At 61.7% G+C, this 55,768-nt stretch carries 53 protein-coding genes (2 of these 53 running past the window's edge); 40 read left to right on the top strand and 13 right to left on the bottom strand.

Annotation, left to right across the window (positions count from 1 at the left end; genetic code table 11):
* The 3 genes from yegS to RTH74_RS00830 all read left to right on the top strand — a co-directional run.
* On the top strand, positions 1-116 hold the 3' end of the coding sequence (gene yegS / locus RTH74_RS00840) for a lipid kinase YegS (protein ID WP_316913445.1). Its footprint begins 802 nt before the window's first position; the window shows 116 of its 918 coding nt (coding positions 803-918); its start codon lies off the left edge, out of view; the stop codon is at positions 114-116.
* A gap of 92 nt (positions 117-208) precedes the next feature.
* Positions 209-1,141 (top strand): chemotaxis protein CheV, encoded by a 933-nt coding sequence (locus RTH74_RS00835; protein ID WP_099526458.1) that lies wholly within the window; start codon positions 209-211, stop codon positions 1,139-1,141.
* A 151-nt stretch (positions 1,142-1,292) separates the two neighbouring features.
* Positions 1,293-2,099: an MOSC domain-containing protein gene (locus RTH74_RS00830; RefSeq protein WP_316913444.1), complete on the top strand. Its 807-nt coding sequence runs from the start codon at positions 1,293-1,295 to the stop codon at positions 2,097-2,099.
* A gap of 139 nt (positions 2,100-2,238) precedes the next feature.
* On the opposite strand, the gene RTH74_RS00825 is transcribed toward RTH74_RS00830, so the two are convergent.
* The gene (locus RTH74_RS00825) at positions 2,239-4,170 is read right to left on the bottom strand and encodes a transglycosylase SLT domain-containing protein (protein ID WP_316913443.1); all 1,932 of its coding nucleotides are present in this window, start codon (positions 4,168-4,170) and stop codon (positions 2,239-2,241) included.
* 236 nt (positions 4,171-4,406) lie between these two features.
* Here RTH74_RS00825 and RTH74_RS00820 point away from each other — a divergent pair, with 236 nt between their 5' ends.
* On the top strand, positions 4,407-6,332 hold the full coding sequence (locus tag RTH74_RS00820) for an ATP-binding cassette domain-containing protein (protein WP_316913442.1): 1,926 nt from the start codon (positions 4,407-4,409) through the stop codon (positions 6,330-6,332).
* Between the two features lie 18 nt (positions 6,333-6,350).
* Positions 6,351-7,037 (top strand): DUF6901 family protein, encoded by a 687-nt coding sequence (locus tag RTH74_RS00815; RefSeq protein ID WP_316913441.1) that lies wholly within the window; start codon positions 6,351-6,353, stop codon positions 7,035-7,037.
* 99 nt (positions 7,038-7,136) lie between these two features.
* Here RTH74_RS00815 and RTH74_RS00810 read toward each other — a convergent pair whose 3' ends face one another.
* Complete coding sequence (locus RTH74_RS00810) at positions 7,137-7,586, bottom strand: universal stress protein (protein WP_017361528.1); 450 nt, start codon at positions 7,584-7,586, stop codon at positions 7,137-7,139.
* A gap of 149 nt (positions 7,587-7,735) precedes the next feature.
* Positions 7,736-8,557, bottom strand: coding sequence for a hypothetical protein (locus tag RTH74_RS00805; protein ID WP_316913440.1), 822 nt, complete (start codon positions 8,555-8,557; stop codon positions 7,736-7,738).
* Between the two features lie 468 nt (positions 8,558-9,025).
* Here RTH74_RS00805 and fadB point away from each other — a divergent pair, with 468 nt between their 5' ends.
* The 6 genes from fadB (at position 9,026) to RTH74_RS00775 (ending at position 16,524) form a co-directional block, all read left to right on the top strand.
* Entirely contained in the window at positions 9,026-11,173 is a 2,148-nt protein-coding gene (gene fadB / locus RTH74_RS00800) for a fatty acid oxidation complex subunit alpha FadB (RefSeq protein ID WP_125835839.1), read from the top strand.
* Between the two features lie 30 nt (positions 11,174-11,203).
* Positions 11,204-12,379 carry an acetyl-CoA C-acyltransferase FadA gene (gene fadA / locus RTH74_RS00795; RefSeq protein ID WP_125878627.1) on the top strand — a complete coding sequence of 392 codons (1,176 nt, stop codon included), beginning with the start codon at positions 11,204-11,206 and terminating at the stop codon, positions 12,377-12,379.
* Positions 12,380-12,452: 73 nt separating this feature from the next.
* Positions 12,453-12,695 carry a DUF1653 domain-containing protein gene (locus RTH74_RS00790; protein WP_099526451.1) on the top strand — a complete coding sequence of 81 codons (243 nt, stop codon included), beginning with the start codon at positions 12,453-12,455 and terminating at the stop codon, positions 12,693-12,695.
* A gap of 303 nt (positions 12,696-12,998) precedes the next feature.
* Positions 12,999-15,608, top strand: a complete 2,610-nt coding sequence (gene topA, locus RTH74_RS00785; protein ID WP_316913439.1) for a type I DNA topoisomerase — start codon at positions 12,999-13,001, stop codon at positions 15,606-15,608.
* Positions 15,609-15,688: 80 nt separating this feature from the next.
* Entirely contained in the window at positions 15,689-16,207 is a 519-nt protein-coding gene (locus tag RTH74_RS00780; protein WP_316913438.1) for a DUF6586 family protein, read from the top strand.
* Positions 16,208-16,287: 80 nt separating this feature from the next.
* Positions 16,288-16,524, top strand: coding sequence for a hypothetical protein (locus RTH74_RS00775; protein ID WP_003462072.1), 237 nt, complete (start codon positions 16,288-16,290; stop codon positions 16,522-16,524).
* A 74-nt stretch (positions 16,525-16,598) separates the two neighbouring features.
* Here RTH74_RS00775 and sulA read toward each other — a convergent pair whose 3' ends face one another.
* Entirely contained in the window at positions 16,599-17,072 is a 474-nt protein-coding gene (gene sulA, locus RTH74_RS00770) for an SOS-induced cell division inhibitor SulA (RefSeq protein WP_125835836.1), read from the bottom strand.
* A gap of 9 nt (positions 17,073-17,081) precedes the next feature.
* Positions 17,082-17,696: a transcriptional repressor LexA gene (lexA, locus tag RTH74_RS00765; protein ID WP_013714775.1), complete on the bottom strand. Its 615-nt coding sequence runs from the start codon at positions 17,694-17,696 to the stop codon at positions 17,082-17,084.
* 228 nt (positions 17,697-17,924) lie between these two features.
* Here lexA and RTH74_RS00760 point away from each other — a divergent pair, with 228 nt between their 5' ends.
* The 4 genes from RTH74_RS00760 to RTH74_RS00745 are packed head-to-tail and all read left to right on the top strand — an operon-like array spanning position 17,925 to position 20,966.
* Entirely contained in the window at positions 17,925-18,632 is a 708-nt protein-coding gene (locus RTH74_RS00760; protein WP_316913437.1) for a TetR family transcriptional regulator, read from the top strand.
* Positions 18,633-18,681: 49 nt separating this feature from the next.
* Complete coding sequence (locus RTH74_RS00755; protein ID WP_316913436.1) at positions 18,682-19,209, top strand: L,D-transpeptidase; 528 nt, start codon at positions 18,682-18,684, stop codon at positions 19,207-19,209.
* A gap of 11 nt (positions 19,210-19,220) precedes the next feature.
* Positions 19,221-20,219 (top strand): beta-N-acetylhexosaminidase, encoded by a 999-nt coding sequence (gene nagZ, locus RTH74_RS00750; protein WP_316913435.1) that lies wholly within the window; start codon positions 19,221-19,223, stop codon positions 20,217-20,219.
* A 9-nt stretch (positions 20,220-20,228) separates the two neighbouring features.
* Complete coding sequence (locus tag RTH74_RS00745; protein WP_316913434.1) at positions 20,229-20,966, top strand: S-methyl-5'-thioinosine phosphorylase; 738 nt, start codon at positions 20,229-20,231, stop codon at positions 20,964-20,966.
* A 53-nt stretch (positions 20,967-21,019) separates the two neighbouring features.
* On the opposite strand, the gene RTH74_RS00740 is transcribed toward RTH74_RS00745, so the two are convergent.
* Positions 21,020-21,541 carry a CsiV family protein gene (locus RTH74_RS00740; RefSeq protein WP_316913433.1) on the bottom strand — a complete coding sequence of 174 codons (522 nt, stop codon included), beginning with the start codon at positions 21,539-21,541 and terminating at the stop codon, positions 21,020-21,022.
* 11 nt (positions 21,542-21,552) lie between these two features.
* On the bottom strand, positions 21,553-24,990 hold the full coding sequence (gene mfd / locus RTH74_RS00735; RefSeq protein WP_316913432.1) for a transcription-repair coupling factor: 3,438 nt from the start codon (positions 24,988-24,990) through the stop codon (positions 21,553-21,555).
* 131 nt (positions 24,991-25,121) lie between these two features.
* Between mfd and RTH74_RS00730 the strand changes: the two genes are divergently transcribed.
* The 10 genes from RTH74_RS00730 to sthA all read left to right on the top strand — a co-directional run bounded on the left by RTH74_RS00730 (position 25,122) and on the right by sthA (position 35,493).
* Positions 25,122-26,588, top strand: coding sequence for a glyceraldehyde-3-phosphate dehydrogenase (locus RTH74_RS00730; RefSeq protein WP_106734873.1), 1,467 nt, complete (start codon positions 25,122-25,124; stop codon positions 26,586-26,588).
* 305 nt (positions 26,589-26,893) lie between these two features.
* Complete coding sequence (locus tag RTH74_RS00725; RefSeq protein WP_316913431.1) at positions 26,894-28,231, top strand: Na(+)-translocating NADH-quinone reductase subunit A; 1,338 nt, start codon at positions 26,894-26,896, stop codon at positions 28,229-28,231.
* A 3-nt stretch (positions 28,232-28,234) separates the two neighbouring features.
* Positions 28,235-29,446, top strand: coding sequence for an NADH:ubiquinone reductase (Na(+)-transporting) subunit B (locus RTH74_RS00720; RefSeq protein ID WP_037000345.1), 1,212 nt, complete (start codon positions 28,235-28,237; stop codon positions 29,444-29,446).
* Positions 29,439-30,227 carry a Na(+)-translocating NADH-quinone reductase subunit C gene (locus RTH74_RS00715; protein WP_099526438.1) on the top strand — a complete coding sequence of 263 codons (789 nt, stop codon included), beginning with the start codon at positions 29,439-29,441 and terminating at the stop codon, positions 30,225-30,227. Before RTH74_RS00720 ends, RTH74_RS00715 begins: the two co-directional genes overlap by 8 nt.
* Positions 30,224-30,898, top strand: coding sequence for an NADH:ubiquinone reductase (Na(+)-transporting) subunit D (locus tag RTH74_RS00710; RefSeq protein ID WP_208019980.1), 675 nt, complete (start codon positions 30,224-30,226; stop codon positions 30,896-30,898). The genes RTH74_RS00715 and RTH74_RS00710 overlap by 4 nt, the downstream gene beginning before the upstream one ends.
* Positions 30,898-31,506 carry an NADH:ubiquinone reductase (Na(+)-transporting) subunit E gene (gene nqrE / locus RTH74_RS00705; RefSeq protein ID WP_017677633.1) on the top strand — a complete coding sequence of 203 codons (609 nt, stop codon included), beginning with the start codon at positions 30,898-30,900 and terminating at the stop codon, positions 31,504-31,506. Before RTH74_RS00710 ends, nqrE begins: the two co-directional genes overlap by 1 nt.
* Before the next feature lie 15 nt (positions 31,507-31,521).
* On the top strand, positions 31,522-32,745 hold the full coding sequence (nqrF, locus tag RTH74_RS00700) for an NADH:ubiquinone reductase (Na(+)-transporting) subunit F (protein WP_316913430.1): 1,224 nt from the start codon (positions 31,522-31,524) through the stop codon (positions 32,743-32,745).
* Positions 32,746-32,850: 105 nt separating this feature from the next.
* A complete protein-coding gene (locus RTH74_RS00695; protein WP_316914298.1) occupies positions 32,851-33,774 on the top strand; it encodes an FAD:protein FMN transferase in 924 nt (307 codons plus the stop codon).
* Positions 33,771-34,001, top strand: a complete 231-nt coding sequence (nqrM, locus tag RTH74_RS00690) for a (Na+)-NQR maturation NqrM (RefSeq protein WP_100548255.1) — start codon at positions 33,771-33,773, stop codon at positions 33,999-34,001. The genes RTH74_RS00695 and nqrM overlap by 4 nt, the downstream gene beginning before the upstream one ends.
* Before the next feature lie 97 nt (positions 34,002-34,098).
* On the top strand, positions 34,099-35,493 hold the full coding sequence (gene sthA / locus RTH74_RS00685; protein WP_099526433.1) for a Si-specific NAD(P)(+) transhydrogenase: 1,395 nt from the start codon (positions 34,099-34,101) through the stop codon (positions 35,491-35,493).
* A 259-nt stretch (positions 35,494-35,752) separates the two neighbouring features.
* On the opposite strand, the gene RTH74_RS00680 is transcribed toward sthA, so the two are convergent.
* Genes RTH74_RS00680 through RTH74_RS00670 form a run of 3 tightly spaced genes read right to left on the bottom strand, consistent with a single transcriptional unit; the run spans position 35,753 to position 37,363 of the window.
* A complete protein-coding gene (locus RTH74_RS00680) occupies positions 35,753-36,472 on the bottom strand; it encodes a glycerophosphodiester phosphodiesterase (RefSeq protein ID WP_316913429.1) in 720 nt (239 codons plus the stop codon).
* Complete coding sequence (locus RTH74_RS00675; RefSeq protein ID WP_179545305.1) at positions 36,469-36,777, bottom strand: phosphodiesterase; 309 nt, start codon at positions 36,775-36,777, stop codon at positions 36,469-36,471. Before RTH74_RS00675 ends, RTH74_RS00680 begins: the two co-directional genes overlap by 4 nt.
* Positions 36,778-36,796: 19 nt before the next feature.
* Positions 36,797-37,363, bottom strand: a complete 567-nt coding sequence (locus RTH74_RS00670) for a PilZ domain-containing protein (protein WP_316913428.1) — start codon at positions 37,361-37,363, stop codon at positions 36,797-36,799.
* Positions 37,364-37,641: 278 nt separating this feature from the next.
* Between RTH74_RS00670 and RTH74_RS00665 the strand changes: the two genes are divergently transcribed.
* From RTH74_RS00665 to RTH74_RS00655, 3 genes are read left to right on the top strand one after another with little or no spacing between them, the layout of a single operon-like run.
* On the top strand, positions 37,642-38,889 hold the full coding sequence (locus tag RTH74_RS00665) for a lipoprotein-releasing ABC transporter permease subunit (RefSeq protein ID WP_316913427.1): 1,248 nt from the start codon (positions 37,642-37,644) through the stop codon (positions 38,887-38,889).
* A gap of 19 nt (positions 38,890-38,908) precedes the next feature.
* Positions 38,909-39,595: a lipoprotein-releasing ABC transporter ATP-binding protein LolD gene (lolD, locus tag RTH74_RS00660; protein WP_371919635.1), complete on the top strand. Its 687-nt coding sequence runs from the start codon at positions 38,909-38,911 to the stop codon at positions 39,593-39,595.
* Complete coding sequence (locus tag RTH74_RS00655) at positions 39,595-40,839, top strand: lipoprotein-releasing ABC transporter permease subunit (RefSeq protein WP_316913426.1); 1,245 nt, start codon at positions 39,595-39,597, stop codon at positions 40,837-40,839. Before lolD ends, RTH74_RS00655 begins: the two co-directional genes overlap by 1 nt.
* Before the next feature lie 37 nt (positions 40,840-40,876).
* Here RTH74_RS00655 and RTH74_RS00650 read toward each other — a convergent pair whose 3' ends face one another.
* Positions 40,877-41,404 carry a DUF2062 domain-containing protein gene (locus RTH74_RS00650; RefSeq protein WP_316913425.1) on the bottom strand — a complete coding sequence of 176 codons (528 nt, stop codon included), beginning with the start codon at positions 41,402-41,404 and terminating at the stop codon, positions 40,877-40,879.
* 140 nt (positions 41,405-41,544) lie between these two features.
* On the opposite strand from RTH74_RS00650, the gene RTH74_RS00645 reads away from it, so the two are divergent.
* From RTH74_RS00645 to murB, 8 genes are all read left to right on the top strand, one after another.
* Entirely contained in the window at positions 41,545-43,758 is a 2,214-nt protein-coding gene (locus RTH74_RS00645; RefSeq protein ID WP_316914297.1) for a DNA internalization-related competence protein ComEC/Rec2, read from the top strand.
* A 336-nt stretch (positions 43,759-44,094) separates the two neighbouring features.
* A complete protein-coding gene (locus RTH74_RS00640) occupies positions 44,095-44,727 on the top strand; it encodes a MotA/TolQ/ExbB proton channel family protein (protein WP_017677620.1) in 633 nt (210 codons plus the stop codon).
* Entirely contained in the window at positions 44,724-45,152 is a 429-nt protein-coding gene (locus RTH74_RS00635) for a biopolymer transporter ExbD (RefSeq protein ID WP_316913424.1), read from the top strand. The genes RTH74_RS00640 and RTH74_RS00635 overlap by 4 nt, the downstream gene beginning before the upstream one ends.
* Positions 45,153-46,154, top strand: a complete 1,002-nt coding sequence (gene lpxK, locus RTH74_RS00630) for a tetraacyldisaccharide 4'-kinase (protein WP_316913423.1) — start codon at positions 45,153-45,155, stop codon at positions 46,152-46,154.
* A gap of 22 nt (positions 46,155-46,176) precedes the next feature.
* Positions 46,177-46,362: a Trm112 family protein gene (locus tag RTH74_RS00625; protein ID WP_013714804.1), complete on the top strand. Its 186-nt coding sequence runs from the start codon at positions 46,177-46,179 to the stop codon at positions 46,360-46,362.
* Entirely contained in the window at positions 46,363-47,127 is a 765-nt protein-coding gene (gene kdsB / locus RTH74_RS00620) for a 3-deoxy-manno-octulosonate cytidylyltransferase (protein WP_143504378.1), read from the top strand.
* Complete coding sequence (locus RTH74_RS00615; RefSeq protein ID WP_316913422.1) at positions 47,127-47,591, top strand: low molecular weight protein-tyrosine-phosphatase; 465 nt, start codon at positions 47,127-47,129, stop codon at positions 47,589-47,591. Before kdsB ends, RTH74_RS00615 begins: the two co-directional genes overlap by 1 nt.
* The gene (gene murB, locus RTH74_RS00610) at positions 47,588-48,607 is read left to right on the top strand and encodes a UDP-N-acetylmuramate dehydrogenase (protein ID WP_316913421.1); all 1,020 of its coding nucleotides are present in this window, start codon (positions 47,588-47,590) and stop codon (positions 48,605-48,607) included. Before RTH74_RS00615 ends, murB begins: the two co-directional genes overlap by 4 nt.
* Positions 48,608-48,720: 113 nt before the next feature.
* Here the strand turns inward: murB and rne are convergent, their stop codons facing one another.
* Positions 48,721-51,771: a ribonuclease E gene (gene rne, locus RTH74_RS00605; RefSeq protein WP_316913420.1), complete on the bottom strand. Its 3,051-nt coding sequence runs from the start codon at positions 51,769-51,771 to the stop codon at positions 48,721-48,723.
* A 578-nt stretch (positions 51,772-52,349) separates the two neighbouring features.
* Between rne and rluC the strand changes: the two genes are divergently transcribed.
* From rluC to sppA, 3 genes are read left to right on the top strand one after another with little or no spacing between them, the layout of a single operon-like run.
* The gene (gene rluC, locus RTH74_RS00600; RefSeq protein ID WP_017677613.1) at positions 52,350-53,303 is read left to right on the top strand and encodes a 23S rRNA pseudouridine(955/2504/2580) synthase RluC; all 954 of its coding nucleotides are present in this window, start codon (positions 52,350-52,352) and stop codon (positions 53,301-53,303) included.
* Entirely contained in the window at positions 53,296-53,991 is a 696-nt protein-coding gene (locus RTH74_RS00595) for an HAD-IA family hydrolase (protein ID WP_316913419.1), read from the top strand. Before rluC ends, RTH74_RS00595 begins: the two co-directional genes overlap by 8 nt.
* Positions 53,981-54,958 (top strand): signal peptide peptidase SppA, encoded by a 978-nt coding sequence (gene sppA, locus RTH74_RS00590; protein ID WP_099526417.1) that lies wholly within the window; start codon positions 53,981-53,983, stop codon positions 54,956-54,958. The genes RTH74_RS00595 and sppA overlap by 11 nt, the downstream gene beginning before the upstream one ends.
* Before the next feature lie 44 nt (positions 54,959-55,002).
* Here sppA and RTH74_RS00585 read toward each other — a convergent pair whose 3' ends face one another.
* Complete coding sequence (locus RTH74_RS00585; RefSeq protein WP_099526416.1) at positions 55,003-55,584, bottom strand: Maf family protein; 582 nt, start codon at positions 55,582-55,584, stop codon at positions 55,003-55,005.
* 110 nt (positions 55,585-55,694) lie between these two features.
* Here RTH74_RS00585 and RTH74_RS00580 point away from each other — a divergent pair, with 110 nt between their 5' ends.
* A protein-coding gene (locus RTH74_RS00580) for a YceD family protein (RefSeq protein WP_099526415.1) crosses the window boundary here: on the top strand, positions 55,695-55,768 show its beginning. It continues 454 nt past the right edge of the window; only the first 74 of its 528 coding nucleotides appear in the window; its start codon is at positions 55,695-55,697; its stop codon lies beyond the right edge, outside the window.

The raw sequence follows: 55,768 nt of genomic DNA, 5'->3' as shown, positions 1-55,768 counted from the left end.
GCGAGCCGATGGAAAGCAAGCGTTTGCGCTTCAGCGCACAACCTGGCGCGCTGCGTCTGCATCTACCCCGGCATTCGCCTTTGCTCGCTGGTCAGGCGCCTGGGGCTGAGGCATGATGGCGGCGCGCCAGCAAGGCTTCAGTATGCCGGCAGTTCGCCGATAACCCGAACGGCAGACTAGACTCAATCTATATACCTCGGAGCGCATGATGGCTGGCATCCTCGATTCAGTAGATCAACGCACGCAATTGGTCGGCGAGAACCGCCTGGAAATCCTCATGTTCCGCCTGGCCGGTCGGCAGTTGTTTGCCATCAACGTGTTCAAGGTGCAGGAAGTCCTGCAGATGCCCAAGCTGACGCTGATGCCGCAGCGTCACCGCTTCGTCTGCGGTGTGGTCAACTTGCGTGGCCAGACCCTGCCGGTGATCGATCTGTCCCAGGCCATCGGCATGCGTCCGCTGGTGCCGGATGAGCGCAGTACCATCATCGTCACCGAGTACAACCGTTCGGTGCAGGCCTTCCTGGTCGGCAGCGTCGATCGCATCCTCAACCTCAATTGGGAGTCGATCCAGCCGCCGCCCGGTGGCGCCGGTCGTCAGCATTACCTGACCGCGATCACCAAGGTCGACGAGCAGATCGTCGAGGTCATCGACGTGGAAAAGGTGCTGGCCGAGATCGTGCCGATGAGCACCAAGGTCTCCGAAGAAAAACTTGCCGATCCGTTGCTGGAGAAGGCGCGCGGTCGTGAAGTGCTGCTGGTGGACGACTCCAGCGTGGCGCTGAGCCAGCTGCGCGATACCCTGACCCAACTGGGCATGCGCCTGCACATGGCGGGCGATGGTCTGAAAGCCCTGAACCTGCTGAAGAAGTGGGCGGATAGCGGCGAAGTGATGACCGACAAGCTGCTGATGATCTTCACCGATGCCGAAATGCCGGAGATGGACGGCTACCGCCTGACCAGCGAGATTCGCAACGATCCGCGTCTGAAGGACCTCTACGTCGTGCTGCACACGTCGCTGTCCGGCAGCTTCAACGAGGCGATGGTGAAGAAGGTCGGTTGCGACAACTTCCTCTCCAAATTCCAGCCGGACAAGCTCGTCGACGTGGTACGTCAACGCCTCGAGTTGGACGAGCCCCGCTAAAGTCGCTGGAGGGCGGGTACAACCCGCCGAGCGTCGATGGCCGCTGGTGCCCGAGCGAGCGTTACTGATCTGCAAAATTTCCCGAGTTTTGTTGCTTGTGAGCATCGCCGTCACCTCGTATAACGGCGTTTTGCCAACAGGAAACTGACCCATGCTGAGTCTCTCGGGGCTGTACCGTTATCCGCTCAAGTCCGGCCGCGGCGAAGTGTTGAAGCGCAGTGCGGTCGACGGTCTCGGCCTGCAGGGTGATCGGCGTTGGATGCTGGTCGATGCCGACAACGGCCGCTTCATCACCCAACGCCTGCTACCGCAGATGAGTCAGCTGAGCGCTCTGTACGATGCGCGCGGCGGGCTGACTCTGAGTGCGCCGGGGCGTGAGGATCTGTCCGTGGCGTTGCCCGATCCCGAGCAGGACTTGCGTGGCGTCATCGTCTGGCGTGACAGCCTGCGCGTGCCGGATGCGGGCGATGCAGCGGCTGTCTGGGTCAGCGATATGCTGGGTAAGTCTTGTCGCCTGGTGCAGGTGCCGGAAGGCCGCACTCGCCAAGTCGATACCGCCTATGCGCAACCGGGCGATCGCGTGGCCTTTGCCGACGGTTTCCCACTGCTGCTGATCGGCCAGGCGTCGCTGGACGATCTTTCTCAGCGCGTCGGGCAATCGCTGTCGATGCTGCGTTTTCGCCCCAATCTGGTCGTCACCGGCAGTGAGCCTTACGCCGAAGACAGCTGGAAGCGCATCCGTATTGGCGAGGTGGAGTTCGACGTGGCCAAGGGCTGCTCGCGTTGCATCCTCACCACCATCGACCCACAGACCGGCGAGCGCAACGCCCAGCGTGAGCCGCTGGCCACGCTCAAGACCTACCGGGAACGCGATGGCGATGTGTACTTCGGGCAGAACCTTTTGCCACGAGGTGTGGGTGAGCTACAGATCGGTATGCCGATTGAAATTCTGGAGTAGGGTGCGCCATGCGCGCTGCGTGATCTGCTTACGGTCGCTGGGCTGAGGCTCACGCGGCACTGAGCCGAAGCGCGGTCCGGCCCAGGCGTACGGAGCAGCGAGCCCCGATCAGACACCCAGTCCGATCGGGGCTTTTGTTTTACTGATCCTCAAAGAAGCGCTCGTTCCATGCCACCAGGGGGTGCGGTGCGTTGAGCTTCTGGCCGTAGATCACCGAGTAGGACAGCACGTTCTGCACGTACTGGCGGGTCTCGTCGAACGGGATGTTCTCCACCCAGACGTCATAACTGAGGTGATTGGCGCCGCGCAGCCACTGGCGTACGCGGCCGGGCCCGGCGTTGTAGGCGGCCGAGGCGAGTACGCGGTTGCCATTGAACTGACCATATACCTGGCTCAGATAGGCGGCGCCCAACTGGATGTTGGTGTCCGGGTTGAGCGCCTGTTGCGGCGATGCCAAGGGGATGCCGAACTTGCGTGCGGTTTCCTTGGCAGTGCCCGGCATCAGTTGCATCAGGCCCATGGCGCCGGCGTGGGAGCGGGCGTCGGCCATGAAGGCGCTTTCCTGGCGGGTGATGGCGAACACCCAACTCGAATGCAGATCGCGGCGCTTGGCTTCACGCACCAGTTCGTTGCGGTGAGCCATGGGGAAGCGCACTTCCAGGTCGTCCCAGTACTGGGCCTGGCTGATGGTGCGGATGGCCGGGAAGTACCACTCCATTTCGTAGGCCAGGCGCGCCTGAGCCACCAGTTCATCGCGGCTGAACAGGCGGCTGACGTGATACCACTCGCGGCGACCATCGACGATCTGGCCGCGTGCATGGAATTCCATGGCGCGCTTGATACCGGCAGTGTTGCGTACCTTCTGCATCACCTTCGGGTCGAGTGCCAGCGGCTGGTTGTTCAACGAGTAAGGTGCCTTGACCTGATCGGCGGCCATGAAACCGTAAAAGTCGCGCTCCTTGGCCAGGGCCTGAAACAGTACTTCCGGTTGATGGCTGTTGGGTTGCGCCAGTTGCAGGCTGCGCGCGTTCCAGTAGCGCCAGCGGTTGCTGCTGGCCAGATCGGACGGCATCTTCTGGGTCAGCTCATAGGCTTCTTCCCAGCGGCCGTGACGCAGCAGCAGGCGCGCGCGCCATTCGCTGACGGTGTTGTCACGCAGTTGCGGGTCGTACTTGGCCATGACTTGCAGGCCGCGCAGGTCGAAGCGTTGTGCCAGGCGCAGACCGATCTGGCGGGCGATGGCGACCTGCTCGTCCGAGGAGAACTTCATACGCTGGGCGTAGCCGTCGAGCAGGGCCAGGGCGTCTTCGGGGTTCTGCCGGGCCAGGCGGCGCAGGCCGAGGCCGACTACGTCGCTCATGGCGTCATCGGCTGGAGCGAAACGCGCGGTGTTTTTCAGCAGTTGCGGTTTCTGTGCGACCTCGACCATCAGCTTGCCGCGCTCGCCAAGCGTTGGCATGCCCTTAATCAGGAAGTTGGCCAAGCCGTAGTTGCCGCTTTCTACCGCCAGTTTGGTGCGCTGCCAGCGGCGCTGTTCGGTGAGCTGGCCATTGGCGGCCCAGCGTTCGAACAGCGGATCACAGGCGTTGGGCTGGGATTTGCCCACCAGCCAGAGCTTCTCGGCGGTAGCGTTGCCTTCGGCAGTCAGGCCGTGGCTGAGCTGGTACTGGCCATACAGGCAATCCAGTTCAGTGAAGTTGAGCTTGGCATCGTAGTGATCGAGGAAGGGCTTCCAGTCTCCACGCTCGGCCAGCGCGCGCAGCCAGCGCAGCTTCATCCAGCTGGCCTGAGGCAGGTCACCATGTTCGGCAAGAAACTTTTCTATTTCCGCATTGCTCGCTGATCGCAGACGGTTGGTCAGCTCGTCATAGGCCAGATATGGCGTCAGCGGGTAGTCGCGCAGAGCGCTGGCGTACTGGCGATAGGGGCCACTGTCGCCCTTGGCCAGGGCGCGCTTGGCTTCATCGTAGTACTGGCGCTGCTGCGCCAGAGTGGCGGCTTCGGCACTGGCCAGGCCAGCAGTGGTGGTGAAAATCAGGCAGGAAACTACAGAAAGAAGGCGACCGCGCATGGCATTTCCAGGGGCAAGCAGAGAATGGGGCAACAGGTTCCATATCGTTGCATGCCCTTAGCTTAGCGCTTCAGCGGGGCGTGGTGAATGCCGTCGCGCCAGATGGACACATGCAGAAAAAATGCATGGCGCAGTGCTATTGCGAGTGTTTGCCGAGGTGCCCGCTGCTGGGGTGGAAACGGCCACAGCCAACCTGTAACTCGGGTAGAATGCGCCGCCTGTTTCTGGAGATGCCCATGACCCTGCTCAAGTTTGCCGACGTATCCCTCGCCTATGGCGCCATGCCCCTGCTCGACGGAGTGTCCTGGCAGATCGCGCGGGGTGAGCGAGTGTGCATCATCGGCCGCAACGGTACGGGCAAATCGAGCATGCTGCGCCTGGTCAAGGGTGACCAGATGCCGGATGACGGTGAAATCTGGCGTGCACCTGGGCTGAAGATTGGCGAGCTGCCGCAGGAGCTGCCGCGCGCCGACGAGCGCACGGTGTTCGATGTGGTCGCCGAAGGCCTGGCCGGTGTTGGCGAGTTGCTGGCGCGTTATCACCACCTGGCGCAGAACATCCAGGGCGATGACGACCTCGAGCAACTGATGCACGTGCAGCAGGAGCTGGAAGCCAAAGATGGCTGGCGTCTGCAGCAGCTGGTCGACAGCACCCTGAGCCGCCTGCAGCTGCCGGCGGACAAGACCCTGGCCGAACTCTCTGGCGGCTGGCGCCGTCGCGTGCTGCTGGCCCAGGCGCTCGTGTCCGAGCCGGATCTGCTGCTGCTCGACGAACCCACCAACCACCTGGACATCGGCGCCATCGCCTGGCTGGAAGAGGCGCTGAAAGACTTTGGCGGCGCCGTGCTGTTCATTACCCACGACCGCTCCTTCCTGCAGAACCTGGCTACGCGCATCCTCGAACTGGATCGTGGCGGCCTGATTGACTGGAACGGCGACTACGCCAGCTTCCTGGTACACAAGGAGCAGCAACTGGCTGCCGAGGAAACCGCCAACGCGCTGTTCGACAAGCGCCTGGCCCAAGAAGAGGTGTGGATTCGCCAGGGCATCAAGGCCCGCCGTACCCGTAACGAGGGGCGCGTGCGTGCGCTCAAGGCGATGCGTGCGGAACGTAGCGAGCGCCGCGAACGCCAGGGCAAGGCGAATATCCAGCTCGATACGGCGGACAAGTCCGGCAAGCAGGTGATGGTGGCGGAGAGCGTCAGTTTCGCTCACGCCGGCGGTCCCTTCCTGGTCAAGGATTTCTCCATGGTCCTGCAGCGCGGTGACCGTATCGGTCTGCTTGGCGCCAACGGTACCGGCAAGACGACCCTGCTCAAGCTGCTGCTCAGCGACCTGCAACCGAGCAGTGGCAAGATCGAGGTCGGCACCAAACTGGAAGTGGCGTATTTCGACCAATTACGTCACCAGCTCGAACCGGAAAAGACGGTGATCGACAACGTTGCCGAGGGGCGCGACTTCATCACTATCGATGGCCAGAACCGCCATGTGCTGAGCTATCTGGGCGACTTCCTGTTCAGTCCGCAACGTGCTCGTACCCCTGTAAAAGCACTATCAGGTGGCGAACGGGCACGACTGTTGCTCGCCAAGTTGTTCAGCAAGCCGGCCAACCTTTTGGTGCTGGACGAACCGACCAACGATCTGGACGTAGAAACCCTGGAACTGCTCGAAGAAGTGCTGCTCAACTTCCCTGGCACCGTGCTGATGGTCAGCCACGATCGTGCCTTCCTCGATAACGTCGTGACCAGCACCCTGGTATTCGAGGGCGAAGGCAAGGTGCGCGAGTACGTTGGTGGCTATCAGGATTGGCTGCGCCAGGGCGGCTCGCCGCGTTTGCTCGGCGTGGGTGAAAGCAAGTCCGGCAAGGCCGAGCTGGCCACGGCCATCGTCGAGGCGCCGACCCCGGCCGCAGTGACTCCCGCTCAAGAGAGCGTAGAGCCTGCGAAGAAGAAACTAAGCTACAAGCTGCAGCGCGAGCTGGAAGCGATTCCCGGGCAGATCGATGCTCTGGAGCAGGAAATGGCTGCGGTACAGGAGCAGGTATCCGATCCTGCCTTCTATCAGCAGCCGGTGCAGATCACCACGGAAGTATTGGCGCGTCTCGAGCGCTTGCAGACGGAAATGGACGCGTTGCTCGAGCGCTGGGCAGAGCTGGAAGGCTGACGAAGGAACGAACGGGCAATGGCCATCGAGTACCGCATTACTCTCGACGACAATCATCAGTTCAGCTATCGGATCGAGCTGAATCGCGAATATGACCCCATTCAGGCGCAACAGGCTCCCGCCTGGACGCGCCTTGAACATCAGCAGTGCAGCAATTGCCCATTGAGTCGCGACCAGTTCAGCCATTGTCCGGCAGCGGTCGATCTGCATCGGGTGATCGAGGATTTTCGTGGTCTGCCAGCGTTCAAGAAGGCCAGCGTCTGGGTGCGCACGCCGGAGCGTGAGTACACCAAGCACGTCGGCTTGGAAGAGGGCCTGCGTGCGCTGCTCGGGGTGATCATGGCCACCAGCGCCTGCCCAGTGCTGGCGCGCCTGAAGCCGATGGCGCAGCACCATCTGCCGTTTGCCAACAATCAGGAATTCATCCTGCGTGCGGTATCGCTGTATCTGTCGCGGCAGTACTTCAATATGCGCGAGGGGCGTCTGGCCGATTGGGAGCTGAAGGGGCTGGTGCGCCTGTTCCAGCAACTGAAACTGGTCAACCAGGCCTTCTGGCAGCGTATTCACGACACCTGCGAAGGCGACTCCAACCTCAAGGCCTTCCTGACCTTCTTCTCGATGTCATCGAGCATGACGGTGTCGCTGGAAACCCAGCTGCAGAAGATTCGCCCGCTGGTTATGAGCGCGGGCGAGTCGTTCGATTAAGGCAACTATGGCCTGCGTAGGGTGCGCTGCGCGCACCACAGTTGCAAAAGGTCTCGATGCCGTCAGTGCTGCATCTGGTGCGCATGGCGCACCCTACACTTAAGCGCCTTTTTCGCCTTTCTTCAGGCGCACTGCGAGCACATCGCAGGGCGCGCCATGCAGTACGTCATTGGCGGTGGAACCCAGCAGCAGAGCCAGGCCGTGGCGGCCATGGCTGCCAACCACGATCAGATCGCAACCCTGTTCTTCGGCCAGGCGGTGAATTTCCTGGCGCGGTTGGCCATAAGCCAGATGGCGCTGGTCCGCGGTCAGTTCGGGATACTTGCCAGTAAAGCTGTCCAGGCGCTCGCGGGCCTGCTCGAACTGCTGTTGCTGCAGCATCGACAGGTCCATCGGTACGTCACCACCAAAGGCCATGGCCATCGGTTCGACGATATGCACCAGGGACATCTTGGCGCCACTGGCCTGCGCCAGTTTCTGCGCGCGTACCACTACAGGGTCGCATTCCTCGGTCAGGTCGACGGCGACCAGAATGTGCTGGTAGGGCATGGTGAGTTCTCCTCAAGGGGGCAAATGGCTCTGTATCAAGTATGGCCCCATTGTGTGGGGCAGGGCGACTGGTCGTTAAATAAGGCAAAGAAAAGCCCGGTGCGAGCACCGGGCAATGGTTGGGCCAGGCAGGCCGGAAATCTGGGACATCAATGCTGGGAGGCGGCGTATTGGGCCGCAACACCTTCCAGGCCTTCGATGATGCTGTCGGAATACTTGCTGATCAGGAAAGGTACGGTGTTTTCGTTGTAGTTGCGCAGGGATTTCTCGATGTAACGCCATTTGGTGCCGATGGAGTTCAGGGCTGCGCTGATCTCCGGAGTGTTCTGCTGGGCGGTGCTGAGGTTATCCAGCTTGCTGGCGAATTCGCCTGCCAGCTCATCGATGGCGCGTTCTTCGCCGCCGCCGAAGAAGCTGGCGCCGACCGAGGCACTGCGTGAAGCATAGTCCAGCGCAATATTCTGCATCAGCAGGCTTTGCTCACGGCTCTTCTGCGTCAGTTGCGGTACGCTGAAACCGCTTTCTTGCTGAATCTTCTGATATAGCTCCTGACTAATGGCCATGATGCGTTGGTTGTTCTCGGCCAGATCGGCGACGGGTTGCAGGTCGGTGAAGCCCTGGTTGCGCATGGCCTCCATCAGGGTCTGGAGCCCGCTGCGGTAACTTTGCCAATTGGTTTGCAGCTGCGCGCGCAGCGCCTTGCTCGCATCGCCGGGCATTTCGCCCATGCCTTCCAGGTGCGATTGGCCTTCCTGCAGGGATTCGCCAATCATCCGCGCATAGCGTTGATCGCCTTCCATGCCGTTGTACATGTAGAAGTCGCCCAGGCTCTTTTGCGTTGCCAGGCGCAACTGATGCAGGCGCAGCAGATCATCGGCCGGCGCGGCGCTGAGCAGGGGTGGGGAGAGCAGCGTAAAGAGAAAAACGAGCAGGGCGCTCAGGGGGAATGCAAGCGAACGGCGGCTCGACATTGGTGACTCCATATGGCCCATCGTGGGGCTCGATTTGTTTTTGTATTGCCTTCAGGTGGCGCTGTGCCAGCTGAAAGTGAGACGACTGTACCCGGAGCGTAGCGATTTGGCTAGGCATCCGGGAGTGCCTGTATCAAGCAGGAAAACGCTCGCAATAGTGCGTTATTGACGCTGTTTATCGAAATCGGCTGGAGGCCAGGAATGACCAGGCCTGCAGAATTCGTCGAGAAATCGACGAAAAGAGGCCAATTGACAAGCGCAGGGTTTTCCCTGAAGGTGTGCACACCCAAATCAAACGGGCGTATGAATTGAGCGTTTGCCTTGTTAGGCGCGCCATTACAGCCCGAATATCGCGTCGGTGGGTGTGTCGTACCGATTGGGGCTATGCTCGTGCGGCGCTGCCGCAGGCTGGCCTGCCGGTTGGCTCCGATGTGTACTGTTCAGCTTCCATACCGTGGAGATCAGTTGATGATTTACGAAGGTAAAGCCATCACGGTTAAGGCTCTTGAGAGCGGCATCGTCGAATTGAAGTTCGACCTCAAGGGTGAGTCCGTCAACAAATTCAACCGTCTTACCCTCAATGAGCTGCGCGCCTCCGTCGACGCGATCAAGGCTGACGGTTCGATCAAGGGCGTGATTGTCACCAGCGGCAAAGACGTGTTCATCGTCGGCGCCGATATCACCGAATTCGTCGACAACTTCAAACTGCCCGACGAAGAACTGGTGGCTGGCAACCTGGAAGCCAACAAGATCTTCAGTGATTTCGAAGACCTCGCCGTGCCGACCGTCGTCGCCATCAACGGCATCGCCCTGGGTGGCGGTTTCGAGATGTGCCTGGCCGGTGACTACCGTGTCATGAGCGATAGCGCCAAGATCGGCCTGCCAGAAGTCAAACTGGGCATCTACCCAGGCTTCGGCGGCACCGTGCGTCTGCCACGCGTGATCGGTACCGACAACGCCGTCGAGTGGATTGCATCGGGCAAGGAAAACCGCGCCGAAGACGCCCTGAAAGTGGGCGCCGTCGATGCTGTGGTCAGTGCAGACAAGCTGCAGGCCGCCGCGCTGGATCTGGTCAAGCGCGCCATCTCCGGCGAGCTGGACTACAAGGCCAAGCGCCAGCCCAAGCTGGAAAAGCTCAAGCTCAACGCCATCGAGCAGATGATGTGCTTCGAGACCGCCAAGGGCTTCGTCGCTGGCCAGGCCGGCCCGAACTACCCGGCTCCGGTCGAGGCGATCAAGACCATTCAGAAAGCCGCCAACTTCGGCCGTGACAAGGCGCTGGAAGTTGAGGCCGCCGGCTTCGTCAAACTGGCCAAGACCTCGGTTGCCGAGAGCTTGATCGGCCTGTTCCTGAACGATCAGGAGCTGAAAAAGAAAGCCAAGCACCACGATGAAATCGCCCAGGACGTGAAACTGGCTGCCGTACTCGGCGCCGGCATCATGGGCGGTGGTATCGCCTACCAGTCGGCTTCCAAAGGTACGCCGATCCTGATGAAGGATATCCGTGAAGAGGGTATCCAGATGGGCTTGAACGAGGCTTCCAAGCTGCTCGGCAAGCGCGTCGAGAAGGGCCGTATGACCCCTGCGAAGATGGCTGAAGCCCTCAACGCCATCCGCCCGACCATGTCCTACGGTGATTTCGGCAACGTCGACATCGTCGTCGAAGCCGTGGTCGAGAACCCGAAGGTCAAGCAGATCGTGCTGGCAGAAGTGGAAGGCGTGGTGCGTGAAGACGCCATCCTGGCCTCCAACACCTCGACCATCTCCATCAGCCTGTTGGCCCAGGCGCTCAAGCGTCCGGAAAACTTCGTCGGCATGCACTTCTTCAACCCGGTGCACATGATGCCGCTGGTGGAAGTCATCCGTGGCGAGAAGTCCAGCGAAGTGGCCGTTGCCACTACCGTTGCCTACGCCAAGAAAATGGGCAAGAACCCGATCGTGGTCAACGACTGCCCGGGCTTCCTGGTCAACCGTGTGCTGTTCCCGTACTTCGGCGGCTTCTCCAAGCTGCTGGGCTTCGGCGTCGACTTCGTGCGTATCGACAAGGTGATGGAGAAGTTCGGCTGGCCCATGGGCCCGGCTTACCTCTCCGACGTGGTCGGTATCGACACCGGCCACCATGGGCGTGACGTGATGGCTGAAGGCTTCCCGGATCGTATGGCCGTGGAAGGCAAGACTGCCGTCGACGTGATGTATGACGCCAATCGCCTGGGTCAGAAGAACGGCAAGGGTTTCTACGCCTACGAGACCGACAAGCGCGGCAAGCCGAAGAAGGTCACTGACCCGGCTGCTTACGAGCTGCTCAAGTCCATCGTGGTCGAAGAGCGTGAAGTCACCGACGAGGACATCATCAATTTCATGATGATCCCGCTGTGCATGGAAACCGTTCGTTGCCTGGAAGACGGCATCGTCGACACCGCAGCCGAGGCCGACATGGGCCTGATCTACGGTATCGGCTTCCCTCCCTTCCGTGGCGGTGCGCTGCGCTACATCGATTCCATCGGTGTGGCTGAATTCGTCGCCCTGGCTGACAAGTATGCCGAGCTGGGCGCCCTGTACCACCCGACCGCAAAACTTCGCGAAATGGCCGCCAAGGGCCAGAAGTTCTTCGGTTAACCGTGCAGCGAACAGAGCGAGAGTAGAAATATGAGCCTGAATCCTAGAGATGCAGTGATCGTCGACTTCGGTCGTACCCCGATGGGTCGTTCCAAGGGCGGCATGCACCGCAATACCCGCGCCGAGACCATGTCCGCGCACCTGATCAGCAAAGTGCTGGAGCGCAACGCCAAGATCGACCCGGCTGAAGTCGAGGACGTGATCTGGGGCTGCGTCAACCAGACCCTGGAGCAGGGCTGGAACATCGCGCGCATGGCGTCGCTGATGACCCAGATCCCGCACACCAGCGCCGGCCAGACCGTCAGCCGCCTGTGCGGTTCTTCCATGAGCGCCCTGCACACTGCCGTGCAGGCGATCCAGACCGGTAACGGCGATGTATTCGTCGTTGGCGGTGTGGAGCACATGGGCCACGTCGGCATGATGCATGGCGTCGACCCGAACCCGCACCTGTCGCTGTACGCCGCCAAAGCGTCCGGCATGATGGGTCTGACCGCTGAAATGCTGGGCAAGATGCATGGCATCAGCCGTGAGCAGCAGGACGCCTTCGGTGAGCGTTCGCACCGTCTGGCGCACAAGGCCACCGTCGAAGGCAAGTTCAAGGATGAAATCATCCCGATGCAAGGCTACGACGAGAACGGTTTCCTGAAGATGTTCGATTTCGACGAAACCATTCGTCCGGAAACCACCCTTGAAAGCCTGGCTGCGCTGAAGCCTGCGTTCAACCCGAAAGGCGGCACCGTGACTGCAGGTACGTCCTCGCAGATCACCGACGGCGCCTCCTGCATGATCGTCATGAGCGCCCAGCGTGCTCAGGATCTGGGCATCCAGCCGATGGCGGTGGTTCGCGCCATGGCCGTTGCTGGTGTCGATCCGGCGATCATGGGTTATGGCCCGGTGCCGTCCACGCAGAAGGCGCTCAAGCGCGCCGGCCTGAGCATGGCTGACATCGACTTCGTCGAGCTCAACGAAGCTTTCGCCGCCCAGGCCCTGCCTGTGCTGAAGGACCTGAAGCTGCTCGACAAGATGGAAGAGAAGGTCAACCTGCACGGCGGTGCGATCGCCCTGGGTCACCCCTTCGGTTGTTCCGGTGCCCGTATCTCCGGTACCCTGCTCAACGTCATGAAACAGAACGGCGGCACCTTTGGTGTCTCCACCATGTGCGTGGGCCTTGGCCAAGGCATCACCACTGTCTTCGAGCGCGTTTAAGCGTCAGCGGACAGAAACCGGGGCCTAGTGCCCCGGTTTTGCTTTTTACGGCTTTTTATTTCGGGAACCGCTCATGCAGTTGCAGCCAGGACTCTATCGCCACTACAAAGGCCCGCAGTACCGCGTATTCGGGGTGGCGCGCCATTCCGAGAACGAGGAAGAGGTTGTGGTTTACCAGGCCCTGTACGGCGAGTTTGGTCTGTGGGTGCGGCCGCTGAGCATGTTCTGTGAAGAGATCGAGGTGGACGGCAAGCGCGTTCCACGCTTTGCTTTGATTCAGGCCGAAGTCAGCCCTATCGGCGCTTCGCAAGCCTGACTGTGCAACCCCTGCGCTTGACCTTCGCTCGGTCGCCACTATATATAGCGGGGCCTTAGAACCTGTTCACGATCTGTTGCGCGTCGGCGCTACTGCGTTAAAAACAAGCTCGGACAGTGACTTGTCACTGAACGTCCGGAGGACGGCCCGAAGGGCGAGTGAAACGAGTAATGCTCATTTACCACTCGTAAACTCCGCTTCCTCGCTTGTTTTTGCCTTGTATCACTCTAGCTCACGAGCTCGTGAGCAGGCTCATATGGCTCCCAGCCTTCTATATTTCGCAATTCAGGAATTTTCTGATCCATGGGCAAATCGCTGGTCATCGTGGAATCCCCGGCCAAGGCCAAGACCATCAACAAGTACCTGGGCAGCCAGTACGTGGTGAAGTCGAGCATCGGCCACATCCGTGACCTGCCTACCAGCGGCTCGGCAAGCGCCACCAAGGAGCCGGCCAAGCGCGGTAAGGCTGCCGCCGGTGAGGCGCCTGCGCTGTCGCCCAAGGAAAAGGCCAAACGCCAGCTGTTCACCCGCATGGGTGTCGACCCCGAGCATGGCTGGAAGGCCAAGTACGAGATCCTGCCTGGCAAGGAAAAGGTGATCGAAGAGCTGCGCCGTCTGGCCAAGGATGCTGACACCATCTATCTCGCAACCGACTTGGATCGCGAAGGGGAGGCCATCGCCTGGCACCTGCGCGAGTCCATCGGTGGTGATGACAGCCGCTACAAGCGCGTGGTGTTCAATGAGATCACCAAGAAGGCGATTCAGGATGCCTTCTCCAAGCCCGGTGAGCTGGACATCAACCGCGTCAACGCCCAGCAGGCACGCCGTTTCCTCGACCGCGTGGTGGGCTACATGGTTTCGCCGCTGCTGTGGGCCAAGATCGCCCGTGGCCTGTCTGCCGGTCGCGTACAGTCGGTGGCGGTGAAGCTGGTCGTTGCGCGTGAAAAAGAAATTCGTGCCTTCGTCCCGGAAGAATACTGGGAAGTGCACGCTGATCTCGGCACTGCGAAGAACGCCAAGGTGCGCTTCGAAGTCGTGCGTGAAGATGGCTCGGCCTTCAAGCCAGTCAACGAAGCGCAAGCCATGGCGGCGCTGGATAAGCTCAAGGCCTCCAGTTACAGCGTGGTCAAGCGCGAAGATCGCCCGACCAGCAGCAAGCCGTCGGCACCTTTCATCACGTCGACCCTGCAGCAGGCTGCGAGCAACCGTCTGGGCTTCGGCGTGAAGAAGACCATGATGATGGCTCAGCGTCTCTACGAGGCGGGTTACATCACCTATATGCGTACCGACTCGACCAACCTGTCGAACGACGCAGTGGAGATGGTGCGTGGCTTCATCGGCAGCGAGTACGGCGACAAGTACCTGCCGGGTAAGCCCAATCTGTATTCGAGCAAGGAAGGCGCTCAGGAAGCGCACGAAGCGATTCGTCCCTCCGACGTCAACTTGCGTCCGACCCAGCTGTCCGGCATGGAGCGTGATGCCGAGCGCCTGTATGACCTGATCTGGCGTCAGTTCGTGGCCTGCCAGATGCCGCCGGCCGAGTACCTGTCCACCAGCGTCACCGTGGCTGCCGGCAACTTCGAGCTGCGCGCCAAGGGCCGTATTCTCAAATTCGACGGTTACACCCGCGTGCTGCCGCAGCAGAGCAAGCCGGGCGAGGACGACGTCCTGCCGGAAATGAAGGAGGGCGAGGGCCTCAAGCTAATCCAGCTCGACCCCAGCCAGCACTTCACCAAGCCGCCGGCGCGCTATTCCGAAGCGAGCCTGGTCAAGGAGCTGGAAAAGCGCGGTATCGGCCGTCCGTCCACCTATGCCGCGATCATTTCCACCATTCAGGATCGTGGCTACGTCACGGTGCACAACCGTCGTTTCTATGCCGAGAAGATGGGCGATATCGTCACCGAGCGTCTCGACGAGAGCTTCGCCAACCTGATGGATTACAGCTTTACCGCCACCATGGAAGAGCATCTCGACGATGTGGCCCAGGGTGAGCGCGAGTGGAAGCACCTGCTCGATGAGTTCTACGGTGACTTCAAGAAGAAGCTCGAAGTGGCCGAAGCAGGCGAGGGCGGCATGCGTGCCAACCAGCCGACGCTGACCGACATCCCCTGCCGCGAGTGCGGCCGGCCGATGATGATCCGCACTGCCTCCACCGGCGTGTTCCTTGGTTGCTCCGGTTATGCGCTGCCGCCGAAGGAACGTTGCAAGGCCACCATCAACCTGGTGCCGGGCGACGAGATTGCTGCCGACGACGAGGGTGAGTCCGAGTCCCGCGTGTTGCTTGGCAAGCATCGCTGCCCGATCTGCTCCACGGCCATGGATGCCTATCTGCTGGATGAAACCCGCAAGCTGCACATCTGTGGCAACAACCCGGATTGCACGGGTTACGAGATCGAGCAGGGTCAGTACCGCATCAAGGGTTATGAAGGCCCAAGTCTGGAGTGCGACAAGTGCGGCAGCCAGATGCAGCTCAAGACGGGTCGTTTCGGCAAGTTCTTCGGTTGCACCAATGCCAGCTGCAAGAACACCCGCAAGCTGCTCAAGAACGGCGAAGCCGCGCCGCCGAAGATGGACAAGGTGGATATGCCCGAGCTCAAGTGCGAGAAGGTGGACGACACCTACGTGCTGCGTGACGGCGCATCGGGCCTTTTCCTCGCAGCCAGCCAGTTCCCCAAGAATCGCGAGACGCGTGCACCTCTGGTGCTGGAAATCGTTCCGCACAAGCATGAGATCGATCCCAAGTACCACTTCCTTTGCGATGCTCCACAGAAGGACCCTGATGGCCGCCCAGCGGTGATTCGCTACAGCCGCAAGACCAAGGAGCAGTACGTGCAGTCCGAGGTCGATGGCAAACCGACCGGCTGGCGTGCGTTCTTCGATGGCGGCAAATGGAAGGTCGAGGACAAGCGCTGATCTCTGCGCTCTGACGAGAAGCGCGTCTGCCTTGGTGCGACGCGCGTATCATGACCCGATCTGCTGTGGAGGTCGCCGCAATGGCCAAAGAAATCTATACCCGCACCAATCAGAAGATCTTCTTCGCCGGTATCGCCCTGGATAACTGGCGCAAGGCCGAGGCTTCCACCGCGTTCAACGTGCAGGCGCTGGTGCAGGCCGAGCGCGAAGCTGCGCTGTTTCACCTGTACGGTGGGCTCCTTGGGGTGTGTCATGAGATCGCCGGTTACTACCGCATGAACGACGCAGCGCCTTCGCGCGTCGAGGCGTTCGTGCAGCAGGCCGTACTCGAAGGGGCGCCCAGTCCTGAGCTGGCCGAGTTGGTGGAATTGGCCCGGCAGCGCGAAACCTGGCTGGCCGAACTGCTGGCGGCCTATGCTGGCTTGTTCCAGCCGCCGCGTGAGGAGCGCAAGGCCAAGGTCGATCCGTCCATGCCGTTGATCACGGCCGTCAGTGTTGGCGAGGAGCCGGCCGAGCTGAGCATCGATGATGTCGATGCCTGGCGGCAGCAGCTCAAGGCGCTGGTGCTGCGTTTCCGCGAAGGCCTGAGCGAGTGCTGATTGGGTTTAACTGGACCAGTGGGCTGGGGATGATCCCGGCTGGCTGTTACAATGTCGCGTTTTTGCACAGAGACTGAGCCATGCCTACATCCTTCCTGGAAATCGTCGAACTGCCCGATGGGCGAATTGCCCTGCGTCGCGCAGAGGATGAAGAGGCGTTGGTGACCCTGGATTTCTCCGCTGATGCCAAGGCTTTCCTGCAGGGGCAACACATCGAGGTGGCCAAGGCCATGCTCAATGTTGGTGTGCAGATGGCTGGCCGAATGGCTGAGGGTGATTTCAGTGGTGAAGAAGAAGGCTCGCGCGTTCTCCATTGAGCTGCTGCGTCTCAACGAAAAACGGGGCTCCATTGGAGCCCCGTTTTCATTTCCGCAAGCGAAGTCGTGGTCAGCTAACCCAGACTGATGTTCAGGCTCTGCGCGCCACCGGTGTTGGCGGCCTGTGCAAGGCGCTGGCGAGTGCTGCTCTCGACCGGATGCAACCAACTGATCACGGTATGGCTGCGACCCAGCTTGAGTGCTTCTTCGGCCAACTCCAGGGCATTCTGCCCTTGTCGCGGATGCAGCAGCAGGATTCGTTCACGGTTCAGCCCTGCATCGCGCAGCCAGCTTTGCGTGAGGCTGGCCGGTGGCGCCACCAGAGTCAGCCAGCGTGCGTCCTGATTCTGGCTCAGCTCTCGCAGAATCGGCGCCAGCAAGTGCAGGCAGTGCCCAGCGGCGCCACGTAGAGCCAGTTCGCTAAACGCCTGATCATCCTCACTGCGAGAGATGTCATGGGCTGCGACCAGTGGCTCATTCGGCGTTCGGCCAAGGAACGCGTCGAAAAGGGGAAGTTGTGGGCGCTCGAACGACTGCTGCACGTACATGGTGTCTCCTCAGCGGCGGATTACACCGACGCTCAAACCTTCGATGACCAGATCCTGGTGCTCCAGGTCCACTTCGATCGGGGCGAACTCGGGGTTCTCGGCAATCAGCCAGACCTTGTTGCCCTCGCGCTTGAAGCGTTTGACCGTCACTTCGTCGTCGATGCGGGCGACGACGATCTGGCCGTTGCGGGCTTCACGGGTGGTGTGCACGGCGAGCAGATCGCCATCGAAAATGCCGATATCCTTCATGCTCATGCCGCGCACACGCAGTAGGTAGTCGGCTTTGGGTTGAAAGAACGCGGGGTTTATCTGGCAGGATTCCTCGACATGTTGCTGGGCGAGGATCGGTGCGCCGGCAGCAACGCGGCCAATGACTGGAAGGCCTTCGTCCTCGTTCGCCGCGCCTGCCTCGAAGCCAGGAATGCGAATGCCGCGCGAAGCGCCGGGGGTCATTTCGATGGCCCCCTTGCGTGCGAGGGCCTTGAGGTGCTCTTCTGCTGCATTGGGTGATTTGAACCCCAGTTCCTGAGCGATTTCCGCACGGGTGGGTGGGTAGCCGTTGTCTTCCAGGCAGCGTTTGATGAAGGCGAGAATCTCGGCTTGGCGTGGCGTCAGTTTCAGCATGGCTGGGCTCTGTCTTTTTATACAGTGACTGGGATTATATACAGTAAGCGGCTCTTGGCAACGCCCATTTTGCAGATGCCTGTCGTCCGGCTTGTTACCCATGCTGAATAATCTGCGTCTCTGCTTGTTGTAAGCTGTGACCGGCCGGCCAAAAGACGGCTCATGCGGCTTGACAATTCAGTGGGATGAAACGTATGTTTCAAACAAGTGTTTGTCAGGTGATAGCTCATGGCTCAGTCGGAAACCGTTGAACGCATTCTCGATGCTGCGGAACAGCTGTTCGCGGAAAAAGGCTTCGCCGAAACCTCATTGCGGCTGATCACCAGCAAGGCTGGGGTCAACCTGGCTGCCGTCAATTATCACTTCGGTTCGAAGAAGGCGCTGATTCAAGCGGTCTTCTCGCGCTTCCTCGGGCCTTTCTGTGCCAGCCTGGAAAAAGAACTCGATCGCCGTCAGGCCAAGTCCGACACCCAGGTTTCCCTGGAGGAGTTGCTCGAGCTTCTGGTCGAACAGGCTCTGGCAGTCAAGCCGCGCAGCGGCAACGATCTTTCCATCTTCATGCGCCTGCTCGGTCTGGCCTTCAGCCAGAGCCAGGGTCACCTGCGCAAATACCTGGAAGAGGTTTACGGCAAGGTTTTCCGTCGTTACATGCTGTTGGTACATGAGGCTGCGCCGCGTATTCCACCACTGGAGCTGTTCTGGCGTGTGCACTTCATGCTCGGTGCTGCGGCGTTCAGCATGTCCGGTATCAAGGCCTTGCGCGCGATGGCCGAGACCGATTTCGGCGTCAACACCTCGATCGAGCAGGTGATGCGGATGATGGTGCCATTCCTCGCCGCCGGTATGCGTTCGGAAACCGGGGTCAACGATCCTGCGTTGGCCGGCGCACAACTCAAGCCCCGGACCAAGACGCCAAGCGCTGTCCCCAAGGTTTGACCGGGCGGCAGGTGGGCTTGGCTTCGTCCTTCGGCTAAGCTAGCGGCCCATGTCCGATCTTGATTTACTCCACATCTCCATTGCTGATCAGGCGCTCTACGGCTTCAGTGCTGGGCAGCTGATAGTGTGTTTTCCCGTATCCACCGCACGCAACGGCGCAGGTGAGCGCAATGGCTCGGGCTGCACGCCGCGCGGGCTGCACCAAGTGCGCGCGAAGATCGGCGCCGGCCTGCCTCTGGCGGCCGTGTTGCGCGGTCGTCGCTGGACCGGTGAGGTATGGTCGCCGCAACTGCACGAGCAGTTTCCTGGTCGTGACTGGATCCTTACCCGCATTCTCTGGTTGAGCGGTCTCGAAACGGGGCGCAATCGCCTGGGCGAGGTCGATACCTTCCGTCGCTACATCTATCTTCACGGCACCCCGGACAAGGAACCCATGGGCGAGCCGTTGTCCCATGGCTGTATTCGTTTGCGCAACGCCGACATGCTGGCGCTTTTTGATCGCGTGCCGCCGCACTGCAGGGTGCGTATCGACGAAGCATCCTGCCCGCAGTGGGGCGCAGGCCAAGATTTCACGTAAGGAATAGGTTTATGCAAGGCTCTTTGATGATGGACATCGCCGGCACCTGGCTGACCGCCGAGGATCGCCAGATGCTGCGCCAGCCCGAGGTGGGCGGCTTGATCATTTTCGCCCGCAACATCGAATCGCCACGCCAGGTGCGCGAGTTGTGCCAGAGCATTCGTGCCGTGCGCCCGGACTTGCTGCTGGCCGTGGACCAGGAGGGCGGCCGGGTGCAGCGTCTGCGCCAGGGCTTTCTGCGTCTGCCGGCGATGCGTGCGATCGCCGACAACGACAATGCCGAAGTGCTTGCCGAGCATTGCGGCTGGCTGATGGCGACCGAGGTGCTGGCCGTCGGGCTGGATCTCAGCTTCGCTCCGGTCCTCGATCTCGACCATCAGCGCAGTGCGGTGGTCGGCAGTCGCGCTTTCGAGGGCGACCCGCAGCGCGCAACCACGCTGGCTGCTGCGTTCATCCGCGGCATGCATCAGGCGGGTATGGCAGCGACCGGCAAGCATTTCCCCGGGCATGGCTGGGCTGAGGCGGACTCTCACGTGGCCATTCCGGTCGACGAGCGCAGCCTTGATGAGATTCGCGCCTGTGACATGCAGCCGTTCAAGCGTCTGGCTGGCGAGCTGGATGCGGTGATGCCGGCGCATGTCATCTATCCGCAGGTCGATGAGCAGCCGGCGGGTTTTTCTCGTCGCTGGCTGCAGGACATCCTGCGCGGCGAGCTGGGCTTCGACGGCGTGATCTTCAGTGACGACCTGTCCATGGCCGGTGCGCACGTGGTTGGCGATGCTGGCAAGCGTATCGAGGCGGCGCTTGCTGCTGGCTGTGACATGGGCCTGGTGTGCAATGACCGGGGCTCGGCGGAACTGGCCCTCAGCGCCTTGCAGCGCTTGCAGGTCACCCCGGCCGAGCGACTGCAGCGCATGCGTGGGCGCGGCCATGCGCGCACCGATTATCGTCAGGCGCCGCGTTGGTCTGCGGCGGTGGCTGCGCTCAGAGCGGCGCATCTGCTCGACTGAGGGCTCAACATGACCGTTTATGCAATCATCGGTGGTACCGGCCTGACGCAGCTCGAAGGCCTGGTGATTCGTCAGGCGCTGACACTGGATACGCCCTACGGCACGCCCTCGGCCGATATCCTGCGTGGCGAGTACGGCGGGCGCGAGGTGTTGTTTCTGGCGCGCCATGGCCAACCGCATCGGATTGCTCCGCATCAGATCAACTACCGCGCCAACATGTGGGCGTTGAAGCATGCAGGGGCGCGCGAGATTGTTGCGGTCAATGCTGTGGGTGGCATTCATGCGGCGATGGGGGCGGGACATTTCTGCGTGCCGCATCAGCTCATCGATTACACGGCCGGTCGTGCGCACACCTTTTTCGAGGGTGAGCTGGATCACGTGACGCACGTGGATTTCAGTTACCCCTACGATGCGGCATTGCGCGAGCGCCTGATCGCGGCGTTGACCGCTGAAGGTGCTGCATTCAGCAGCCATGGCGTGTACGGCTGCACGCAGGGGCCGCGCCTGGAAACGGCGGCGGAGATCGTGCGGATGGAGCGTGACGGCTGTGATCTGGTCGGCATGACCGCAATGCCCGAGGCTGCACTGGCGCGTGAGCTGGCGTTGCCTTATGCCTGTCTGGCGCTGGTGGTGAATCCTGCTGCGGGCAAGACCAGTGGCCTGATCACCATGGACGAAATCGAACGGGTGCTGGAGCAGGGCATGGGCACGATCAAGGCGGTATTGGCGCGCGTGCTGAGTGACTAGCTTCTCTAAGCAAATGAAAAGGGCCGCTTAGCGGCCCTTTTCGTTACCTCCCCTTACAGCGGGCTGATGCGCACCAGGGCGCCGAGGCTGCCGTGATCGAGGTAGGTCAGGCTGTTGTCCTTCAGGCGCTGGGCGACTTTCATGTGTTCGCTGCTTTCCAGCAGGCCGTCGGCACTGAAGCGGTTGATCCACAGTTCCAGATCCAGATCGGCGAAGCGATCCTGGGTGAAGGCAAGGGTGCCTTCGACCGGGTAGTGGCCGAGGTGCGCCTCGCCGCTGTTGACGGCTACGCGGCTCGCTGTGGTGCTCAGAGTCTGGCTCCAGGCCTTGTGCAGCAGAACCTGATAGCCATTACCCGGGTTGAGCTTGGCTGCTTCGCTGTCGAGGCTGGTGGGGCGCTCGCTGCCGGCGATCGGCAGGGCGGTGCCGGCCCAGTCGTCGGGGGCGATCTTCGGCGCGATCACCGCGTCACCGGCCTGGCGGAATACCAGCAGTTCCACCTGATACAGGCGTTCGGCGAAGGCGTTCGGGGCGAGCAGGCAGAGCAGCAGGGCGATCAGATGCAATGGGCGCATGGGGGAGTCCTTCAGGTGGTGGGCGCGAGGCGCTCGAGCAGGGCTTCCAGGGTGTTGAAGCGCTCTTCCGCGCGCTCCATGGGCACCTGGATCTTGAAGACGGTGGCGCCTTCGAACTTGTAGCGTTTCGGTTGGGCCTGGATCAGCTTGATCAGCGTCAGCGGGTCGACGCAGGTCTCTGCGGCGAATTCGATGCGGCCGCCCTGTGGTCCGGCGTCGACCTTGGTAATACCCAGCTTCTCTGCCTGCAGCTTGAGCAGGGTCAGGCGCATCAGATTCTTGGTTGGTTCCGGCAACAGGCCGAAGCGGTCGATCATCTCAACCTGCAGCTCCTTCAGGCCATCCTCGTCGCTGGCGTTGGCGATGCGCTTGTAGAGAATCAGGCGGGCGTGCACGTCGGGCAGGTAGTCTTCGGGGATCAGCGCCGGTACGCGCAGGTTGATCTCCGGGCCGCCGCCCAGCGGCTGGTCGAGGTTCGGCTGCTCGCCTTTCTGGATGGCCTTGACCGCGCGTTCGAGCATTTCCATGTACAAGGTGAAGCCGACGGCCTGAATCTGTCCGCTCTGGCCGTCGCCGAGCAGTTCGCCGGCGCCGCGGATTTCCAGGTCGTGGGTGGCCAGGACGAAGCCCGCGCCGAGGTCCTGAGCGTTGGCGATGGCCTCCAGACGTTTCTCGGCGTCTGTGGTCATCTGCTTGCGCGGGGGGGTGAGCAGGTAGGCGTAGGCTTGGTGGTGGCTACGGCCGACACGGCCACGCAACTGGTGCAGCTGGGCCAGACCGAACTTGTCGGCGCGGTCGATGATGATGGTGTTGGCGCTGGGCACGTCGATGCCGGTCTCGATGATGGTCGAGGCCACCAGCACGTTGAAGCGCTTGTGGTAGAAGTCGCTCATCACTTGTTCGAGATCGCGTTCGCGCATCTGTCCATGGCCGATGCCGATACGTGCTTCGGGCACCAGCTCGGCGAGGTCAGCGGCGCATTTTTCGATGGTCTTCACGTCGTTGTGCAGGTAGTACACCTGGCCGCCGCGCAGTAGTTCGCGCAGCAGCGCTTCCTTGATGGTCGGCTTGTTGGCTTCCATGACGAAGGTGCGCACTGACAGGCGCCGCGCCGGCGGGGTGGCGATGATCGACAGGTCGCGCATGCCGGCCACGGCCATGTTCAGGGTGCGCGGGATGGGTGTGGCGGTCAGGGTGAGAATATCCACCTCGCTGCGCAGGGCCTTGAGCTGCTCCTTCTGGCGCACGCCGAAGCGGTGTTCCTCGTCGATGATGGCCAAACCGAGGTTTTGGAACTTGACGTCATCCTGCAGCAGCTTGTGCGTGCCGATGACGATATCCACCTTGCCTTCGGCCAGTTGCTGCACGGCGTCGCCGACTTCCTTGGCGCTCTTGAAGCGGCTCATCACCTCGACCTTTACCGGCCAATCGGCGAAGCGGTCGCGGAAGCTATTGTAGTGCTGCTGGGCGAGGAGGGTGGTGGGCACCAGCACGGCGACCTGCTTGCCGCTGTGTACGGCGATGAAGGCGGCGCGCATGGCCACTTCGGTCTTGCCGAAGCCGACGTCGCCGCAAACCAGGCGATCCATCGGCTTGCCGGCCAGCATGTCGCTGCGCACGGCGTCGATGGCGGCCTGCTGGTCCGGGGTTTCCTCGAAGGGGAAGCCGGCGCTGAAGGTGGCGTAATCCAGCGCCGGGTCTTGGAAGGCGAAGCCCTCGCGCGCGGCGCGGCGGGCGTAGATATCGAGCAGCTCGGCGGCAACATCACGCACCTGCTCGGCGGCCTTGCGCTTGGCCTTCTGCCAGACTTCCGAGCCGAGGCGATGCAGCGGCGCAAGAGCATCGTCACTGCCGGTGTAGCGGGCAATCAGGTGCAGGCTGGCCACGGGCACGTAGAGTTTGGCTTCGTCGGCGTACTGCAGTGCGAGGAATTCGGCGGCCTGGCCATCGAACTCCATGGTCACCAGGCCCAGGTAGCGGCCGACGCCGTGATCGATATGCACCACCGGTGCGCCTTCGCGCAGCTCGGTGAGGTTCTTGATCACGTTGTCGCCGCCTTCGCGGCCTTTCTCGCGGCGCCGGCGCTGCATGACGCGTTGGCCGAACAGCGGGCTCTCGGCGATCAGCGCCAGGTCGTCGAGCAGCAGCCCTTCGTCCAATGGTGCGATGCAGATGTTCAGGCGCTCGCTGCTGGCGACGAAGGCTGGCCAGCCCTCGACTTCCTTGGGCTTGAGCTTGAGGCGAGCGAGCAGCTCCAGCAACACCTCGCGGCGCCCGGCCGATTCGGCGCAGAACAGCACACGGCCTGGATATTCTTCGATAAAGCGGCGCAGCGCTGCCAGTGGCTCGCCGGCCTTGGCCTGGATCGCCAGGTCGGGCAGGGCGCGGGCGTCGAAGCGGGTCTGGCCGACGCCAGGCTCGATATCGTCCTGATTGACCACCACCCGCGGCCAGCTCTTCAGGCGGGCGAAACAGTCCTCCACCGGCAGGAAGATGTCGGCAGGCGGCAGCAATGGCCGCTCTGGATCGACTCGACGATCCTCATAGCGGCTACGCGCATCTGTCCAAAATTGTTCGGCGGCTTTTTCGATGCCGGGCAGGGAAAATACCTGGGTGTCGCCCGGCAGGTAGTCGAACAGGGTGTCCGTCTCTTCGAAGAACAGCGGCAGGTAGTACTCGATGCCTGCTGGGGTGATGCCGGTGGACAGGTCCTGATAGATCGGGCAGCGACGGAAATCCACGTCGAAGCGCTCGCGAAAGCGCCCGCGGAAATCGGTGACGGCTTTCTTTTCCAGCGGAAACTCACGCGCTGGCAGCAGGCGGATCGACTCGACCTTGTCCACCGAGCGCTGGGTTTCGGGGTCGAAGGTGCGCAGGGTTTCGATTTCGTCGTCGAACAGGTCGATACGGTAGGGCGTGTCGCTGCCCATCGGGAACAGATCGATCAATGCGCCGCGCACAGCGAACTCGCCATGCTCGTACACCGTATCCACGCAACGGTAGCCGGCCGCCTCCAGGCGCGTGCGCATCTGCTCCACATCGAGTTTCTGGCCGACATCCAGCACCAGGCTGCTGCCCAGCAGGAAGCGCTTCGGTGCGAGGCGGTGTAGGGCTGTGGTGATCGGCACTACGAGGATGCCGCGGCTCAGCTGCGGTAGACGATAGAGCGCTGCTATACGCTGCGAAATGATGTCCTGGTGCGGCGAAAACACATCGTAGGGCAGGGTTTCCCAGTCGGGGAAGTGCAGCACTGGCAGGTCGGGGGCGAAGAACGCCAGCTCTTCCTGTAGCCGCTCGGCGCTCTGGCTGCCTTCGGTGAGCACCAGGGTGAAGCGTCCAGCGTCGCTGGCCGCTTCTGCGATGGTCAGGGACAGGGCGGCCCCGGGCAGGTTGCCCCACTGTTGTTTGCCGGCGCTGGCCGGTAGAGACGGAAGACGCAGTACGGACACGGGCGGCTCACGGTCGTGACGAAAGGCCGGGAATTGTAGCGGGGCTTGCTGGTCAATGTCAGTCGCGACAGGCGCGCATTGCTCATGCTCGCGCGCACCGTCATAATGTAGCCCCTTTTTTCAGCCCCTACATGTGGAAGGTACTGCCCGTGACTCAGAAGCCCGACCAGTGTCTCGGTGAATGGATCGATCGTGAAGCCCTCGCGGAAGCGATGATTCCGCTGATTGGTCAGCTCTATCGCAACAACAATGTGGTGACCTCGATCTACGGCCGTGGCCTGATCAATCGTTCGGTCATCGACATCCTCAAGGCTCATCGTTTTGCCCGTCACCGCCTGGCTGAAGAAGCCGAGCTGTCGGTGCACGACACCTTCCCCATGCTCAAGGCCATGAGCGAGCTCAAGCTGGGCGCTGCCTCGGTTGATCTGGGCAAGCTGGTTGCCAAGTTCAAGGCCGAAGGCGCTGGCCGTGGCGTCGAGCAGTTCGTCAAGGACGAGCTGGCCGATGTGGTCGGCAAGCAGAACGGCGCTGGTCGTGAAGGTACCGACGTTGTGCTGTATGGCTTCGGTCGTATCGGCCGCCTGCTGGCGCGCATCCTGATCGAGAAGACCGGTGGTGGTGATGGCCTGCGTTTGCGCGCCATCGTCGTGCGCAAGGGTGCCAGCAACGATCTGGTCAAGCGTGCCAGCCTGCTGCGTCGTGACTCGGTGCATGGCAAGTTCAACGGCACCATCACCATCGATGAAGAGAACAGCACCCTGACGGCCAACGGCAACCTGATCCAGGTGATCTACGCCAAGGACCCGAAGGAAGTCGACTACACCCAGTACGGCATCAAGAACGCGCTGCTGGTGGATAACACCGGTGTGTGGCGTGATGCCGAGGGTCTGGGTCAGCACCTGGCTTGCCCGGGTGTCGATCGCGTCGTGCTCACCGCGCCTGGCAAGGGCGCGCTGAAGAATATCGTGCACGGCATCAACCACAGCGAAATCACCGCTGAGGACAAGATCATCTCCGCTGCGTCCTGCACCACCAACGCCATCGTGCCGGTGCTCAAGGCGGTCAATGATCAGTACGGCATCGTCAACGGTCACGTTGAGACCGTTCACTCCTACACCAACGACCAGAACCTGATCGACAACTTCCATAAAGGCAGTCGTCGTGGCCGTAGCGCCGCGCTGAACATGGTCATCACCGAAACCGGTGCCGCCACCGCTGCTGCCAAGGCGTTGCCTGTGCTCAAGGGCAAGCTGACCGGCAATGCCATTCGCGTGCCGACGCCGAACGTGTCCATGGCCATTCTCAATCTGAACCTGGAGAAGGCCACCACGCGCGAAGAGATCAACGAGTACCTGCGCCAGATGGCCATGCACTCGGATCTGCAGAAGCAGATCGACTTCGTCAGCTCGCAGGAAGTGGTATCGACCGACTTCGTCGGCTCGCGTCACGCCGGTGTAGTGGATGCCGAAGCCACCATCGCCAACGATAACCGCGTTGTACTGTACGTCTGGTACGACAACGAGTTCGGTTACAGCTGCCAGGTGGTGCGCGTGATGGAAGACATGGCCGGGGTCAATCCGCCAGCCTTCCCGCGTTAAGCGTCAGGGTCAAAAAACGGGAGCTTCGGCTCCCGTTTTTTTATGCCTGAAATCTGGCCTGGCGAAGTTGTCGAGTTGATCTCGAGCAGTATCGAGTTTGTTGCGCCCTGTTACCGAAAGGCCAAAAAAAGCAAGCGCTTGGGTGGTCAGTGCCGGGGGGCGTCTTTATAATCAAGCGGATTTTTTACCCAGGTTTGGCGCCTTCCTCCACGCCCATATCGTATTGGCGTGGTCGGGTCTATTAGACCTTCGGTAGCGCCGCCTGTCCTATAAAAAGCTTTCTAAATCAGTGGTTAGGCAAACCTATGATCAAACTAAAGCATGGGCTTGATTTGCCCATAACGGGTGCGCCGGCACAGCGTATCGAGGCCGCCAGGCCCGTACGCAGTGTCGCTGTCATCGGCTTCGACTATCACGGGATGAAGCCGACGATGGAAGTGCAGGTCGGTGACCGGGTCAAGCTCGGTCAATTGCTGTTTACCGACAAGAAGACACCCGGCGTGCGCTATACCGCTCCCGCTGGTGGCGTGATCAGCGCCATACATCGTGGTGAGAAGCGTGTCCTGCAATCCGTGGTCATCGACATTGATGGCGACGAGCAGGAGACCTTCGCTCAATATGCTGCCGACCAGCTGGATTCGCTGACTGACGAACAGATTCGCGAAAACCTGCAGCAGTCTGGCCTTTGGACCGCCCTGCGTACTCGTCCGTTCAGCAAGGTGCCGGCGCTCGATGCCGTACCCAGCTCGATCTTCGTGACCGCAGTCGACACGCATCCGCTCGCCGCCGATCCTGCTGTGATCATCGGTGAATATGCCGCTGATTTCGAAAACGGCCTCAAGGTTCTCGGTAACCTGGCCAAGGTCTTCCTGTGCAAGGCCGACGGTGCCAACCTGCCTGGCGAGAAACTGGCCAAGGTACAGAGCGAAGCCTTTGCAGGCCCGCACCCGGCAGGTCTGCCGGGGACTCACATCCACTTCCTCGACCCGGTCAGCATCGGCAAGAGCGTCTGGCAGATCGGTTATCAGGACGTGATCGCGGTGGGCAAGCTGTTCACCACCGGTCAGCTGTTCGTCGAGCGCGTAGTCGCACTCGGCGGCCCGGTTGCCGAGCAGCCGCGTCTGCTGCGCACCCGCCTGGGCGCCAACCTGGAAGAACTCACCGCCGGTGAGCTCAAGCCAGGTTTCAATCGTGTGATTTCCGGCTCGGTGTTCGGCGGTCGTACCGCTCAGGGTGCCTTCGCCTTCCTCGGTCGTTACCACAACCAGGTGTCCTGCCTGGTGGAAGGCAATGACCGCGAGATGATGCATTACCTGCGTGCCGGGGTTAACAAGCACTCGGTACTGAACGTGTTCGTCTCCAAGCTGGCCAGTGCCAAGCTGTTCAACTTCACCACCACCACCAACGGCAGCCCGCGTGCCATGGTGCCGGTGGGCAACTACGAAGCCGTGATGCCGTTGGATATCCTGCCGACTCAACTGCTGCGCTACCTGATCGTTGGCGACACCGAGATGGCTCAGAAACTGGGTTGCCTGGAGCTCGACGAAGAAGATCTGGCGCTGTGCACCTACGTGTGCGCTGGCAAGTATGAATATGGCCCGATCCTGCGGGACAACCTCACCCGCATCGAGAAGGAGGGTTAATCCGTGGGCATTCGTGCATTCCTCGACAAGATCGAGCACAACTTCGAAAAGGGCGGCAAGTACGAGAAGTGGTATGCCCTCTACGAGGCCATCGACACCTTCTTCTATCGTCCTGGCAGCGTGACCAAGACCACTGCTCACGTGCGTGATGGCATCGACCTCAAGCGCATGATGATCACCGTGTGGCTGTGTACCTTCCCGGCGATGTTCTTCGGCATGTGGAACACCGGCTACCAGGCCAACCTGATCTTCGCCCAGAGCCCCGAGCTGCTGGCGAGCCAGGAAGGCTGGCGCTTCGCTCTGATCGGCTCGCTGGCCGGTTTCGATCCGAACAGCCTGTGGGACAACTTCATTCAGGGCGCGGCCTATTTCCTGCCTGTCTACGCGGTGACCTTCATCGTCGGCGGCTTCTGGGAAGTACTGTTCGCCTCGATCCGCAAGCATGAAGTCAACGAGGGCTTCTTCGTTACTTCCGTGCTGTTCGCCCTGATTCTGCCGCCGAGCATTCCGCTCTGGCAGGTCGCCCTGGGCATCAGCTTCGGCGTGGTGATCGGCAAGGAAGTGTTCGGTGGTACCGGCAAGAACTTCCTCAACCCGGCCCTCACCGGCCGCGCATTCCTGTTCTTCGCCTATCCGGCGCAGATGTCGGGTGATGCGGTCTGGACCGCGGTCGATGGCTTCGCTGGCGCTACCTCGCTGAGCCTGGCTGCTTCCGGCGGCATCGAGAACGTGATCAACAACGGCATCACCTGGATGGACGCCTTCGTCGGCACCATTCACGGCTCGATGGGTGAGACCAGCACTCTGGCCATCGCCATCGGTGGTCTGGTCCTGTTGCTGACTCGTATTGCGTCCTGGCGCATCGTCGTCGGCGTGATGCTGGGCATGATCGGCCTGAGCCTGCTGCTCAACCTGATCGGTTCCACCACCAACCCGATGTTCGCCATGCCCTGGTACTGGCATCTGGTAGTGGGCGGCTTCGCCTTCGGCATGTTCTTCATGGCCACCGACCCGGTGTCGGCCTCCATGACCAACACCGGCAAATGGATCTTTGGTGCTCTGATCGGTGTGATGGTGGTGTTGATCCGTGTGGTCAACCCGGCCTTCCCCGAGGGCATGATGCTGGCGATCCTGTTCGCCAACCTGTTTGCACCGCTGATCGACCACTTCGTCGTTCAAGCCAATATCAAGCGGAGGCTGGCACGCAATGTCTAGTCAAAAAGAATCCACCGTCCGTACGCTGACGGTGGCGGTGCTGGTGTGTCTGGTGTGCTCGGTATTCGTCGCCGGCGCAGCCATCGCACTGAAGCCGACTCAGGTTGAAAACCGCCTGCTGGACAAGCAGCGCAGCATCCTGGCCATTGCCGGCCTGGGTGAGGCCGGCATGTCCGGTGCCAAGGTCAAGGAACTGTTCGACACCACCATCACCGCCAAGCTGGTGGATCTGGAGAGCGGCACTTTCTCCGATGCGTTCGACCCGGTCACCTTCGATCCGCTCAAGGCCTCCAAGGATCCGAAAACCTCCGAAGCTTTGAAGGGCAGCGAAGACATCGCCGGTATCAAGCGTCAGGAGCGTTACACCACTGTTTACATGGTGGAGAAGGATGGCGAACTCGAAACCCTGATCCTGCCGGTGCGCGGCTATGGGCTGTGGTCGACCCTGCACGGCTTTATCGCGGTGAAAGGGGATCTGAACACTGTCGTGGGCATGGGCTTCTACCAGCACGGTGAGACCCCTGGTCTTGGTGGCGAGGTGGATAACCCGAAATGGAAGGGCCAGTGGCCGGGCAAGACCCTGTTCGATGACAACGACAAGTTGGCCGTACAGGTGGTCAAAGGCGGTGTCGATCCGCAAAGCCCGAACGCTACCCACCAGGTCGATGGCCTGGCTGGCGCCACGCTGACCAGCGTCGGTGTGGACAACCTGCTGAAGTTCTGGCTCGGCCAGAACGGCTTCGGTCCGTTTATCGCTAACCTGCGTGCAGGGGAGGCTTGATCATGTCGCAGCCGACTATTAAAGAAGTCCTGCTCAACCCGATCTTCAACAACAACCCCATTGGCCTGCAGATCCTCGGGATCTGTTCGGCCCTGGCGGTCACCTCGAACCTGCAGACCGCACTGGTGATGTCTGCCGCGCTGACCCTGGTGACCGGTTTCTCCAACCTGTTCATCTCGATGATCCGCAGCCAGATCCCCAGCTCGATCCGCATGATCGTGCAGATGGTGATCATCGCCTCGCTGGTGATCGTGGTCGATCAGGTGCTCAAGGCCTACGCCTTCAGTCTGTCCAAACAGCTGTCGGTGTTCGTCGGTCTGATCATCACCAACTGCATCGTGATGGGCCGCGCTGAAGCCTTCGCCATGCAGAACCCGCCGGTGCTGTCGTTCTTCGATGGTATCGGCAACGGTCTGGGCTACAGTGCCATGCTGATCGCCCTAGGCATCATTCGCGAGCTGTTCGGTGCGGGCAAGCTGATGGGCTACGAGGTCTTCTCGGTGGTCAACGACGGCGGCTGGTACCAGCCCAACGGCATGCTGCTGCTGCCGCCTTCGGCATTCTTCCTGATCGGTCTGTTCATCTGGGCCATCCGTAGCTGGAAGAAGGATCAGATCGAGGCCAATGCTTACAAGATGGCGCCTCAGGTATCCAGTAAGGAGGCCTATTAATGGAACATTACATCAGCCTGTTCGTCCGTGCGGTGTTCGTCGAGAACATGGCGCTGGCGTTCTTCCTCGGTATGTGTACCTTCATCGCCATCTCCAAGAAGGTGGAAACCGCCATCGGCCTCGGCATCGCCGTGGTCGTGGTGCTGGGTATCACCATGCCGGTGAACAACCTGATCTACACCAATATCCTCAAGGATGGTGCGCTGGCCTGGGCCGGCCTGCCTGAGGTGGATCTGTCGTTCCTCGGTCTGCTGACCTTCATCGGGGTGATCGCTGCACTGGTACAGATCCTCGAGATGACCCTGGATAAGTACGTGCCGTCGCTGTACAACGCCCTCGGCGTGTTCCTGCCGCTGATCACCGTGAACTGCGCCATCATGGGTGGCTCACTGTTCATGGTCGAGCGCGACTACAACCTGGCCGAGAGCACCGTTTACGGTATTGGCGCGGGTGTGTCCTGGGCGCTGGCGATTGCTGCGCTGGCCGGTATCCGCGAGAAGCTCAAGTACAGCGATGTACCGGCTGGTCTGCAGGGTCTGGGCATCACCTTCATCACCATCGGTCTGATGTCGCTGGGCTTCATGTCCTTCTCCGGCGTGCAGCTGTAAGGAAAGGATGAACAGATGAATTACGAAATCTTCCTCGCCATCGGCATGTTCACCGCCATCGTTCTCGCGCTGGTGCTGATCATCCTCGCTGCTCGCGCCAAGCTGGTTTCCAGCGGCGACGTGAACATCGAAATCAACGGCGAAAAAACCATCGTGGTCCCGGCTGGCGGCAAGCTGCTGCAAACCCTGGCCGACAACGGCATCTTCCTGTCGTCCGCTTGCGGTGGTGGCGGTACCTGCGCCCAGTGCAAGTGCATCATCGAGTCCGGCGGTGGCGAGATGCTCTCCACCGAAGAGTCGCACTTCACCAAGCGTGAGGCCCGCGAAGGCTGGCGCCTGTCCTGCCAGGCCGCGGTCAAGCAGGACATGAAGATCGAAGTGCCGGAAGAAGTCTTCGGCGTGAAGAAGTGGGAATGCACCGTCGAGTCCAATCCCAACGTCGCCACCTTCATCAAGGAGCTGACGCTGAAGCTGCCTGAAGGTGAAAACGTCGACTTCCGCGCTGGTGGTTACGTGCAGCTGGAATGCCCGCCGCACACCGTGGACTACAAGGACTTCGACATCCAGGAGGAGTACCGCGGCGACTGGGACAAGTTCAACCAGTGGAAGTACGTGTCCAAGGTCGAGGAGACCGTGATCCGTGCCTACTCCATGGCCAACTACCCGGAAGAGCGCGGTCTGGTGAAGTTCAACATCCGTATCGCCTCGCCGCCCCCCGGCAAGGACGATCTGCCGCCGGGCAAGATGTCGTCCTACGTGTTCAGCCTCAAGCCGGGCGACAAGATCACCGTGTACGGGCCCTTCGGTGAGTTCTTCGCCAAGGACACCGACGCCGAGATGGTCTTCATCGGTGGTGGTGCCGGTATGGCGCCGATGCGTTCGCACATCTTCGACCAGCTCAAGCGCCTGAAATCCACGCGCAAGATCAGCTTCTGGTATGGCGCGCGCTCCATGCGTGAGTCGTTCTACAACGAAGAGTACGACCAGCTCGCCGCTGAGAACCCGAACTTCGAGTGGCACCTGGCATTGTCCGATCCGCAACCTGAAGACAACTGGACCGGCCTCAAGGGCTTCATCCACAACGTGCTGTACGAGAACTACCTGAAGGACCACCCGGCTCCGGAAGATTGCGAGTTCTACATGTGCGGCCCACCCATGATGAACGCCGCGGTAATCAAGATGCTGACCGACCTGGGTGTCGAGCCGGAGAACATTCTCCTCGACGACTTCGGCGGCTAACGCATGAGGTCTGCTGTACTCCAGCCCGTTATCGCTGTCGCCTTGGCGGCAGCCCTAACGGGCTGCTTGCATTCTGAACGGATCGAAGAGTTCGGTGGCCCGACCATGGGCAGCACCTATTCGATCAAATACGTCCGCAGTGAAGGTGTCGCGCCGCAAGCCGAACTCAAGGCCGCGACCGAGGCGATCCTCGCCGAGATCGATCTGCAGATGTCCACCTATCGCGATGATTCGCTGATCGAGCAGTTCAACCAGGCGCCGGCCGGTACCTGCCAGGCCATGCCCAAGGGCGTGCTGGACCTCGTGCGTGCCGGCAATCGCTTGCACGAGGAAAGCCAGGGCTACTTCGACCTGACGCTGGAGCCGTTGCTCGACCTCTGGGGCTTCGGGCCCAAAGGGCAGGGCGAAGCCGTACCGGATGCCGAACGTCTGGCCGAAGTGCGTAAGCGGGTTGGCCAGCAGCACCTGAGCATCGAAGGCGAGCAGCTGTGCAAGGACGTCGACGTGGAAGTCGACTTCAACAGCATCGCTGCCGGTTACGCTGTCGATCAGATCGTCGCGCGTCTGGGCGAGCTGGGCGTTACCAGTTACCTGGTCGAGGCCACCGGCGAGCTCAAGGCGGCTGGCTTCAAGCCGGACGGCAGCCACTGGCGTATCGGCCTGGAAGCACCGCGTGATGATCGGCGTGTCGCTCAGCGCATCCTGCAGCTCGATGGTTACGGTATCTCCACCTCGGGGGACTATCGCAATTACTTCGAAGAGAACGGCCAGCGCTACTCGCATACGCTCGATCCGCTGACCGGCAAACCGGTCAATCACAAACTGGCAGCTGTCACGGTGGCAGATCCATCGACCTTGCGCGCCGATGGCTTGTCTACCCTATTGATGGTGCTTGGACCGGATGCCGGTATGGCATTCGCCGAGCGCAACGCTATCGCGGCGTTTTTCGTGACGCGTGAGGGCGAGGGCTTCGTCACACAGGGCACGGCCGCATTCGAGCAGCTATTCGCTGCAGGAGATGAGCAATGACTTTTCTGGTTGTATTTCTGGCCATGGTTCTGGTCGTCGGCATGATGGCCGTCGGCGTGATCATGGGGCGCAAACCCATCGCCGGTTCCTGCGGTGGCATCGCCAACCTCGGTATCGAGAAAGAGTGCTCGATCTGTGGTGGTAGTCGTGAGAAGTGCGAAGAGGTCAATCGCGACAACGGCGAAGCGCCGAACACTGACCTGGCTTACGACGCGAGCAAGCGTTAAGGCAGGCGGTATGCTTTGATAGCCGGCAGCTGTAATCCACTGCCGGCCCTGCCGAGGGTGCGCCACAAGCGCTCCGGCCTGATCTGAAGGAGTAAACATGGCGGTCTACAACTACGATGTGGTGGTGCTGGGCTCCGGCCCGGCGGGCGAGGGCGCAGCGATGAACGCGGCCAAGGCCGGGCGTAAGGTGGCCGTGGTGGACAACCGTCCGCTGGTCGGTGGCAACTGTACCCACCTCGGCACCATCCCCTCCAAGGCGCTGCGCCACTCGGTGCGGCAGATCATGCAGTTCAACACCAACCCGATGTTTCGCCAGATTGGCGAGCCGCGCTGGTTCTCCTTCCCCGATGTGCTGAAAAGCGCCGAGAAGGTGATCGCCAAGCAAGTCACTTCGCGCACGGGCTACTACGCGCGCAACCGCATCGACACCTATTTCGGTACAGCCAGCTTCGCCGACGAGCAGACGATCGAAGTGGTCTGCCTCAATGGCGTAGTGGAAAAGCTGGTAGCCAAGCAGATCGTCATCGCCACCGGCTCGCGTCCCTATCGCCCGGCCGATGTCGATTTTCGTCACCCGCGTATCTACGATAGCGACACCATTCTCAGCCTCGGCCACACGCCGCGCCGCCTGATCATCTACGGAGCCGGGGTGATCGGCTGTGAGTACGCCTCGATCTTCAGCGGCCTGGGTGTGCTGGTCGACCTGATCGACAACCGCGATCAACTGCTCAGCTTCCTGGACTCGGAAATCTCCGATGCCTTGAGCTATCACCTGCGCAACAACAACGTGCTGATTCGTCACAACGAAGAGTACGAGCGCATCGAGGGGTTGGAAAACGGCGTGATCCTGCACCTGAAGTCGGGCAAGAAGATCAAGGCCGACGCGCTGCTCTGGTGTAACGGTCGTACCGGCAATACCGATCAGCTGGGGCTGGAGAACATCGGCATCGCGGTCAACAGCCGTGGCCAGATCCAAGTCGACGAGCATTACCGCACCGAAGTCAGCAACATCTACGCCGCCGGTGACGTGATCGGCTGGCCGAGCCTGGCCAGCGCCGCTGCCGACCAGGGCCGTTCCGCTGCCGGCAGCATCGTCGACAACGGCAGCTGGCGTTTCGTCGATGACGTGCCAACCGGCATCTACACCATTCCGGAGATCAGCTCGATCGGTAAGACCGAGCGTGAACTGACTCAGGCCAAGGTGCCTTACGAAGTGGGCAAGGCCTTCTTCAAAGGCATGGCCCGTGCGCAGATCTCGGTCGAGCCGGTGGGCATGCTGAAGATCCTCTTCCATCGTGAAACCCTGGAAGTGTTGGGCGTGCACTGCTTCGGCTATCAGGCCTCGGAGATCGTCCACATCGGTCAGGCGATCATGAACCAGAAGGGCGAAGCCAACAGCATCAAGTACTTCATCAACACCACCTTCAACTACCCGACCATGGCCGAGGCCTATCGGGTTGCCGCGTTCGACGGCCTCAACCGGCTTTTTTGAGCGGCTCCGGCCGGCGGCCTGAGCCGGTCGGGGAGACAGGCTGGGTAGTGGCTTCCGAGTGGCGCTGGCCGAATCGGGAGAGCTTCTAGCGTCTCAGGCGGCAGCAAACGACAAAACCGGCCTAGTGCCGGTTTTGTCGTTGTTGGGGTGTATGTAGGGCGAGTGTTTGGCGGCTACAACGGTCCGTAGGGTGTCGCGGGGCCGCCCAGGCCGTGCGCACCGCCGGAGGAGTTGGTGCGCACGACGCAACCTGCAGGGCTCAACCGCGCAGTGTCTGTGCCGCCAGGCCAGGGAAGTCGGTGATGATGCTGTCGACACCGAAATCAGCCAGGCGACGCATCAGCGCCGGCTCGTTGACCGTCCAGACCGACACGTGCAGGCCTTGCTTCTGCGCCTTGAGCAGGCGTTCCGGGGTGCACAGCGTCCAGTTCAGCGCCAGCAGATGGCAGCCGTAATGCGCCGCAACTTTCAGTGGGTCGAGCCAGGCGTACTCGGCAACCAGACCCAGCTGCAGCTGCGGCGTCAGCTCGCGGGCGGCCTTGAGCACTTCGCGCGAGCTGGAGGTGATGGTGATCTGCTCGCGCAGACCGAAGCGCTCGACCAGTTCCGAGATGGCCAGCACGGTGCGTGCGGCGCGGACCTTGGAGGCGCTTTTAACCTCCAGTTGCCAGTGCTCGAACGGGCAATGCTCGAACAGTTCCTCCAGGCGCGGAATCGGGCAGGGGCGCACCCAGCCAGGGCCACCCTTGCGCGCGTCGTATCGGATCAGGTCGGCGGCATCGTGCTCGACCACCTTGCCGCGCAGGCCCGTGGTGCGCTTCAGGGTTGGGTCGTGGATCACCATCAGCTCACCGTCGCGTGATAGGTGCAGGTCCAGCTCGCAACGATTGACGCCATGCTCCAGGCAGCGCTGGAAGCTGGTCAGGGTATTTTCCGGGGCTTCGCCCTTGGCGCCGCGATGGCCATAAATGAGAGTCACTGTTGCTCCTTGACGGTGTCGAGGTGGCGCGGCTGGTGATGGCGCACGCTGTTGATCACGTGATCGTATTCGAAATAGACGCTGAATTCGCGGTAATCCCAGCGCGTGATCGGCGGTTGGCCGACAGGCTTGTGCTCCTCATCGGCCAGGCCGAAGCGCTCCAGCACCGCACGCTTGGACTGTCCTTTGTGCGGCAGGTTGCTGGCGTCGAGGTCGGCGCCCTGGTCGCCCACGGGAATGGTCAGGGTGTCGGCCAACAGGGCAGTAGGGGCGAGTAGGGTGAGAAGCAGTGCGAGACGATACATGGCGGTTCCTTGGCGAGTGTCATTCGCGGGCTTGGCGACGCTCCAGAGCCTGCTTCTGCAGGATATGCCGAGCCAGTAACTGGCGCTGTGCGTCGGTCAACGCTTCAAACTCGGTGCCGATCTCGAATTGGCCGTCCGCACGTTGGCTGCAGTGCACTACCTGACCACGTAGCAGGAGGCCGAGCGCTTGTGGCATCAGCACCATCTTGATCGCTAGATGGCTGCCCGGCGCCACGGGCTGGGCGCTATTGAAGCTGATACCGCCTTCGGACAGCGAGACCTGGCGTGGTGCACCGATGTCGCGTAGCAGGCTTTGCGCCACAGCCTGGCCGAGCAGGTCGATGCGCTTGTTGATCACCTTCAGGTAGTTGGCCAGGGTACGATCGCGTTCAGTGATATGACGCAGCAGATGCTGGGATTCGAAGTCCATCAGGTGCAGGTCGCTGAGCAGGTTGAACAGCGGCGATGGATCGTGAAGCGCGTCGCTGGCATAGGCTTCGGCCCCCGACAGCAGGCTGAATTCCAGTGCGATCGTATCGTCGATACGATAGTATTCGCGGCGATCATCTACATCGTTAGTCGACATGGCGAACCCATGAAAGCGGTGGTGGTCGAAGACCCTGTTGAAAGTCTCGCGAGCTGGATGCGTGCCAGGCAAGCGTCGGTTACGAATGGTAAACGAGCATTGCTCGCTTCGCTCGTTCCTTCGGGACCACACTGAAGCGCACCAGCCATAAGCGGCTTTCCAAGTGTTTTTAACGCAGCAGGCCCGTTACGCAGCCGACTTCGAGTTGCTTCTGAGTGTAAGGCCGCTGATCTGGCCCCGCCACATGGACGTTTTTCTTTCCCCCGAATCTCTCCGACATGTTCAGACCTCTGTTCGTATTCATCGGTACGCGCTACACGCGAGCCAAGCGCCGCAACCATTTCGTTTCCTTCATTTCCCTGACGTCCATGCTCGGCCTCACGCTGGGGGTGATGGTGATGATCCTGGTGCTGTCGGTCATGAATGGTTTCGACCACGAGATGCGCACCCGCGTCTTGGGGATGATCCCTCACGCCACGGTCGAGTCGCCGACCCCGGTCAGTGACTGGCAGGCGCTGGCGCGCCAGGTGGAGCGCCATCCGCGCGTCGAAGCGCTGGCCCCCTTCACCCAGATGCAGGGCTTGCTGACGAACGACGGCAAGGTGCAGAAGGTGCTGATCAATGCCATCGATCCCGAGCAGGAACGCAAGGTCTCGATCATTGATGGCTTCTTCCAGCAGGGCAGTCTCGACAGCCTGCAGCCGGGCGATTTCGCCATGGTCATTGGCGACAAGGCAGCAGCCAAGCTGGGTCTCAAGCTCGGTGACAAGGTCACATTCGTCGCGCCTGAGGTCACCGTGACCCCGGCGGGTATGTTCCCGCGCCTGAAGCGCTTCACCGTCACCGGTATTTTCCATGTCGGCGCCGGTGAGATCGACGGTGCCCTGGCCCTGGCCAACATCAGCGACCTGGCGCGCCTGCAGCGCTGGAAGCCGGATCAGGTGCAGGGCCTGCGGCTGAAGTTCGATGACCTGTTCCAGGCACCGCGCAGTGCCTGGGAGATCGCCCAGACACTCGACGGCGATTTCTATGCCCGCGACTGGACCCGTACCCACGGCAACCTGTACCAGGCCATTCGCATGGAGAAGACCATGATCGGCCTGCTCCTGCTGCTGATCGTCGCGGTGGCGGCATTCAACATCATCTCCACGTTGGTGATGGTGGTGACCGACAAGAAGGGCGACATCGCCATCCTGCGTACCCTCGGCGCCACGCCGCGGCAGATCATGGCCATTTTCATGGTCCAGGGCACCGTGATCGGTGTGGTCGGCACCGTCATCGGCGCGCTGCTGGGCATTGTTGCGGCGCTGAACATCAGCAGCCTGATCGCCGGCATCGAGCGCCTGCTGGGCATCAAGTTTCTCAACGCCGATGTCTATTTCATCGATTACCTGCCTTCGCAACTGCAGAGCGGCGACGTGGTGATGGTCTGCACCGCGGCGTTGCTGCTGAGCTTCTTCGCCACCCTGTATCCAGCCTGGCGTGCTGCGCGTACCCAGCCGGCCGAGGCCCTGCGCTATGAGTGAGTCCATGAATCAGAACGCCATGAAACAGCACAATGCCGTGCTCAGCTGCCGCAACCTGAGCAAGCGTTACGACGAAGGCCCCGAATCGGTGGTGGTGCTCGACGGGCTCGAGCTGGAACTCTTCCCGGGCGAGCGCGTGGCCATCGTCGGCAGCTCCGGCTCCGGCAAGAGCACCCTGTTGAACATGCTTGGCGGCCTGGATACGCCCAGCGAAGGCAGCGTCTGGCTGGCCGGCGAGCAACTGTCGGCACTGAGCGAGACCGCGCGTGGTCTGCTGCGTAACCGTGCGCTGGGCTTCGTCTACCAGTTCCACCACTTGCTGGCCGAGTTCACCGCGCTGGAGAACGTCTGCATGCCGCTGCTGATCGGCAAGACGTCGATCGCCGAGGCGCGTCAGCGCGCGACAGCCTTGCTGGAGCGGGTAGGCCTGGGGCATCGCCTGAATCACAAGCCGTCCGAACTGTCCGGCGGCGAACGTCAGCGTGTGGCGATTGCCCGTGCGCTGGTCAACCGCCCGGGGCTGGTACTGCTCGATGAACCCACCGGCAACCTCGACCAGCATACCGCCGAAGGCATTCAGGAGCTGATGCGCGAGCTCAGCCGCGATTCCAACACCGCGTTTCTGGTGGTGACCCACGACATGCAGCTGGCACGGCAGATGGATCGCGTGCTCAGCCTGCAGGACGGCAAGCTGGTGACCCTCTGATGTTTCGTCCGCTGAGTATCTTCATCGGCGCTCGCTACACACGGGCCAAGCGCCGCAACCATTTCATCTCCTTCATTTCGCTGACTTCGATGATCGGCCTGGCGCTGGGCGTGCTGGCGATGATCGTAGTGCTGTCGGTGATGAACGGTTTCCAGAAGGAAATGAGCTCGCGCATTCTCGGCATGGTGCCGCACGCCATGCTCTACGGAGCCGAGCCAGTTGCCGACTGGCGTGCCCTGGCGGACAAGGCCATGGCCAATCCGCAAGTGCAGGCCGCGGCACCCTATGCCGAGCTGGAGGGCATGCTCTCGCATCGCGGGCTGATGCAGCCGATCCAGATTCACGGCATCGATCCGGCAGAAGAGGGCAAGGTATCGATCCTGCCCGAGCACATCCGCCAGGGCAGCCTGAACAATTTGCAGCCTGGCGAATTCGGTGTGGTGATCGGCGACATCACCGCGCGGCGTTTCGGCTTGCAGGTGGGCGACAAGCTGACCTTGATCATCCCTGAGCTGAGCAGCGCGCCTGGTGGCGTCACGCCGCGCATGCAGCGCTTGAACGTCGCGGCGGTGTTCAAGGTCGGTGCCGAGCTGGACAGCTCGCTGGCCCTGATCAACGTCGTCGACGCCGCTGCCATGCAGCGACTGCCGGAAGGCACGGTGCCGGGTATTCGTCTGGCGCTGAAAGACCTCTACCAGGCGCCGCAGGTATCCAAGGCGCTGCTGGCGCAGTTGGGTGCCGATTACCGTACCGATGACTGGACCCATACCCAGGGCAGTCTGTTCAGCGCGATGAAGATGGAGAAGACCATGATCGGTCTGCTGCTCCTGCTGATCGTCGCGGTGGCAGCCTTCAACATCATCGCCACGCTGATCATGGTGGTCGCCGATAAGAGCGGCGATATCGCCATCCTGCGTACCCTGGGCGCCACGCCACGGCAGATCATGGCGATTTTTATGGTTCAAGGCTCGGTGATCGGCCTGGTCGGTACGCTGATTGGTACGGTGTTGGGTGTGCTGGCAGCGCTCAATGTCAGCGCGCTGGTGGCTTGGCTGGAGTCGTTCGCCGGGCAGCAGGTGATGAGTTCCGACGTGTACTTCATCAGCAGCCTGCCATCGGATCTGCAGTGGCTGGATGTGGCGCTGATCTGTTCGGCGGCGCTGATCCTGAGCTTCCTCGCCACGCTCTACCCCTCATGGCGTGCGGCGCAGGTGCAGCCGGCCGAGGCGCTGCGCTACGAGTAAGAACGAAAAAGCCGTCAACTTAGACGGCTTTTTCTTTTCAGCGGCGCTCCAGGCGGCGCTTTTCCTGACGCTTGCGCCAGCTACGCTGTACCCACCAGCGCCAGTAGAGCATGGTCAGCACGTAGCCCAGTATCGCGAGGATGATCCCCGCGACGAAGGAGCCCAGGTACAGCGGCTTCCACAGCACCGCTACCTCGGCCGTGATCCATTCTAGACTTAGGGTCTGCGGCATGCGCACGGGCGGTGTCTGCATGATCCACGCGCCCAGTTTGTAAGTGCAATAGAAAACCGGTGGCATGGTGATGGGATTGGTCAGCCACACCAGGCCGATGGAAATTGGCAGGTTGGCGCGCAACGGGATGGCCACTGCGGCGGCGGCCAGCATCTGCATTGGCATGGGGATCATCGCCCAGAACAGGCCGATGGCCATGCCGCGAGCTACCGAGTGACGGTTGAGATGCCAGAGATTGGGGTCATGAATGAGTTTGCCGAGAAAGCGCAGGGACTTGTTACCCTTGATGCTGTCGGGGGTGGGCATGTAGCGCTTGAATAAACGACGCGGCATGAAGAGTCTCTGGGCAGGCAAAAGCGTCGATATTATGCACGGATTCAGTCTGGCCGGCGTTTCCATATTGTGACCGAAGGTGAGCGCCGGACGCGTTCGCTGCAGCTCGATGAGCAGGGAGGAAGGGGATGCGAACAGGGATGTTGGCACTGGCCTTGGGGCTATTGACGCTGCGCTTTCTGCCAAGCCTGCCGCCGAATTGGTTGTTGCTGGTAGCGGTCTGCGCCGCTCTGGCTTTGCTGTTCTCGCGCCTCTATCCGCTTGGGTTCTTTTTGCTGGGGTTGGCCTGGGCCTGCAGCTCGGCGCAATCGGCACTGGATGACCGCCTTGCTCCACCGCTCGATGGCCGTACCCTGTGGCTGGAGGGGCGGGTGGTCGGCCTGCCTGAAGTGGCCGATGGTGTCGTGCGCTTCCAGTTCGAAGAGGCGCACTCGCGGCGCGCCGAGTTGCCGAAAAGAATGCGCCTGGCCTGGTATGGCGGGCCGCCGGTGCAAGGCGGCGAGCGCTGGCGTCTGGCGGTCAACCTGAAGAGGCCGCATGGCCTGGTCAATCCGCAGAGCTTCGACTACGAAGCCTGGTTGCTGGCGCAGCGTATCGGCGCCACGGGCACGATCAAGTCTGGCGAACGGTTATCCCCCGCGACGGGCTTTGGTAGCTGGCGCGACAGCCTTCGCCAGCATCTGCTGGCTGCGCCGGCCTTTGGGCGCGAAGGTGCCATCGCTGCTCTGGTCCTCGGTGATGGTTCCGGCCTGAGTACAAGCGACTGGCGCCTGCTGCAGCACACGGGCACGGTGCACCTGATGGTCATCTCCGGCCAGCATATTGCCCTGCTAGCCGGCTTTCTTTACGGACTGGTGGCTTTGCTGGCGAGAGTCGGTGCCTGGCCAAGGCGTTGGCCTTGGTTGCCCTGCGCCTGTGCGTTGGCCTTGGGCGGAGCTCTGGTCTACGGGATGCTGGCTGGTTTTGAGGTGCCGGTGCGCAGGGCCTGCGTGATGGTTGCGCTGGTGCTGCTCTGGCGCATGCGCTTTCGTCATCTGGGCGCCTGGTGGCCATTGTTGTTGGCCTTGATCGTGGTTCTGCTGCTGGAGCCGCTGGCCTCGTTGCAGCCGGGTTTCTGGTTGTCGTTTTCGGCGGTGGCGATTCTTGCTCTGGTGTTTGGCGGTCGGCTCGGTGTCTGGGGTTGGTGGCGCGGGCTAACACGTGCGCAGTGGACCATGGCCATCGGCCTGCTGCCGATGATGCTGATTCTCGGTCTGCCCGTCAGTAGCAGCGGGCCGTTGGCCAATCTGGTTGCCGTGCCTTGGGTGGGGCTGGTAGTCGTACCCCTGGCCTTGCTGGGCACTCTGCTGCTGCCTGTCCCGGTGATCGGGGAGAGCTTGCTGTGGCTGGCCGGTGGTGCTTTGTATCTGTTGTTCGAGTTGCTGAGCGTGATCGCTGCTTGGCTACCTGCCTGGTTGCCTAGCAACCTGCCGCTGTGGGCCTGGTTATTGGCGGTGGCAGGTGCCTTGTTGCTCCTGCTGCCGGCCGGAGTACCGTTGCGTCTACCCGGCCTTGCGTTGTTATTGCCTGCATTGCTGTTGCCGCCGAAACAGCTGGACGATGGTCGCGCCGATGTCTGGGTGCTGGACGTAGGGCAGGGGCTGGCGGTGCTGGTGCGTACCCGGGAACACAGCTTGCTGTACGACGCAGGCCCGCGCTTCGGCGATTTCGATACAGGGGAGCGTATTGTCCTGCCTTCACTGCGAGCAATGAACCTCAGGCGGCTCGACCTGATGTTGCTCAGTCATGCCGACAATGATCATGCCGGCGGGGCTGCCGCGATCAAAGCCGGCATGCCGGTGAGCCGTGTCATCAGTGGCGAGCCGCAACGGCTGGCCAGGACGCTTGGCGCTGAGGATTGCGAATCAGGACAGCGCTGGCAATGGAACGACGTGACGTTCAGGCTGTGGCAGTGGGACCAGGCCGTATCCGGCAATCAGCGTTCTTGCGTATTGCAGATCGAGGCGGCGGGTGAGCGCCTGTTGCTGACTGGTGATATCGATGTCCGCGCCGAACGCGCGCTGATGCAGGCCGATTTTCCCCTGGCCTCGCGTTGGCTGCTGGCACCCCATCACGGCAGTCGAACGTCATCCAGTCAGGCTTTTATCGATGCGGTCGGTGCGCAGCATGTGCTGATCACGCGCAGTCGCCACAATGCCTTCGGACATCCTCACCCGCAGGTGTTGGCGCGCTATCAGGCGGCAGGCGTCGAGGTGCATGACACGGCGTTGCGGGGTGCTCTGCATTTACGTCTGGGCGAACAGGTCGCGCCTCGCGGGTTGCGAAGCGAGCCACGTTTCTGGCGGGAAAAATGAGAACGGCGGCGGTCGGCATGAAGGGTCTGTGGGTGTTTCGTCACAAGCCGCGTTGCTGCGCCAAATGGCGCCAGGCTAGGCGCAGGACGCAGGTAATGGTGTCCCCTTGCCTAGTCCTGCAACGACGCATGGCGCCATTTGCCGCGCAACCCGTAGGGACGGGCCTGTTTTGCCGCAGTGCGTCGTTGCTCGTCGCTCGTTTGGAATGACCAAACCACACTCCTCGCGCCTAGCCCTGCGGCAAAACAGGCTCCGTCGCGGCTGTGACGAAACGCCCACAGACCCTTTAAACCCTATGCTAGAGTGGCGCGACTTTTTCGAGGGGGATTCTCTACCGTGTGGGAACTGGTCAAAGCTGGCGGCTGGATGATGCTGCCGATCATTCTCTGTTCCATCGCTGCTGCCGGCATCGTCGCCGAGCGCCTGTGGACCCTGCGGCCCGCCCGCGTCACCCCGGCCAATCTGCTGGCTCAGGTGTGGCGCTGGATCAAGGACAAGAAACTCAACAACCAGAAGCTCAAGGAGCTGCGTGAGGATTCGCCGCTGGGGCAGATTCTCGCTGCCGGCCTGGCCAACTCCAAGCATGGTCGCGAGATCATGAAAGAGTGCATCGAGGAGGCCGCGGCTCGCGTCATCCACGAGCTGGAGCGCTACCTCAATGCGCTCGGCACCATTGCCGGCATCGCGCCGCTGCTCGGCCTGCTCGGTACCGTACTGGGCATGATCGAAATCTTCAGCTCCTTCATGGGCTCGGGTATGGCCAACGCGCCGATGCTCGCCGGTGGTATCTCCAAGGCGCTGATCACCACGGCAGCTGGCCTGATGGTGGCGATCCCTGCACTGTTCTTCCATCGCTATCTGCAGCGTCGTGTCGACGAACTGGTAGTCGGCATGGAGCAGGAAGCGATCAAGCTGGTGGAAATGGTACAGGGTGATCGCGACGTCGACCTGGGTGAGGGCAAGGCGTGAAATTCCGGCGCAAACCGCGGGAGAACGTCGAGATCAACCTGGCCTCGCTGATCGACGTGGTATTCATCCTGCTGCTGTTCTTCGTGGTCACCACCACCTTTACCCGCGAGACCCAGCTCAAGGTCGATCTGCCTGAGGCGGCCAGTGGCACGCCGCCCGAGCGGACCGAGCTCAAGCAGGTCGAGGTGCTGATTGGTGCCGATGGCGCCTACTCGGTCAATGGCAAGGCGCTGCTGGAAAGCAACCTGACTAACCTCATGGCGGCGCTGCAGAAGGAATCCGACGGCGACAACAGCCTGCCGTTGATCCTCAGTGCCGATGGCAAGACCCCGCACCAGGCGGTGATTACGGCCATGGACGCTGCTGGCAAGCTGGGCTTCTCGCACCTGCGCATCACCACGGTGGAAGCACAGGAAAATCCCTAAGTGAGCGCCGCTGATCGCTTGCTCGAGGCCTGGTACCGCGGCCACCCGGCGCTGGCACTGCTGCGCCCGCTGGAGTGGTTGTACCGCCGTGTGGTGCAGGGTAAGCGTGCACGCTTTCTGGCCGGCGAGGGCGATATCTACCGTGCCCCAGTGCCTGTGCTGGTGGTGGGCAACATCACCGTCGGCGGTACCGGCAAGACGCCGCTGATCCTCTTTCTCATCGAGCATTGCCGCGCTCGTGGCCTCAAGGTCGGCGTGGTCAGCCGTGGCTATGGCGCCACGCCGCCGAGCCTGCCGTGGCGCGTGCGTGCCGAGCAACTTGCGGCCGAAGCAGGTGACGAGCCCCTGCTGATCGTCCAGCGTACAGGCGTGCCCTTGATGATCGACCCGGATCGCAGCCGCGCCGTGCGTGCGTTGCTGGCCGAAGAAAAATTGGACCTGATCCTCTGCGACGACGGCCTGCAGCACTACCGTCTGGCGCGCGATCTGGAACTGGTGCTGATCGATGCCGCGCGCGGTCTGGGCAATCGCCGCTGCCTACCGGCCGGACCACTGCGTGAACCGGCCGAGCGTCTCAGTGAGGTGGGTGCGGTGCTGTTCAATGGCGCCGAGGCCGACCGCGCCGATGGCTACGCCTTTCGTCTGCAGCCGACCGCACTGGTCAATCTGGCCAGCGGTGAGCGCGTCGGCCTCGAACATCTGCCGCCCGGCCAGGTGGTGCATGCGGTGGCCGGTATCGGTAATCCGCAACGTTTCTTCAATACCCTCGAAGCGCTAAACTGGCGCCCGGTTCCGCACCCCTTCGCCGACCATGCCCAGTACGATGCCGCGCAGCTCAGTTTCGAGCCGTCGCTGCCCCTGCTGATGACGGAAAAGGATGCGGTGAAATGCCGGGCCTTCGCCGCCGCCGACTGGTGGTACCTGGCCGTCGACGCCGTGCCCACGCCGGCTTTTGTCGACTGGCTGGACAACGAACTGGCCCGCCTCATACCGGGGTCTTGATGACCCCATCAAGGACTGCGCCATGGACCTCAAACTGCTCGATATTCTCGCTTGCCCGATCTGCAAAGGCCCGCTGCAGCTTTCCGAAGACAAGACTGAACTGATCAGCAAGGGCGCTGGCGTAGCCTACCCGATTCGCGATGGCATTCCGGTGATGTTGGAAAGCGAAGCCCGTACCCTGAATACCGATGAGCGTCTGGACAAGTAAATGAACGCAGCCTTCACCGTCGTCATTCCTGCTCGTTACGCCTCCACCCGCCTGCCCGGCAAGCCGCTTCAGGACATCGCCGGCAAGCCCATGGTGCAGCACGTCTGGGAGCAGGCGAAGAAGAGTTCGGCCCAGCGTGTGGTCATCGCCACCGACGATGCGCGTATCGTCGAAGCCTGCCAGGCCTTCGGCGCCGAGGTGCTGCTGACCCGCGAGGATCACAACTCCGGCACCGATCGCCTGGCTGAAGTCGCCACCCAGCTTGGTTTGCCGGCCGATGCCATCGTGGTCAACGTGCAGGGCGATGAGCCGCTGATTCCGCCTGTGATCATCGATCAGGTGGCAGGCAACCTGGCAGCCAATCCGCAGGCTGGTATCGCCACCTTGGCCGAGCCCATCGAGGACGTCACCGCGCTGTTCAATCCCAACGTGGTCAAAGTGGTCGCCGACAAGACCGGCCTGGCCCTGACCTTCAGCCGTGCGCCACTGGCCTGGGCACGTGACGCCTTCGCCAAGAGCCGCGATGCGCTGCCGCAAGGTGTGCCATACCGTCGCCACATTGGTATCTACGCCTACCGTGCGGGCTTCCTGCATGACTTCGTCGCCTGGGGCCCATGCTGGCTGGAAGACACCGAGTGCCTGGAACAGCTGCGCGCGTTGTACAACGGCGTGCGCATCCACGTCGCCGATGCGCTCGAGGCGCCGGCGGCTGGCGTGGATACTGCCGAAGACCTGGAGCGGGTACGCCACCTGCTGGGGGCCTGATGAAGGTTCTGTTCGTCTGCCTGGGCAACATCTGCCGTTCACCGACGGCAGAAGGCGTGTTTCGCCACAAGCTGCGCGCAGCTGGCCTGGAAGATCGGGTGCAGGTGGATTCCGCCGGCACTGGCGACTGGCACGTCGGCAAGGCGCCGGACAGTCGTACGCGCCAAGCCGCGTTGCGCCGTGGCTATGATTTGTCTGCACAGCGTGCGCGTCAGGTCGAGGCTGCTGACTTCCAGCGCTTCGACCTGATCCTGGCCATGGATCAGAGCAATTTGCGCAACCTCAAGGCGCTGCGTCCTGCCAATGCCGGTGCTGATCTTGATCTCTATCTGCGCCGTTATCAGCTGGCATTGGACGAGGTACCGGACCCTTACTACGGCGGCGAAGATGGCTTCGAGCAGGTGCTGGACCTGATCGAACAGGCCAGCGATGCGCTGTTAATCGAGACCAAGGGGCGCCTGTGAGTCTGAATCTGCAGAGCGACGTGTCGCTCAAGGCCTTCAACAGCTTTGGTGTCGACGTACGCGCCCGGCTATTCGCCGAAGCTCGTCACGATGACGAAGTGCGCGAGGCGTTAGGCCTGGCGCAACAGCACGGCTTGCCGCTGCTGGTGATCGGTGGCGGCAGCAACCTGCTGCTGACTCGCGATGTCGAGGCGCTGGTGCTGCGCATGGCCAGCCGTGGTATTCGCATTCTGGAGGATGACGGCGAGCAGGTGCTGGTGGAGGCCGAAGCTGGCGAGCCCTGGCATCCCTTCGTGCAATGGAGCCTGGCGCAGGGCCTCAATGGCCTGGAAAACCTCAGCCTGATTCCCGGTACCGTCGGCGCCGCGCCGATGCAGAACATCGGTGCCTACGGCGTGGAGATCAAGGATCTGTTCGAAGGCTTGACCGCGCTGGATCGACAGACCGGAGAACTACGCGACTTTGCCCTCGAAGAATGCGCTTTCGCCTATCGCGACAGCCTGTTCAAGCGCGAAGCCGGGCGTTGGCTGATTCTGCGCGTGCGCTTTCGTTTGAGTCGTCTGGCTTCGCTGCGTCTGGATTACGGTCCGGTACGTCAGCGCCTGGTAGAGATGGGCGTGGAAGCGCCGACTGCCAGCGATGTCAGCCGGGCTATCTGCGCCATTCGCAGCGAAAAGCTGCCAGATCCCGCCGAGCTGGGTAACGCCGGCAGCTTCTTCAAGAATCCAGTGGTGCCATTCGAGCTGGCCGAACGCATTCGCGCCGAACATGCTGACCTGGTCAGCTATCCGGCTGGTGCTGGCCTGGCCAAACTGGCGGCTGGCTGGTTGATCGAGCGGGCAGGGTGGAAGGGCGCGCGTGAGGGTGATGCCGGCGTGCATCGTTTGCAGGCGCTGGTGCTGGTCAACTACGGCAACGCCACGGGCGCGCAACTGCTGCAGTTGGCGCAGCGTATCCAGGCTGATGTATTCGAGCGCTTCGGTGTTGAGTTGGAGATCGAGCCTAACGTGCTCTGATCTGTTCCTGCTTGCCACTCCCGGATTGCATCCAGGCTACGCTTCTGCAGCGCCAGACACGGAAATGAAAAAGGGGATGCCTAGGCATCCCCTTTTTAGTGACCGCAGGAGGATCAAGCCTGGGGCTTGACCTCTTCCTCGTCGGCTGGCGTCTGTTCTTCCGGCTGCGCTTGCTCTACCGCTTCGCTCGCGTTTTGCTCGCTGACGACAGGAGTGGTTTCGGCTTCGGCGACTGGCTCGACCGCAGGAGCGGTTTCGACTGCAGTGGCTTCGGCTTCTACCGGGGCGCTTGCTTCGGCGGCCGGAGCAACTTCGACTGCTGGCGCAGCCTCTATAGCCGGGGCTGCAGCGGCAGCCTGTGCAGCTTCGCGCGCCAGGCGCTCAGCTTCACGCTGACGACGACGCACTTCGCGCGGGTCGTTCGGCGCACGGCCAGTGGCATTTGCCGGAACCGCTGCGGCAGCAGGGGCTTGCTCGACCGGTGCCGGAACAGGCTCCTGGGCGACTTCGACAACCGGCTCAGCTTGTGCGACCGGCTCGGCAGCAGCAGCTTCCACGACGACAGGGGCTTCGACTGCGGCCGGCTCTGCTTCAGTTGCCTTCTCCGCGACCGGAGCTTCGACCGCTTCAGTCACGGTAGCTTCGACTTGCGCCTCGGCCGGTTGAGCAGCAGGGGCTTCTTCAACCTGAGCAGCCGGTGCTTCGACGGCCGGTGCTGGGTTGACCGGAGCTTCGCTGGCAACGGCCTCGCTGCTATCGACGCTTTCTGCAACCACGGCGGCGGCAGTGGCTACGGCAGCTGGAGCGGCGGCTTGAGCTTCGTTACCTGCGGCTTCGCTGTTCTCGGCGCTTTCGATCAGGTTGCCGTCGGCATCACGCTGACGCTCGCGACGGTTGCTGCGGCGACGCTGGCCACGAGAGCGGCGACGCGGACGTTCGCCATCGTTGTTGTCCTGCTCGTCATCCTGCAGCTGTTCTTCGTTTGGCAGGGCTTCATCCTGCAGAGCCTCGGCCTGCTCGGCACGCGGCTGACGCTCTTCGCGCGGCGGACGCTGACGTTCCTGGCGCTCGCCACGTGATTGGCGCTCGGAGCGTTCTTCACGTTGCTCAGTGCTGGCGGCGTCCAGTGGCTCGCGCAGTTCACGTACGCGCTCTTCACGCGGAGCGCGCTCTTCGCGCGGTTTGCGCTCGCGGCGGTTTTCCTGGCCTTCACGCGGCTCGCGTGGGGCGCGTTCTTCGCGTGGAGCGCGCTCTTCACGAGGCTGACGCTCTTCGCGCGGCTCGCGTGCCTGGCGCTCTTCACGCGGTGCACGTTCTTCGCGCGGCTTGCGCTCTTCGTCGCGACGACCACCGCGATTGCGGCTCTGTTGACGACCGTTGCGGCGCTCTTCGCGCGGTGGGCGCTCGCTGTTCTTCTTCTCGACGACAGCTGGCTTGGCTTCTTCTTCCTGGCCGGCGAACAGGCTGACCAGCGACTTCACCAGGCCTTTGAACAGGCTCGGCTCAGGTGCTTTGGTCGGCGTCAGCGGCGCTTGCGGCTCGGCCGCGACCGGGGCACTGCTGCGTGGCGCGGCTTTGATTGCGGCCTCCTGGCGAACCAGGGTGCGCGTGGCAGCGGCCGGGTGGGCGGCGGCTTCTTCGGTTTCCGCAGTAGCGGCGATTTCGTAGCTGGTCTGGCCGCTCAGCGCTTCCGGGCTGTCGTCACGCAGGCGCTGGACTTCGAAATGCGGCGTTTCCAGGTGATCGTTCGGCAGGATCACGATGCGCGCACGGGTGCGCAGTTCGATCTTGGTGATCGAGTTGCGCTTCTCGTTGAGCAGGAAGGCGGCGACCGGGATCGGCACCTGGGCGCGGACTTCGGCGGTGCGATCCTTCAGTGCTTCTTCTTCGATCAGGCGCAGGATGGCCAGCGACAGGGATTCGACGTCACGGATGATGCCTTGGCCGTTGCAACGCGGGCAGACGATGCCGCTGGTCTCGCCCAGCGACGGACGCAGACGCTGACGGGACATTTCCAGCAGGCCGAAGCGCGAGATGCGGCCGACCTGAACGCGGGCACGATCGGCCTCCAGGGCTTCACGCACCTTTTCTTCGACGGCGCGCTGGTTCTTGGCTGGGGTCATGTCGATGAAATCGATGACGATCAGGCCGCCGATGTCACGCAGACGCAGTTGGCGGGCGATTTCCTCGGCCGCTTCCAGGTTGGTCTGCAGGGCGGTTTCCTCGATGTCGCTGCCTTTGGTGGCGCGCGCCGAGTTGATGTCGATGGACACCAGGGCTTCGGTCGGGTCGATGACGATGGAACCGCCGGACGGCAGCTTCACTTCACGCTGGAAGGCGGTTTCGATCTGGCTTTCGATCTGGAAGCGGTTGAACAGCGGCACGCTGTCTTCGTACAGCTTGATCTTGCTGGCGTACTGCGGCATCACCTGCTGGATGAAGGACAGGGCTTCTTCCTGGGCTTCGACGCTGTCGACCAGCACTTCGCCGATGTCCTGGCGCAGGTAGTCGCGGATGGCGCGGATGATGACGTTGGATTCCTGATAGATCAGGAACGGGGCAGGGCGGCTGGTGGAGGCTTCCTTGATGGCGCTCCACAGTTGCAGCAGGTAGTCGAGGTCCCACTGCATTTCTTCGCTGGAACGACCCAGGCCGGCAGTACGCACGATCAGGCCCATGTCGGCTGGTGCATTGAGACCATTCAGCGCTTCGCGCAGTTCGTTGCGCTCCTCGCCTTCGATGCGGCGGGAGATACCACCGGCGCGAGGGTTGTTCGGCATCAGCACCAGGTAACGACCGGCCAGGCTGATGAAGGTAGTCAGGGCTGCGCCCTTGTTGCCGCGCTCTTCTTTCTCGACCTGGACGATGACTTCCTGGCCTTCCTTGAGCACGTCCTTGATGTTGACGCGGCCGCCTTCAGGAGACTTGGAGAAGTATTCGCGGGAGATTTCTTTGAGGGGGAGGAAACCGTGGCGTTCGGAACCGAAATCGACGAAAGCGGCTTCAAGGCTGGGTTCAACGCGGGTGATACGGCCTTTGTAGATGTTGGCCTTCTTCTGTTCGCGGGCGCCGGACTCGATGTCCAGGTCGTAGAGTTTTTGGCCATCTACCAGGGCAACACGCAACTCTTCGGGCTGAGTTGCGTTAATTAGCATTCTTTTCATGTGGTACCAATGGGTTCCGGGCTAGCGGAAGCCACGTTAGGCACACACGACTCTCAGGGTCGGTGTCAGGCGCGTCAGAAACGGTCGTAAATCGTTCCACTGTCTAGCGACGGTCAGCCATTATCAGGCGGCGGTCGCGACGGACGTCTCCTGCTTGCTGTGGTGACAGAAAGCACTCAGTCAGGAAGAGGAATCAACTGGCGGTAGCGGACGAGATGAGGCGTCTTTGATCAAGCGATATGCTACGCAGTCCGACAGTTGTACATCTCCACCCTACACGTATCGCTGAAAATCGGGTGCCGCGCGCGGATTCCGCAGCGGTTGTCAGTTACCGCGACCGCCCGGCGGGCGAATCGCGCATCATACTCAAGGCTTTATTTCCGAAGTCTTCGTGGCCTTTTGCGGCCTTTCTAACCTGAAGAATCCGTCGGACGGCCTCACGTCCAAATACGTTTGCGCGGGCAGGGGATGGCAAGTTTGGCATTCATCCACAAGCCAGGCCGCTTTTGGCGGCGTTCGCGACTATAGCAGCAATGATTAAGTGCTTCAATTCCATAAAAAATTGTTATGATTGCGCGATGACTACTCCTGCCTCTCCAACCTCCGGCGTTCAGCTGATCGAGGTTGCACCGGAACTCGCCGGCCAACGCATCGACAACTTCCTCAGGACACAGCTCAAGGGCGTGCCCAAGACCCTGATTTACCGCATTTTGCGCAAGGGTGAGGTGCGGGTTAACAAGGGTCGGATCAAGCCCGAATACAAACTCCAAGCTGGCGATGTCGTGCGTGTGCCGCCGCTGCGTCTGGCTGAGCGTGATGAGCCCGAGCCGCTGGCGCAGGGACTGCTGCAGCGCCTCGAAGCCGCCATCGTTTATGAGGACAAGGCGCTGATCGTGCTGAACAAGCCGGCCGGTATCGCCGTGCATGGTGGCAGCGGCTTGAATTACGGTGTGATCGAGGCGTTTCGCCAGTTGCGTCCCGATGCCAAGGATCTGGAGCTGGTGCATCGTCTCGATCGCGATACATCCGGCCTGCTGATGATCGCCAAGAAGCGCAGCATGCTGCGCCACCTGCACGAAGCACTGCGCGGCGATGGCGTGGACAAGCGCTATATGGCGTTGGTGCGCGGCCATTGGGCGACTGCCAAGAAGCAGATCGCCGCGCCGCTGCTGAAAAGCAACCTGCGCTCCGGCGAGCGTATGGTCGAGGTGAATCCCGAGGGCAAGGAGGCGCTCACGGTATTTCGTGTGCTGCGCCGTTTTGGCGAGTTCGCCACGCTGGTCGAAGCCAGGCCGATCACTGGTCGTACCCACCAGATTCGTGTGCACGCGCAATATGCAGGCCATGGTATTGCCGGTGACAGCAAATACGGCGATGACGACTTCTCCCGCGAGATTCGCGAGCTGGGCGGCAAGCGCCTGTTCCTGCATGCCTACGAGTTGCACGTGCCGCTGCCTGATGGTGGCGTGCTGAAGCTCGAGGCGCCGGTGGACGAGATGTGGGCCAAGACCCTGGAGCGCCTGAGTGCCTGATTATCAGCTACTGATCTTCGATTGGGATGGCACGCTGGTGGATTCCATCGGCCGTATCGTCGAGGCCATGCATCGCGCGGCCGATGTGGCGGGCGTGCCGCGCTGCACGGATGTCGCAGTGCGCGGGATCATTGGGCTGGAACTTGGGGTTGCGATTCGCACGCTGTACCCGGAACTCGATGAGTCGCTGCGAATCGAAACCATCCGGCGCGCCTATAGTGAGCAGTATCTGGCGCTGGAAACCGAGCCGTCACCGTTGTTCGAGGGTGTGCGCGAGTCGCTCGAAGTCTTTCGTGAGCAGGGGTATCAACTGGCTGTGGCGACCGGCAAGGGGCGCAGGGGGTTGCATAGGGTGCTGGCTGACAAGGGTTGGCTGGATTACTTCGATATCACCCGTTGCGCTGACGAGACGGCGAGCAAGCCCGATCCGCTGATGCTGCACGAGATTCTTGCGCATTGCCGGGTGCAGCCCGAGCGCGCGCTGATGGTGGGGGATTCGACCTTCGACCTGCTGATGGCGCGCAATGCCGGGATGGACGCGGTGGCGGTAGGTTTCGGTGCACAGCCGTTGTCGGTGCTGCGCGAGTGCTCGCCGCGTTTGGCGATCAATGAATTCAATGAGCTGCGTGCATGGCTGGAAGGCCGTCAGGCGCAGCGTCCTGCAGAGGTGAGTGAGCATGTCGGATGAGTGGAAGTCATCGTCTTCGTCGGGCGAGGATGCCAAAAGCTGGAAGTTGCTGGAAAAGGCACTGCTTTCCAGTGTTCAGGAGCAGCGTCGCTCGCGTCGCTGGGGCATCTTTTTCAAGCTGCTGACCTTTATCTATCTGTTCGGTGCGCTGGCGCTGGTGTTGCCGGTGCTTGATTTGAAAAAGGCCTCGACCACTGAGGCGCATACGGCGCTTATCGAAATTCGCGGCATGATCGCTGATCGAGAGGAGGCTAGTGCCGACAAAGTGGTGGGGAGTCTGCGCGCCGCCTTCGAGGACACCAATACCAAGGGTGTGATCCTGCGTATCAACAGCCCGGGCGGTAGTCCGGTGCAGTCCGGCTACATCTATGACGAGATTCGTCGCTTGCGTGGCGAGTATCCGCAGACCAAGGTCTACGCTGTGATCAGTGATCTGGGTGCATCCGGTGCCTATTACATCGCCAGCGCGGCCGATGAGATCTATGCCGACAAGGCCAGTCTGGTTGGCTCCATTGGTGTTACGGCGGCCAGTTTCGGTTTTGTTGAAACCATGGACAAGCTCGGTGTCGAGCGTCGCGTCTATACCTCGGGTGAGCACAAGGCATTCCTCGATCCGTTCCAGCCGCAGAAGGAAGAGGAAACCCGCTTCTGGAAAACCGTGCTGGACACCACTCATCGTCAGTTCATCGACAGCGTGAAGCAGGGGCGTGGTGATCGCCTCAAGGCTGACGAGCATCCCGAATTGTTCTCGGGGCTGGTCTGGTCCGGCGAGCAGGCGCTGCAGCTGGGCTTGGTCGATGCGCTGGGTAGTGCCAGTTATGTGGCGCGTGAGGTGATTGGTCAGAAAGAGATGGTCGACTTCACTCAGCGTGATACGCCATTTGATCGCTTCGCCAAGCGCCTGGGTACCAGTGTCGCGGATCGCATTGCGCTGTGGATGGGCTTTCAGGGGCCGACGCTGCGCTGATATATAAAAGAAGGCCCGCTTAGCGGGCCTTCTTTATTGATGAGTCAAGGAATCTCGATGCCTTCGTTCAGCAGCATGTCCACCAGGCGAATCAGTGGCAGGCCGACCAGGCTGGTGGCGTCTTCGCCCTCGGTGCTGCGAAACAGGCTGATGCCCAGACCTTCGGACTTGAAGCTGCCGGCGCAATCGAATGGCTGCTCGCGTTGCAGGTAGCGCAGGATCTGCTCGTCGCTCAGTGGGCGAAAATGCACGGTGAAGGGCACGCATTCGACCTGGCATTTGCCGGTGCTCGAATTGAGCAGTGCCAGTCCGGTCAGAAAGGTGACGCTGCTGCCGCTGGCGGCGCGCAACTGTTGCTGGGCTCTCGGCAGATCGTGGGGTTTGCCGAGTATCTGTCCGTCGCTGAGTGCGGCGACCTGGTCCGAGCCGATGATCAGGTGGTCTGGGTGGTTGGCGGCGAGGGCGCGTGCCTTTTCTTCAGCTAGGCGTTTGACCAGGTCGATGGCGGCTTCGCCCTCGCGGCGGCTTTCATCGATGCTGGGTGACTGCCAGGTAAAGGGCAGTTGCAGGCGTTCGAGCAGCTCGCGGCGGTAGGGTGAGCTGGAGGCGAGCAGCAGTGAGGGCATGTTCTCTTCCTTTATACGCGTGGGTGGGAAATTCTACTGGCCGTCGCGCCTCGAAAACAGGCCGAATTTCCTTTGACATGGACAGGGTGCATCCCTAGAATGCTGCGCCTATGTTGAATGGGCCGATTCCACCTCACGTTGATCCGCGCAAGCTCGCCGACCGCGAAGCTACCCTTGAAGGGCA

The sequence above is a fragment of the Pseudomonas sp. zfem001 genome, assembly GCF_032621725.1.
GTDB lineage: Bacteria > Pseudomonadota > Gammaproteobacteria > Pseudomonadales > Pseudomonadaceae > Aquipseudomonas > Aquipseudomonas sediminis.
This window is presented reverse-complemented; position numbering and strand designations above follow the sequence as displayed.

What these genes read in the sequence shown, in the direction of transcription:
- sppA (WP_099526417.1), top strand. Translation starts at nt 53,981, where the DNA reads ATGTCGGATGAGTGGAAGTCATCGTCTTCGTCGGGCGAGGATGCCAAA.
- RTH74_RS00670 (WP_316913428.1), bottom strand. Translation starts at nt 37,363, where the DNA reads ATGTCGACTAACGATGTAGATGATCGCCGCGAATACTATCGTATCGAC.
- RTH74_RS00585 (WP_099526416.1), bottom strand. Translation starts at nt 55,584, where the DNA reads ATGCCCTCACTGCTGCTCGCCTCCAGCTCACCCTACCGCCGCGAGCTG.
- RTH74_RS00650 (WP_316913425.1), bottom strand. Translation starts at nt 41,404, where the DNA reads ATGCCGCGTCGTTTATTCAAGCGCTACATGCCCACCCCCGACAGCATC.
- RTH74_RS00615 (WP_316913422.1), top strand. Translation starts at nt 47,127, where the DNA reads ATGAAGGTTCTGTTCGTCTGCCTGGGCAACATCTGCCGTTCACCGACG.
- RTH74_RS00790 (WP_099526451.1), top strand. Translation starts at nt 12,453, where the DNA reads ATGCAGTTGCAGCCAGGACTCTATCGCCACTACAAAGGCCCGCAGTAC.
- RTH74_RS00665 (WP_316913427.1), top strand. Translation starts at nt 37,642, where the DNA reads ATGTTCAGACCTCTGTTCGTATTCATCGGTACGCGCTACACGCGAGCC.
- topA (WP_316913439.1), top strand. Translation starts at nt 12,999, where the DNA reads ATGGGCAAATCGCTGGTCATCGTGGAATCCCCGGCCAAGGCCAAGACC.
- rluC (WP_017677613.1), top strand. Translation starts at nt 52,350, where the DNA reads ATGACTACTCCTGCCTCTCCAACCTCCGGCGTTCAGCTGATCGAGGTT.
- RTH74_RS00745 (WP_316913434.1), top strand. Translation starts at nt 20,229, where the DNA reads ATGACCGTTTATGCAATCATCGGTGGTACCGGCCTGACGCAGCTCGAA.
- nqrF (WP_316913430.1), top strand. Translation starts at nt 31,522, where the DNA reads ATGAATTACGAAATCTTCCTCGCCATCGGCATGTTCACCGCCATCGTT.
- RTH74_RS00715 (WP_099526438.1), top strand. Translation starts at nt 29,439, where the DNA reads ATGTCTAGTCAAAAAGAATCCACCGTCCGTACGCTGACGGTGGCGGTG.
- sulA (WP_125835836.1), bottom strand. Translation starts at nt 17,072, where the DNA reads ATGTACGTGCAGCAGTCGTTCGAGCGCCCACAACTTCCCCTTTTCGAC.
- RTH74_RS00695 (WP_316914298.1), top strand. Translation starts at nt 32,851, where the DNA reads ATGGGCAGCACCTATTCGATCAAATACGTCCGCAGTGAAGGTGTCGCG.
- RTH74_RS00810 (WP_017361528.1), bottom strand. Translation starts at nt 7,586, where the DNA reads ATGCCCTACCAGCACATTCTGGTCGCCGTCGACCTGACCGAGGAATGC.
- RTH74_RS00740 (WP_316913433.1), bottom strand. Translation starts at nt 21,541, where the DNA reads ATGCGCCCATTGCATCTGATCGCCCTGCTGCTCTGCCTGCTCGCCCCG.
- fadA (WP_125878627.1), top strand. Translation starts at nt 11,204, where the DNA reads ATGAGCCTGAATCCTAGAGATGCAGTGATCGTCGACTTCGGTCGTACC.
- RTH74_RS00825 (WP_316913443.1), bottom strand. Translation starts at nt 4,170, where the DNA reads ATGCGCGGTCGCCTTCTTTCTGTAGTTTCCTGCCTGATTTTCACCACC.
- RTH74_RS00835 (WP_099526458.1), top strand. Translation starts at nt 209, where the DNA reads ATGGCTGGCATCCTCGATTCAGTAGATCAACGCACGCAATTGGTCGGC.
- RTH74_RS00830 (WP_316913444.1), top strand. Translation starts at nt 1,293, where the DNA reads ATGCTGAGTCTCTCGGGGCTGTACCGTTATCCGCTCAAGTCCGGCCGC.
- nqrE (WP_017677633.1), top strand. Translation starts at nt 30,898, where the DNA reads ATGGAACATTACATCAGCCTGTTCGTCCGTGCGGTGTTCGTCGAGAAC.
- RTH74_RS00805 (WP_316913440.1), bottom strand. Translation starts at nt 8,557, where the DNA reads ATGTCGAGCCGCCGTTCGCTTGCATTCCCCCTGAGCGCCCTGCTCGTT.
- RTH74_RS00625 (WP_013714804.1), top strand. Translation starts at nt 46,177, where the DNA reads ATGGACCTCAAACTGCTCGATATTCTCGCTTGCCCGATCTGCAAAGGC.
- RTH74_RS00755 (WP_316913436.1), top strand. Translation starts at nt 18,682, where the DNA reads ATGTCCGATCTTGATTTACTCCACATCTCCATTGCTGATCAGGCGCTC.
- fadB (WP_125835839.1), top strand. Translation starts at nt 9,026, where the DNA reads ATGATTTACGAAGGTAAAGCCATCACGGTTAAGGCTCTTGAGAGCGGC.
- RTH74_RS00645 (WP_316914297.1), top strand. Translation starts at nt 41,545, where the DNA reads ATGTTGGCACTGGCCTTGGGGCTATTGACGCTGCGCTTTCTGCCAAGC.
- nagZ (WP_316913435.1), top strand. Translation starts at nt 19,221, where the DNA reads ATGCAAGGCTCTTTGATGATGGACATCGCCGGCACCTGGCTGACCGCC.
- lexA (WP_013714775.1), bottom strand. Translation starts at nt 17,696, where the DNA reads ATGCTGAAACTGACGCCACGCCAAGCCGAGATTCTCGCCTTCATCAAA.
- kdsB (WP_143504378.1), top strand. Translation starts at nt 46,363, where the DNA reads ATGAACGCAGCCTTCACCGTCGTCATTCCTGCTCGTTACGCCTCCACC.
- nqrM (WP_100548255.1), top strand. Translation starts at nt 33,771, where the DNA reads ATGACTTTTCTGGTTGTATTTCTGGCCATGGTTCTGGTCGTCGGCATG.
- sthA (WP_099526433.1), top strand. Translation starts at nt 34,099, where the DNA reads ATGGCGGTCTACAACTACGATGTGGTGGTGCTGGGCTCCGGCCCGGCG.
- RTH74_RS00675 (WP_179545305.1), bottom strand. Translation starts at nt 36,777, where the DNA reads ATGTATCGTCTCGCACTGCTTCTCACCCTACTCGCCCCTACTGCCCTG.
- lolD (WP_371919635.1), top strand. Translation starts at nt 38,909, where the DNA reads ATGAAACAGCACAATGCCGTGCTCAGCTGCCGCAACCTGAGCAAGCGT.
- RTH74_RS00780 (WP_316913438.1), top strand. Translation starts at nt 15,689, where the DNA reads ATGGCCAAAGAAATCTATACCCGCACCAATCAGAAGATCTTCTTCGCC.
- RTH74_RS00725 (WP_316913431.1), top strand. Translation starts at nt 26,894, where the DNA reads ATGATCAAACTAAAGCATGGGCTTGATTTGCCCATAACGGGTGCGCCG.
- RTH74_RS00775 (WP_003462072.1), top strand. Translation starts at nt 16,288, where the DNA reads ATGCCTACATCCTTCCTGGAAATCGTCGAACTGCCCGATGGGCGAATT.
- RTH74_RS00730 (WP_106734873.1), top strand. Translation starts at nt 25,122, where the DNA reads ATGTGGAAGGTACTGCCCGTGACTCAGAAGCCCGACCAGTGTCTCGGT.
- RTH74_RS00820 (WP_316913442.1), top strand. Translation starts at nt 4,407, where the DNA reads ATGACCCTGCTCAAGTTTGCCGACGTATCCCTCGCCTATGGCGCCATG.
- RTH74_RS00760 (WP_316913437.1), top strand. Translation starts at nt 17,925, where the DNA reads ATGGCTCAGTCGGAAACCGTTGAACGCATTCTCGATGCTGCGGAACAG.
- RTH74_RS00815 (WP_316913441.1), top strand. Translation starts at nt 6,351, where the DNA reads ATGGCCATCGAGTACCGCATTACTCTCGACGACAATCATCAGTTCAGC.
- RTH74_RS00655 (WP_316913426.1), top strand. Translation starts at nt 39,595, where the DNA reads ATGTTTCGTCCGCTGAGTATCTTCATCGGCGCTCGCTACACACGGGCC.
- rne (WP_316913420.1), bottom strand. Translation starts at nt 51,771, where the DNA reads ATGAAAAGAATGCTAATTAACGCAACTCAGCCCGAAGAGTTGCGTGTT.